This window comes from Vibrio sp. R10-SG3-ISO10 (genome assembly GCF_059834185.1).
In genome coordinates this window covers 115,344-173,014 of the sequence record NZ_JCBDHG010000020.1, presented here as the reverse complement: position 1 = coordinate 173,014, position 57,671 = coordinate 115,344, and the positions used below count along the sequence as shown (strand labels likewise).

Sequence of the window (57,671 nt, the reverse complement as noted above, 5' to 3'; positions counted from 1 at the left end):
AGTAACCACGCCAAAAATAAAATAAAGACTATAACGAATAAGAGCGACCCAAAGGTGGTCGCCCAATCTAACTGACTACCTGGCGCAGTCGAGGTAGCCATTGCAGAAGGAGAAAGCAGTAGAAACGAGTAAAGTAAGCACTCGTTAACCTTTAAAGACATACTTATCCTTACACTATCGAAGTTTCTTAATACGCTCAGTTTGACTAATAACGTCTGTAAGACGGATACCAAACTTATCGTTAACAACAACCACTTCTCCGTGAGCAATCAAGGTACCGTTAACTAATACATCCAGTGACTCACCCGCTAAACGCTCTAATTCAACAACAGAGCCTTGGTTTAGCTGCAGCAAGTTACGGATACTGATCTGCGAACGGCCAACTTCCATCGAGATAGTGACCGGAATGTCTAAGATAGTATCTAGCTTACGGCGCTCATCTTCTGAGATTGGTGACGAAGTATCTTGTAGTTCGTCGAGCTGAGCGTTCATTACCTCATCGACGTCTACCTCAGGTGCATCTGGATCTTCTCCTAATGCCGCCGCCCATTCGTCCGCCAGTTTTTGGTCGTCACTCGGTTCCATATTTGTTACCTATTCACTCTCTTAATCTTCGATTTCGCCTTCGTCTTCTTCTAATTCAGAAATGACGTCTTTACCTAAGAAGGCGATATCCGTTTTAACCACATCTGGTCGTTTAATTTCTTCTGAAACTTGAATGGCTAGCTTGTCACCGGAGCGCCCCATCTTGACACGATAGGTTGGTAACTCTTCGACAAACATCACCGCATGCTCAGGCATATCAACTGGGATGATATCTCCAGGTTGAAGCTCCATAAGGTCTCGTAGCGAGATGTCTTGTTCTAGCAAGTCTACGCGGAAGTTAACCGGAACATCCATAATCTCTTCGCGCAGAGCTGTGCTCCAACGAACATCAGTTTCCATCTTGTCTGATTGAACACCCGCATCTAACAGTTCGCGAATCGGTTCAACCATGGAATACGGCATCACCACGTGGAAGTCACCGCCTCCGCCATCCACTTCAATATGGAAGGAGCTCACGACAATCACTTCCGTCGGGCTGACGATGTTCGCCATGCTCGGGTTCACTTCAGAATCAAGATACTCAAACTCAACCCCCATTACTGGCGACCAAGCTTCTTTATAGTCTTCGAAGACAATTTTCAGTAGCAATTGAACAATTCGACGCTCGGTTGGCGTAAATTCACGACCTTCGATACGAGCATGGAAACGACCATCGCCACCAAAAAAGTTCTCTACTAAGATAAACACCAAACGTGCTTCCATGGTGATCAGCGCAGTACCCTTAAGCGGCCTGAAGCGAACCATGTTCAAACTAGTCGGTACATACAACGTATTTTGGTATTCACCAAACTTCATCATCTGTACGCCATTAATAGAGACTTCAGCCGTTTTTCGTAGCATGTTGAACAAGCTGATTCGCATATGGCGGGCGAAACGTTCATTGATCAACTCTAGCGTTGGCATTCGACCACGAACAATGCGGTCTTGTGATGAGAAGTCGAAGTCTACCGCACTGGCATCCGAGGCAACTTCTTCCTCTTCGGCCTCATCAACGTCATCTACACCGTGTAAGAGAGCATCAATCTCATCTTGGCTTAATAGATCAGTCACTCGTCACCTATTGCATTACAAAGTCAGTAAACAGCACACGTTCAATCACAGGCTGCCCTACTGCTCTATTCAAACTGGCTTTAATGTCATCAGTCGCTTTATCGCGTAGTTCAACTCGACCATTCACCGTACGTAACTGGTCTACAGTGGCAGAAGCAAACGTACTTAATAGCGAACTTTCAATCAGTGGAGAATGGTAACGGGCAAGGTTCTCGTTCTCACTACCACGCACCATGAGCTGAACTTTAATCTGAACTAGGCGATCTTTCTTATCACCCGTAACATTAAACAGAAATGGTTGAGGAATATTGACGTAAGCCACTGGGTCTGTTGGCGCAGCAATTTCTTGTTGCATTGCTTCTTGTCCCTCTGTTGGCTCATCTGAGCCCATTAAGAAGAAAGCAGCTCCGCCACCACCTGCAAGCAAAACGACTACTGCAATAATGATGATAAGTAGTTTACTTTTTCCTTTGGGTGCTTCCGTTTCGAGTTCTTCGTCTGCCATAACTTAACGTTCTCTATTCTTTTGTTTTTAACAGTTTAAGCGTAATAACTAATTCCATCACGCTTTGCTGCGACATTCAAATCAAGATTGATGTCTGGTTCAAGGTTTTCTTCTCCTGAGAAGCCCTGATTGCTGTTACCTTGACCATTATTTCCTTGTCCATTGTCGGCGTAGCGTCTTTGCTGCTGACCGGACGCTTGTTGCTGAACAGAACTGTCTCCTAATTGTACACCCTGTTGAGCAAGCATTTCGCGTAATCTCGGCATTGATTGTTCAATCACATCGCGGGCTTGTTGGTTGGCAACCGTAAAGTGCACCGTCGCTGCATCACCATTCATATGCATACGTATCTGCATTCGACCAAGCTCTGGTGGGTCGAGACGAATATCGATGTTTTTCAGGTTCTTCGACATCATCATCTGCACGCGCTCAGCAACTTGCTCTCCAGCAAGCTCTCGATTTAATTGCAATGGCGCTTGAGCGGCTTGTTCAGCTCTAACCTGACCTAAAGCCCCCGGGCCTTGCTGGCCTGAAGCCTGCGACAATTGCTGAGCGAAACCTGTATTGGATTCAGCGCCTTGCTGGGCCCCATCTTTGTTGGCCGCCATTTGCCCAAGCGTACCCGCCGCTTTTGCCCCCATAACCGCTTTAAGCATGGCTTGGTCTTGAACCATAGCTGCATTTGGTGACGCTGCCATTTGCTGTATTTGAGCCGCGGCTAAGTCAGTCGGCATGGTTGGGACAACAGTTTGCTGCTGCGCAGAATGTGCAAGCTGTGCTTGAGATTGCTGGTTAACAATGGCTTGATGTACCGACTGAGCGACTGGCGCTTGCTGAGCCTTAGGCATAGCGTCCGTTTTAATGGCGACGTCTTCTTTCGCTTGGCCTTCTGCCGAAGCAGCCCAAGGGATAGCGCCAGCGGCTACTGCCGCGGCTGCGATACTAGGATCAATGTCTTTTTCAGTTTTATTATCGCCTGCCGCTGCTAATGATTGCACTCCGCTCGGAGCCTGCACCGCGACAGTGCTGGCGGCATCAGGCGCTTTTTCGGCACTAGACGCTGCAGCTACCGCTGCTCCCCCCAATACCGTAGCTCCTGCGGCCAAGGCGGCCCCTTCAACAACAGCTGAGTCCGAAGCTTCTGATTGTTCTAAATCGGAATTCGCCTGCACTTTTGTTTCACTACTCGCAACATGCTCAGCGTGTAAGTGTTCACTATCAACTTGAGGTTTAATTGGTTGGTCTGCAGCTTTAACAACGTCATCTTGATTAAGTACCGTTGCCCCTGTCACCGAAGTCGGTACCTTTTCGCTTGGCTGTTGTTGATCTAACTTACCGTTTTTCTGCTCTGAAGGTTGTTGGACAAAGCGCTCTGCAGACGCTGGAACCTCAACCTCTTCACCATCGGCAGATTTTACGACAACGGTCTCATGCTGCTGCGACGTCATCGCTTGCTTGGTTTCAGGGTCAGTATTCTCTGCCTTTGGACTTAAGTTAGTCGACTGAACTTGATCATCATCGACATTATTGCTCACCGCTTTAGCAGCGCTCAGTGCCGCCGCCTCTTCATTGCCTTGCGCAGCTTTGTCGGTAACAACCTGCTGAGTAGAATCATCTTGTGGCAACGGTTTGCCGTCTTTTGGTTGAAGCGCCTTATTTGAGTGATCAAGTCTCTGCAAGACTTCATCATTGTCTGAAACGATTTTTTCCGCGGATTGGGAACTGGCTTGAGCGACTTCCTTATCGGAAACTACTGACTTTGCAGTCTCGCTGACCTCACCTTCAGCCGAAGACTTCTCTGACTTGATAGACGGGCTCTCTTCTGAATCCAAAAGCTCATCAGCACTTTGGCTCTCGGTTGCTGCGACCTTGACACTTTTAACTTCAGCATCACTCTCTACGCTCGCCTCTTCACCTTCTGCGCTGGTTGTCGCTTGGCTCTTGTCAACTTTGCCCTCTGACTCACCTTCACCCTTAATAAGTGCAGCAAGTTTGGAGAAAAAACCACCTGACTCTGAAGATTCAGAGGTCGCGTCACCACCTTCTGTTGTGGCGTTAGTCACTTTAGGACTTTCAGATACCGACGATAGATTGATATTCATACCAGGTTCACTCTTAATTGCTCAGCGCCAGTCAGACTCTAGGCGGCAAGGTGCCAATAGGATTGCGTTAATTTCTAGATATACTGCAAGAAGCACGCCATTTAAAGCAGCACATTGACGTTCAGCTAAGCTTATGAGGTTAATTCAAACTTCTGCGGGAAAACTGAAGGGTCGCAAATTCATCCATCTGTTTTTGTTCTCGAATGTTTTGCTGACGTTCTTTTTCCGCCTGTTTCTTCTCTATCATCCATTCGTAGGAGCGTCTTTGTTTACGACTCTCCAACCAGTTCTGCTCACACCCTTCTACTTGGCCTTTAAAGTGCGATTCTGCTTGCTTCTGCTTAGCCAAAGTTTCATCGAGCGTGGTTAAGAAGCGATTAAGGTGGGAATATTGACTGGCTGTGAGACCTTGTTGACCACGATCAACGAGTTGCTGGCAATAATCAAGACGGTATTTTTCGATTTGTTCAAGCTGCTGATAATACCCTTCTAGCTCAGAACGAGCTTGTCCTAGCGCCAAAACCGCTTGGTTTTCTCGCTCTTTTGCCTGTTCTAAAAGAAATTCTAGTGCGTTATCCATCGCTTATTACTCGCCTTGTAACAGCCCGCGAAGCATGTTGAGACACATGTCGTATGGCACCGTCTCTTTCATCGTCTGCTGCAAATATCCGTCCAACTTAGGTTTAAGCGTAAACGCTCCGTCTATTGCAGGGTCTGTCCCTGGCTTATAAGCTCCAATTGAAACAAGATCTTGATTCTTACGGCACACAGACAGAACCTGACGTACTGCTTTCGACATCAACACATGCTCCTCAGAAGTGATCTGAGGCATAACACGACTGACTGATTTCTCTACATCAATCGCTGGATAATGTCCGGCATCCGCCATTTCACGAGACAGTACTACGTGACCATCAAGAATAGCACGTGACGCATCAGCAATTGGGTCCTGTAAGTCATCACCTTCAGTAAGAACAGTAAAAAACGCAGTGATAGAGCCTTGTTCAGGACTACCATTACCCGCTCGTTCAACCAAAGCAGGTAACTTAGCAAACACTGAAGGCGGATAACCTTTGGTTGCTGGAGGCTCACCGACAGAAAGTGCTATTTCACGCTGAGCTTGGGCAAAGCGGGTCAAAGAATCCATCAAGAGTAGGACATCGAGTCCTTGATCACGGAAATACTCAGCGATGGTTAACGCGGTCTGACACCCTTTTAATCGCATCAGTGGTGAAGAGTCGGCAGGCGCGGCGACCACGACAGAACGCTGACGGCCATCAACACCCAAAATTTCTTCAATAAACTCTTTAACCTCACGGCCACGTTCGCCAATCAAGCCGACAACAACAACTTGCGCAGTTGTACCTCGGGTCATCATACCCAAGGTGACCGATTTACCAACACCAGAGCCGGCAAATAGGCCAATACGTTGGCCTTTGCCTACGGTCAACAGACCATTGATGGCTTTAATGCCGACATCAAGTGGTTCAGAGATAGGTTTACGGGCAAGAGGGTTAATTGGGTCTGCATTAAAGGAAGCGCGTTTTTCGGTATAGATCGGGCCAAGACCATCAAGTGGGTTGCCCACACCATCAATAACTCGCCCAAGTAATTCCATACCCACAGGTAAGCCAGACTCACTGGTTAAAGGCGTGACTTTCGCACCAGGTAGAACACCTGTGATTTGTTCACTAGGCATTAGGTATAAGCTTTCACCGGAAAAGCCGACGACTTCCGCTTCCATCTCACCATGCATGGTTTCAACTCTACATAAACTGCCGATTGGCGCTCGACATCCTGTTGCTTCGAGAGTTAACCCGACAACGCGGACTAATTTACCCGCAGCGACAGGTCGGCATGTGAGCCCTTGAGTTTTGTATTGTGAAAGGCGATCGGCGAGAGCTAGCACTACTCACCACCCTGGTGGCGATTCACTCCACAAAAGCTTTGAATAACGCTACGGATACGATCTTCCATACGGTAGTTGACACTCGACTCCCCAGCTTCAATCTGAACATCACCACGATTTAGCGCTGGCTCAGCCATCAGTGTCCAATTGCGGAATTCAAGTTCTTCAGCTCCGTATGAAGAGCGAATAATTTCAACATCATCAGGATGAAGTTTCAGAGTGATCGCGTGCCCCGAGATCGGAAGCGACTCTACCGATTGCTTAATGGTATCTAAGATAACTTGAGGGTTGGTTTGTACCTCAACATGAACGACTTCCCTGACTAAAGTCAGTACCATGTCGACGAGTTGTTTCTCGACTTGAGCATTCATTAACTCAAGTGGTTGAGCAAATTGGTTAGCCAGATTCACAAACGTCTGAACCTGCTGCTGAATAAACTCTTGTCCAGCAGCAACACCTTCGATCTTACCGGCTTCTAGGCCCTCTTGATGGCCCTCTTGAGTTCCTTGCTCTTTGCCTTTTTCGTACCCTTGCTTGAAGCCAGCCTCTTGCCCCTGATGAAGCCCTTCCTGATAAGCCTGCTGTTTAATCAGCTCAATTTCTTCTTCAGTGAGCTCTTTCGGCGCTTCTTCCGCTACAGGTTCAGCGATAGGCATCCAGCTCGGATCGTAATTCATCGCCGTTTCTTTGGCCTGCTTATGAGTTTGCGAGGTGTAATCAGGCATACCCCATCGCTCTGGTTTTTCTACCAGCTCATCGTTATCCAGACGTAAAAAACCGCGTTTCCTTTCCAAAGACATAGATACCTTGTTCAGTTAAATTATAGGAACTCGTCCGCACCGCCACCCAGCATGATCTCGCCAGAGTCAGCCATGCGTCGTGCAATTGCCAATACTTCTTTCTGCGCTGCTTCCACATCAGATACCTTGATTGGTGGCATTGCCTCAAGGTCATCGCGCATCATCTCAGCGGCACGTTTAGACATATTCTTGAAGATCTTCTCGCGTAGAGGCTCATCGGCACCTTTAAGTGCTCGCTGTAGCGCATCTTGCGGAACATCACGCAGCAATTTCTGGATGCCTTGGTCGTCCACTTCGATAAGGTTCTCGAATACAAACATAAGATCTTGAATCTGTGTTGCCATGTCTTCGTCTTGATCGCGAATTTGCTCCATCAAGATACCTTCGACATTGTTGTCCATGTAGTTCATGATCTCTGCCGCAGCCTTCAGGCCGCCAATTTTGGCTGCTTGAGCACCTGCTTGACCTGCGAACTGTTTCTCCATGATTTCGTTCAGTTCAGCCAGTGCCGAAGGCTGAACTTCTTCTAGGTTGGCAATACGCATCATTAGATCTAAGCGGTCCCGCTCAGCGAACTGGTTAAGGATCTCAGCTGACTGATCAGGCTCTAAGTATGAGAGTACAATGGTTTGAATCTGCGGGTGTTCGTTGATGATGATGCTCGCTACCTGACGAGGGTCCATCCATTTCAGCGAATCGAGACCTTTCGAACCTGTACCCAATAAGATTTGGTCAACGAGGTTGTTGGCTTTGTCTTCACCCAGTGCGGCGACTAGCGCATTGCGCATAAAGTCTTCGCTGCCCATACCAATGTTGGTGTATTTCTGAATATCTTCTAAAAAGGCACGGTGAACAGCACCGACCTTTTCTTGGCTTAAGTCCGCAGCGCGCGCCATCGCGCTACCTACTCGTTGAACTTGTTTCGGTTCTAAATGGCGAATAATACCCGCAGCGTCTTCCTCATTAAGACTGAGTAAAAGAATCGCCGCGCGCTCTTCGCCCGGGATGGTTGATATATCCACGGTGTTTTCTACTACCTCACCGCCCTCTTCCTGTGGAACTATTTCGTTAGGCATCCTGCATCCAATTCTTCACTACTTGTGCTGCCAGCTCAGGTTCATTAGCAACCAGTGCACGCACTGCTTTCAGCACATCTTCATCTTTGTGTAGGTTAGGCAAGTCAATACTTGAGCCAAACTCAAACAACTCGCCACCGTCTAGGTCTCCACCAATTAGGCTAGTTTCACCATCAGCACCAATTGGTAGTCCATCTGGTCCGTAAAGTTGATCTTCATCTTCATCCGACGCAGGGTTGAGGAGTTTTTTCAATGCTGGGCGGACAAGTACCAAGACCACAACAATGATGACCAATGCACTTGCGAACCAACGAATCCAGTCATTGAAGTTAGGGTGTTCCCAAATAGGCACGTCCGCCAAGACTTCAACTTCAGGCTCTGCAAACTGCATACTCAGTACATTAAGTAAGTCACCACGTGCTTCACTAAACCCTACGGTACCAATCAATAGCTGCTTAATAGAGTTTAGTTCAGCGTCAGAAATTGGTTGATAACTGGTCTCTCCGGTATCCGGATTAACAACCGCACGATTCTTCACAGCTACCGCGACAGTTTGACGATTCACCACTCCTGTTTGACGACGTTCGTGGCTGATCGTGGTATCAAGTTCAAAGTTACGCGTCGCCTCTTTATGTACGGAGCCTTGACCTAAGGTCGTGCCATCTTTCATCTGCGCCACATCTTGTGGAATAGATGCATCTGCAGGAGGCTGGTTGCTTAGTGCACCAGGTACACCTGCAACGACGTTACCGTTGTTGTAATCCTCTAGCGTGTATTCGCTTCGTGTTGAAGGTGTATTAGGGTCAAAACGCTTACTGGTTTGTTCAACCGCGCTAAAGTCGAGTTCAATATCCACTTGAGCGGTATAGTTACCAAAACCTAAGATTGGAATGAGCACTGAGTCAATTTTTTCACGCAGCGCTTGTTCTTGCTTACGCTCTAATTCATGCTCTTTGCGACGCGCTGCTGATGCTGGGTCTTGGGAACCTGAGCTAAGCAAGCGACCATGCTGATCAGTGACGGTAATGCGGTTAGGTTTCATTCCTGGTACCGCACTAGCCACCATATCAACGACTGAATCCACTTCTTCTTGTTTGAGGTTAGCGCCCATATTGAGCGTTAGAAATACTGATGCGGATGCTTCTTGGTTATGGCGAACGAATACACTCTGTTTTGGCAACGCAAGCAGGACACGCGCTTTGCGAACTTGCTTCATCTCTTCTATCGCTTTAGACAGTTGACGTTCACGACTTAGCTTGAGACGTTCTTGTTCTAGACGCTGAGATACACCAAAGCCCATATCTTGCAGAAGAATTTCATCGCCGGCTTGTTTCTCTTGATTAAGACCAGCACGAACCATATCAAGCTTAAGCGAATTGAAATTACTTGCAGGAACCAAAATGGTATTGCCTTCAAGTTTGTAATCGAGCTTTTGTTGATCGAGATAATCTAAGACAGGAATCAATTCTTCTGTTTCATAGATGCCCAAAGGACGCATCTCTGGTTCTCTAACCCAGAAGAACAGCATAACAATCAGAGCAACACAGATAGATATAGAAAGAACCAGTACTACCTGACGAAGTAAATCGAGATCACCTACCGCCATATCAAACTTGGAGCTGGATTTTTCGTCCAAATCAGGGTTTTGAACTTGCGTATCAAGATCCGACGTAGCCACCATTGCGCTTTCGCCAGCACCTTCAGTCACGGTTAGATCGGTTGATGAATTTTGCTCTGACACAGACTTTACCTAACTTTAAACTGGCATATTCATCAATTCTTTGTACGACTCAACAAGCTTGTTTCGTACTTGAATTGTGGCTTCGAAAGCAACGCTAGATTTGTTTCTAGCAATCATTACGTCAGAGAGTGAAACATCAGCATCACCACGATCAAATCGCATTTGAAGGTCGCTAGACGTCTTTGAGAGGCTATTAACGTTGTTGATAGCATTATTGAGCAGTTGACCAAAATCCGCACCTACTGTTTGTCCAGTAGCCGCAGGTTTGGTGCCACTAGCCTCAAACATCATCGCTTGCATTTCGCTTTGAAAACCGTCAACTCTCATCAAAACCTCAGTAGTCAACTCTTTGACTTAAATTAGTGCTTGTGTACTGACGCTGCAATCATCGTGCCACGTCAGTACTAGAAGAAAAATAACACCTTAGTTTGGTATTTCAATCCCGGCATCACGCATTTTTGCTAATTTGTAACGCAGAGTACGTGGGCTAATCCCCAGCTTCTCCGCCATTTCTTTACGTCGGCCATTACACTCTTCCAAGGTATCCAGAATAATGGCGTATTCTTGATCGCGCAGTTCGCCACCCAACCCGCTGCCAGACGTCAGGTTGCTACTTTGCTCAGCAACTGGCTTAACGTTAGGAACAATGCAATCACCGGTTTCTACCGCGACTTGTAAACTAGATGCATCTTGCCAATCAAGTCCTTCAAGTAGAATGTGCTCTGAGTCAATCTGACCACTTTCACTTAAGATTAACGCTCTCTGTACCACGTTATCCAACTCACGTACGTTACCCGGCCATGTGTAAGAAAGGAGCTTGTTGATGGCATTCGCCGTTATGCTAGGGACTGGCATTCCCAACTTCTGGCAGTGACGCTCCACAAGGTGTTTGGCTAGCGGTTCAATGTCACCGACGCGCTCGCAAAGTGCAGGCCAAGCAATTGGGAAAACATTTAAGCGGTAGTACAAGTCTTCACGGAAATTGCCTTCTTGAACATATAACTTTAAGTCGCGGTTACTGGTCGCAAGAACACGAACATCAAGCTTGATGCTCTTTCGGCTCCCTAATCGTTCGACTTCACGCTCTTGCAGAACACGCAAAAGCTTAGCTTGCAGGCTCAGATCCATTTCGCTGATTTCATCCAGTAGGATGGTTCCGCCTTGCGCCTGTTCAAACTTACCCGGACACGCTTGAACCGCACCGGTAAACGCTCCTTTTTCATAGCCGAACAGTGTCGCTTCTAGCATGTTGTCAGGTATCGCCGCACAGTTAATCGCAACAAATGGACCATCTTTCCGATTCGAAGCGTTGTGAATGTAGCGTGACATGACTTCTTTACCAGATCCGCTTGGACCTAATACCATTACGCTGGCATCCGTTTTCGCAACTTTGTCGGCAAGCGCTAACAATTTAATGCTTTTTTCGTCAGCGACAACGGCGTCACCATTATCATCAGATTTAACTGGCGCGTAACGACTAACCATATTTAGCAGAACTTCTGGTGCAAAAGGCTTCGCCATATAGTCAATGGCGCCATCTTTCATCGCGGAAACTGCATCTTCAATGTTGGCATAAGCCGTCATTAGAAGTACCGGCAGATTTGGCCAGTGCTGTTTGATGTTTCTAAGCAACGCCAAGCCGCCCATACCAGCCATTTGCACGTCTGACACAACAATATCTACGCTGTTTGTCTTAAGCTTCACTAAGGCGTCTTCCGCGCTGTCCGCCTCAAGCCATTCATAACCAGCCAGAGCCAAAGTGTCGACTAAGGCTTCGCGTAGACCTTCATCATCTTCTACGATCAGTACTTTGCTTTGAGCCATTATTCTTCTCCAGTCATAGCTTGTTGATCAGGGTGAGGGTGACGTTCAAGCGGAATACACACGGTAAAGCATGCGCCGTCACCTTGCTCTGAAATGAGTTCCAACCTTCCATTGTGAGCACGACACACCATCTGCACTACCGCAAGACCGAGTCCAGTCCCTTGCGAGCGAGTGGTGAAGAAAGGTTCCATAATTTTGTTTTGCAGTTCGGCGGGAACGCCAGGACCGCTATCTTGTACGGAGATTTTTAATTCGCCGTTAACAGGTCTAAAAAACACGTCTACTTGGGATTGCTTACCTGCAATTTGAATCGCATTCATTACCAAATTACTTAACGCCGACGCAATAGCATTTGCATTGCCAAGCAACTGGGTTTGTTCTTGCTCAACTTCCAAACAGTAATCGATCTGATTGTTTTTCAGAGCGGTTTCAACCATAGGAGAAAACTCTGCTACCAAATCTGCCACGGTGAACGGCTTAACAACCTTATTGTCACCACCTTTAGCAAACAACAACATGTCATTGACCTGCTTTTCAAGGTCGTGGAGGCGATCCATCAGCTTGGTTTGAAACCTGTCTTTTGTCGCGGGTGGTAAATTGGGTGCGCCTAAGTTTGAGGCATATAACATTGCGCTTGAAAGTGGTGTTCGAACTTGGTGCGCCAGTGAAGCCACCATGCGACCAAGAGAAGAGAGACGTTGCAAATCACTAATTCGCGATTGTAAGAGACGTGTCTCAGTCAAATCGGTAATCAGAATCAACTGTCCAGTCTTTGAGGCTGAAATAGCTAAACGAACTTTACGACCATTGCGAAGCGAAATCTCGTGGCCATCGTCCTCCCTTGGTGCGAAAGCTTGCTGAATAACCTCAAACCACTTTTCACCTACTAAGGGGACTTCCAATAAGCGCAAAGCTTCTGGATTAGCTTCCTGCACGACACCTTGAGTATCTAGCAATATAACACCAGCAGGCATGACATCGAGTACCTGCTGATAGCGTTCTACTTGTTGCTCTAGTGTGCCTAGTGGCATCGGATTATCGACCGACGGGGTTAACTGCATGACGTATTTCTGCCTTAAAAACTACAATAGCCTGACATGCAAAAGACACGCCAAGCTATTTGTTTTATATTTCAATCACTTAACCTAAGGTCAGTAAATTGACAGTCAGATTTTACGTCAAACTAGCGCTGTAAATTGTACTTACGCATCTTCTCAACCAAAGTCGTTCGGCGCATACCCAGCATGTCTGCCGCTCTTGCGACAATACCACCTTGCGCCTCTAAAGCTTGGTTAATCATGTTGACCTCAAGATCCGCCAGCATCTCTTTAAGATTGACACCTTCAGGTGGAAGACTTTGCGGAGCATTTTCATGCTCTTGGAAAATATCATTAGACTCTAAGCTGAAATCTTCAGAGAAGATATCTTGCAGCGCATCGCGTTCTTGCTCTTCGACAGATTCAAGGTTGTTGTACTCTGGCTGGAACTCCGGAATATCACTATAGCGATACTTGGTCGGTAGATGATTCACATCAACCAAGCTGTTTGGATACAGGATGATCATTCGCTCTACAAGGTTAGCAAGCTCACGAACGTTACCAGGCCATTCATGCTCCATCAATGAGTTGATTGAACGCGGCGTAAAGCAGATAGGCTGAGCACCTTCTGATTCCATACGAGTCATTAATTCCTGAAGCAACAAAGGTATATCATCTTTGCGATCGCGCAGTGCAGGCATCTCGATTGGGAACACATTGAGACGATAATAGAGATCTTCGCGGAAAGACTCTTCATCAATCATTGTTTCCAGGTTGCGGTGCGTTGCTGCAATAACACGAACATTGACTCGGATAGTGGTATTGCCACCGACACGCTCAAAACAACGCTCTTGAAGCACTCGAAGCAATTTAACCTGCATAGGCATTGGCATATCGCCAATTTCATCTAGAAACAGCGTACCACCTTCAGCAAGTTCAAAGCGGCCTTTACGTGACGTAATCGCTCCTGTAAACGCCCCTTTCTCATGACCAAACAACTCACTTTCAAGGAGGTCAGGAGGGATCGCCCCGCAATTAATTGGCACAAATGGACCATTGCGACGAGCTGAATGATAGTGAATGTTGCGAGCGACGACTTCTTTACCTGTGCCAGACTCCCCCAAAATCAACACATTTGCTTCTGTTCCAGAAACCTGCTCAATAAGATGGCGGACTTCTTTAATGCCGTGGCTTTGGCCAACAAGGCTACGGAACAAAGTGTTTTTACGAGAAGAGGAAAGAACATTTACACCTTTACGGCCTAAAAAGTCTTTACAGTGGCGCAGCGCTTCACTTAATTGCGGATAATTTAATGGATACTCCAGCTCACCAACATAGTTTGTTAGCTCTTCAACTGGATAAGAATGCTTTCCGGCAATAAGTAAAGGAATATGATTAGCCTGGGATAATTTATCGCTCAGCTTGGAAGGTAATTTATTATTATTTAGAGAACCAAGAATACAACCGGCCCACACTCGAGACCAATCTAGGTCATCAAGCTGATCAGAAGTGATCGCCTCACACTGTTCTCCAACAAATTCTAAAATATTACTGAGATTGACTCGTGCTTGCGCATCATCTTCAATCACAAGTAGTTTTGCTAAACCTTGCATAGGTGAGAATGTTTGCCTTTATTTTGAAACGTTGTGGCTGGGTTAAAAATCTAAACGTCACTTGTAACTATAGTTCAGAAACCGTGTTAGACAATTTAGAAATTTCAGCAACAAAAAAAAGCCACTAGGCTAGTTAGTGGCTTCTATTCTATTTGATAAAAAAAATAAGGCAACCAAGCAATTACTTGATGTGATGTTAGCCCAAAAGCTCAATAAGCATAATATTTCAATGCATACTTATTTATGTCTGAAATTTCCTAAAAACTTAGTTCAGTTTATAAACCAACATCTGATGCTGTTAGATTGTGATATTCAGTCGGGATCTGATCCCACGCAGACTTAATTTCACGGATAATCTCAATCACATCATCAATGGGTTGTGGATTATTCTGATGATTAGCTTCTGTAATCTGAGTAATCATAAATTCGTACAACTGATCTAGGTTTTGAGCGATGTCGCCACCGTCATCCATAGACAGGCAGCTACGCAAGCTGATTATGATATCTAGAGCCTTACCCAAACGCTCGCCCTTGGCAGGAATGTTTCCCGCCTGCATTGCCGCCTTACCTTGAATCAAACGTTCAATAGCGCCAGCCATCAGCATTTGAACAATTTTATGCGGGGAGGCCGCACTGAGCTGGCTATCAACCGATACCTTCTTGTAAGCCTGTAGTGAACCACGCATAACAACCCTCTTTCTTCTATAAAAACTTTTGATACTGCTGAACTGAACGTTTGCCATGACGAAACTTTTGCAACGCCTGTCCGAGTTCAGAAGTTTTCTTTTGCATTAATTCTACAACAGTTTGGGTTCTTTTGACCGCATCATGCCACTGCTGTAGTTGTGCAAGTTCTGGATGTGTTTCTATTACATCTAACAAACTTTGCAATAACTGTTCCCTTATATCGACCAGCTGAACAATTTCTTCAGCATTTATTTCCTCCGATGCAAGGGTTTCAGAAATTTTTTGATCTAATTCACATAAATCAGCTAGTTGGCCGAGAAATTGACTATCCAAGCGCATTCATCATACCTGCTAACTGAGAGTGCATTTTACTTGTCGCATCTTGCATTGCCGTAAATTTGGCGTGTGTACGTTTCTCTAGATTATCCATACGGCGATCCAATGCCGCTTGATCATCCTGTAAGCGATAAGTCCGCTCAGTCATGCTTTTTTCTCGATTGCGTATCGAGCCCGTTACACCAGTCAAACCTTGAATTGCGTCTTCCACTTTTTTAGCAAAACCTTGGTTCCCGCCAAAAAAGTCCTCAAGCTTGTTGAAGTTATTGTTCAACTGGCGATCAAGCATGTCATAGTTGATCTCTAATGTGCCTTGACGGGTAGTGGTAATACCAAACTCCGTCAATGTTTTTAGATCCTCTGGCGCAGGCTCTACCCGAGAAGAAAATACCGACTTAAGACGAGAATCCGCACTTCGAACAATACTATCACCGGCCAGTGGGCCTGCGGCACCAGTTCTTGGGTCTACACCACCAAGCTCCTGAGAAGTTTGATAGAACTGGTTGTAAGCTGCGACAAACTGCTCAATGTCGTTACGCACACCTTGACGGTCATACTCAATATCAATCTCTGAAGCGGGCTTACCTACTGGTGTACGCCCTTTTAGAGTTAAGTCAACGCCGTCAATGGCATCTTCAATAATATTGTTATTACTTGAAAGCTGAGCAACACCATCGAGTAAAACTTTAGCATCTTGCGCTGACTGTACTTCTGTCATCCCTCGGTAAGTATCAAATGATTGCTGCGCCGCTGCTAAATCAGCTTGAGCTTGGTCGATGCGCTCAAGGTACTCACGTTCTTCTTTTGGAAGCTTAGCCCGCTCCATCTCTTTGGCTTGTTCAGGTGTCAGCTCTCCTGCCGCCACGCGTTGAGCAAGCAGCGCTTTTTCATCCGCGACTTTCTGCTCAATTCGCGCTTGTTCTGCGTCCAGCTTAGCTTGCGCTTCTTTTGGCGTAACATAAGAATCCGTTAAAGTTCCAGAAGCACTGTTAGACCAACCTGGCACATCTGGCGCTTTTTCACGCGCTTTATCATCGAGCTGAGGCTCAGGTTCCCAGTAAGAACTGAGCAAGGTCCCCGACGCCGTTTCTGTCCATCCGGGAATGCGCTCTTCGGGTTTGATGTACTTGTTTGCTTCTATCCCCGCCTGTGCAGCAGCGGCAGTTGCACTTTTTGACAACTCATTGTCAGCCGTTGCGTCTTTCGCAGCGTTAGGATCAGCTTGAATTGCCGCTTGCTTTGAAGTCGCCGCGATCTCATCATCGACAGCTTTTGCCGCATCGATGTTATTTTGAGCAATTTTATCGGCAATTTTTTGCTCCTCTGGAGTCAAAGGGGCAAGCAAATCTTGAGCGGCAGCACGAGCGCGTTCTAGATCTTTAACTCGTTGCTCAAGCGTTTTGTATTCAAGAAGTTTAAGCGGGTCGCCAGCTTTCGCTTCAGCGCGCATTGAAATGTCATTATCTTGCCCAGAAACGTTGGATGCGACGATAAGACGAGGGCCTTGTGTGTCATTAATGACCGCAGCACGAACCCCTGGATTAGATTTACTTCCGTTAATACCGCGTACGATATCAACTAATTTTGAGTTTTCTTGCACATCAATCGAGAACTTTTTGTCCCCCATTGAAATCTGCAGCTTACCCGGGCCAAATTTTGCGTCCTCCGGCAATACATCTGACGCAATTTTGTGGCTTTGGGCAAGCTGCAACACATCGATAGCATATCGACCAGCGATAGCTTCAGTGGTTGCTGTCGCGGATACTACAGCTTCATCCGTTGATTCGACTGTTCTTGCGGCGAAAGCTTTCTCCTGACGAAAGCTCGCCATCAAGTTTTTCATCGTATCCAGCGACTCTCTGAGTCGACCATAGGCACTGATACTAGAATCAATTTGGGTCCGCTCATTGTCGATTCGTTGCTGCTTAGGTACGCGCTCCGAATCTACAATTTTGCTGACCATGGAATTGATATCCATGCCAGAATTCATGCCTATAGGGCCAAAACTCATTTACTCACCTCAAGTACGATTACACCGTCTGGTTCACAATCCCCGATGAATATCGGGCGGTTTGCTCCCTTAGGCGACGTAAGATAACTAGCATTTCCTCATCGGGTATCTGACGAATAATATCACCAGTATCCGCTTCATATATCGTTACAACATCTCGACCAGATTCTTCGTCTACACGAAATGATAAGCCTTTATTGATCGACGAGATGAAATCATTCATCTGTTGAACAATCCTTTCACGCTCTGCCCTATTTAGCTTTTCACGCTCTTTCGAGGCTTCTATCGCTTTTTCAACAGACTGAGTCGCTTTTTCGCTCATCTCCCTAGTAGAGACCTGTTCCTTTTCAGAGGAAACTTGCTGTACATCGTGTTTTGAAGCAAGTTTAGTGCCACTATCTGAGCCATAAGGCTGGATGTTCGATGTGTAGGATGGTATTTCCATAACGATCTCCCTTCCACCTTAGCAGGTTACAACATTCTGTTGCACCAATAAGCTCCTATCGAACCTATCGATTAACCTAATAAGCTAAGAGCTGCCGACGGAGACTGCTTGGCTTGCGCTAGAACAGATGTACTTGCTTGCTGAAGAATCTGCGACTTAGTCATTTGCGTAGTTTCTTTCGCATAGTCAGTATCAACGATCCGGCTTCTAGACGCATTAACATTCTCGTTAATGTTATCTAGGTTACTGATAGCATGGCCAAAACGGTTTTGGAAAGCACCCAGTTCAGCACGCTGACTGTCTACCGTTTTCAATGCGCCGTCAATAACAGATACCGCTAGCTGAGAACCGGCAACTGTTGAAACATCGACGTCGGCGACAGTACGATCTTGTCCTGCACCAAAGCCTATTTCACCACCAAGTCCTCCACCAATCGTGACATCTGTTGCGACTTTATTGGAAGCTGCGAAAAGTTGAAGCTTACCTTCCTCACCCACTGAAGCCTTCACATCTTCACTTTGACCATTAATATACGTTGCAAGCTGCTCGATATCGTCGCCAGCTTTTGCATTTATGGTGAGTGTTTTTGCCTCTCCATGTACATCAGTATAGTCTAGTGTGAGGTCAGTTGTACCTGCGGAAACAGTCCAATCTGACGCTTTTCCTGCTTGGGCAATATACGCTTTACCACCCATTCCTACAGTATCAGAACGCATGCTACCCATAGAAAGCTGAACAGCCTCCCCTGAGCTCGCTCCAATTTGGAATGACTGAGTACCGAACGTGCCGTTAAGCAATTTGTTACCACCAAATGAAGTGGTTTCTGCAATACGGTTAAGCTCGTCATTCAGTGCGGTAACTTCTTCTTGAATCGCAATACGTTCCGAACGTGAGTTCGAGCCGTTAGAGGATTGCAATGATAGATCGCGCATACGCTGCAAGATGTTGGTGGTTTCGTTCATCGCACCTTCAGCGGTTTGAGCAATCGAAATACCATCATTCGCATTTTTTACAGCCATGTCTAAGCCACGGCTTTGCGCATTCAAGCGGTTTGAGATTTGAAGGCCAGCAGCATCATCACGGGCACTGTTGATTTTGTAACCCGAAGATAGACGCTCCATCGATTTCTGCATACCATCAGTCGCACCATTAAGGTAGCGCTGAGCAGTCATCGCAGACACGTTCGTGTTTACGTTAATTGCCATATTTGATCTCCTTAGGCATTAGGGCGATGTGTATCAGCGTCTCTCACCTCGCTTCAACACATCTCATTTCTCTCAATCCTTTAACGGCGAGCTAAAAAATACCTTTAGAAAAAAATTAGCGAACTTTTTTAGTTTTTTCCGTATTCCGTAAGAATTGCTTTAGAGATCAAAAAGTTAACATAAACAAAAAAATCCAGCCGGAGCTGGATTTTTGTGATTAAGATTGGGTTTATCCCAGTAGGCTCAATGCTGAGTTTGGCGCTTGCTTCGCTTGAGCAAGTACTGAACTAGATGCTTGAGAAAGAATTTGCGACTTAGTTAGTGCTGTCGTTTCTTTCGCAAAGTCAGTGTCTTTGATTCGGCTGTTAGATGCATTCACATTTTCGTTAATGTTATCTAAGTTGCTGATAGCATGTGAGAAGCGGTTTTGGAAAGCACCTAGCTCTGCACGGTGGCTATCAACATATTTCAGTGCCGCGTCAACGATAGCGACAGATTCTTGTGCGCCACCCACACTCGTTACGTCAATCGTATCAACCGTTACCGCTGTGCCAGCACCCATGCTCAACTCGCCAGCTAGACCACCACCAAACGATACTGCACCTTGAACTTTATCTGTTCCAGCGAACACTTGTAGACGACCTTCTTCGTCAACAGAAGCTGTCACTTGGTCAGTTTGACCGTTGATGTAAGTTGCAAGCTCCTCAATATCATCGCCTTCTTTGGCATTGATGTTGATTGTTTGCGGCTGCCCCGCGTTATCAGTAAGAGTGATCGTTAGGTCGTTAGCACCTGCTTGAACAGTCCAATCTTTATCTTTAGAGTTTGCAGCTTGGTAAGCAGTACCACCCATACCAACGTTGTCAGAACGCATATCGTTCAGAGTTAGCATTACTGCTTCACCGTTGTCCGCACCAATTTGGAATGATTTTGTCGCGTAAGTTCCGTTTAGTAGCTTGTTACCACCAAACGAAGTCGTTTCCGCAATACGGTTTAGTTCATCGTTTAACGCTGTTACTTCTTCTTGAATCGCAACACGCTCAGATTTAGAGTTTGAGCCGTTTGCAGACTGTAGCGATAGGTCACGCATACGCTGTAGAATGTTAGTGGTTTCGTTCATCGCACCTTCAGCAGTTTGCGCGATAGAGATACCATCGTTCGCGTTACGTACAGCAACATCAAGACCACGGCTTTGTACGTTTAAGCGGTTCGAGATTTGAAGACCCGCTGCGTCGTCTTTTGCACTGTTGATCTTAAAACCAGATGACAAACGCTCCATTGAAGTTTGTTGAGCATTAGTCGCGCTATTTAGGTAACGCTGAGCTGTCATTGCTGATACGTTAGTGTTTACATTTACTGCCATGGTGATTTCTCCATTTGATTTTCCGATGTAACCGGTTTCCGACGTCTCGGAAAACCAAAGTCGTTTTCTCTTAAAGTTACTTTTATTAACGGCGTGAATCAGAAAACCTTGAGTATTTTTTTGAGTTTTTTTTGAAAAAAGTTCATTTCGAAGGGAAAACGTGACTAATAGGAAAAAACTGCCAATAAAGTTATTTTTTCGCTAAAGCTTTAGAATCGACTGTCGATAACATTCTCTTTTTTGAGAATCATCCCAACAAAGTTAAAGCAAGATTAGGCTGTTGCTTTGCCTGCGCCAAAATAGAGGTGCTCACTTGCTGCAAGATCTGCTGTTTAACCATCTGTGTGGTTTCTTTGGCATAGTCAGTATCTTTAATACGACTGTTCGATGCCGACAAATTCTCATTAACATTAGAAAGATTATTAATCGCATGATTAAAACGATTCTGCATCGCACCTAACTCGGCCCTATGGCTATCGACATACTTCAGTGCCGTATCAATGATAGAAACCGCTCTTTGAGCACCACCGACCTGAGAAATATCTATATTATCAACCGCTTCATAGCCACTGAGGTTCATATTAAGTTGATTTGCTAAACCGCCAGAAAATGAAATCGTTCCTGAGGTTTTATCACCAGCCATAAAGATTTGTAACTGGCCGTCTTCATTAACAGAGGCTGATACTTCATCTGTTTGACCATTGATATAGGTCGCAAGCTCTTCAATATCATCACCAGCTTTCGCTTCGATATTGATCGTTTCTTGCTGACCTAGAGCATTGGTGTATTGCATCACTAACTGATTGTTACCCTGCGCAACTTGCCAATTACTGTCAGCTTGACCAGCTGCAATATAGCTAAAACCACCCATGTCTAAACTGTCGGAGCGCATGTTTTTTAGCGAAACTTGCACCGCTTCACCAGAGCTTGCACCAATCTGAAAAGAAGAAGAGGCAAACGAACCATTGAGCAATTTTCGACCACCAAAAGAGGTGGTTTCAGCAATTCTATTCAATTCATCGTTTAAAGCCGCCATTTCCTCTTGTAATGCAACTCGTTCCGCATGACTGTTTGAACCATTGGCAGATTGAAGCGAAAGATCTCGCATCCGTTGCAGTAAGTTGGTGGTTTCATTCATCGCCCCTTCTGCCGTCTGCATAATGGAGATGCCGTCATTGGCATTGCGCATAGCGACATCTAAACCACGCATCTGGGATTCAAGGCGATTGGAAATCTGCAGCCCGGCAGCATCATCTTTGGTGCTGTTAATACGATACCCTGAAGAGAGTCTCTCCAGCGATTGATTCAGCATATCTGTCGCATTGGTCAAGTGACGCTGCGCAGTCATGGCTGATACATTGGTATTAACAGTAATGGTCATAAAGTGCTGTAATCCTTCTTCGGGTTACTCACTTTATCGGCAAAAACAGAGTTTCTTTAACGAAAAAATGCAAAAAACCGAACTCTAAGGTTCGGTGTTAAATCTTTGAAGTATCGATAGTTGTATCGTTTTACTTAAGCGTTAAGCCCGCTAGCATTTCACTAGAAGGAGCAAAGAAATAGGCGCCTGTGACTGCCTTAGTAAAACGAAGCAGTTGGTCTGTCTTACCATCCGTCACGCCATACATGCTTTCGAGCATCGCTTTAAAGTTATGAAGAGTATTACAGTAAGCAATGAACAACAGGCCATGTTCACCAGAGACGCTACCATAAGGCAAGCTATGGCGTACAATTTTTAAGCCTTTGCCCTCTTCCTTAATATCAACGCGTCCAACGTGCGACGCTGCGGGTACGTCATCAAGTTCAATCGAATCGGGCTTGGTACGGCCAATCACTTTTTCTTGCGCCGAAACATTCAAGCGGTTCCAAGAAGGTAAGTTGTGGATGAAACGTTGCACCATCACATAACTGCCACCAACAAAATCACCTTGTGGAATGATAGCCACTTCTTCACGTTGAGCGTCTTTCGGGTTTTCTGTCCCATCGACAAAATCCGTCATATCACGAGAATCTAAATAGCGGTAGCCGTATGTTTCATCAATGACGGCTACATCTTCAGACACTTGCGCAAAGAATTTACGCAATAGGTAAAAATGCAGGTCATGACGGTTCGAGTGGCAGTGAATCAACACATCAACATCAGAACTAGGTGCAACGACATCGCCTTCACCGAGTTGTGGGAAGTCGATAAGCTCCGCTGGCACAGCCATATCAAGCTTGCTCCAAAATGCCTTAGTAAACGCAATAGACAGCGTTAGCTCGGCACCAGGTTGCTGCGTATTGAGTTCTTCAACTAACGTCGGTAGAGCCTGAAGTTGCTCCAACACTTTAGTTTCGTTTTGATTGACCTTAAGCAAGGTGTATTGCGCGAAAGGACCTGCTTCAGGAAGAATTGCACTTTGAGGGTATGACATTTTTAATTCCTCACTCGATTTTTTTGCTCAGTGTATTTCGTTATTAATTTTATATATTGATAGTGATCATCGCTTAGTGCGATCACTGTGTCGGAACTTTCTTAAAGCTATCTCTGACACTACGACTCTTAGCGAAGTAAATAATCAACCATAATAGCAACAACATCACAGCGCCATTTGTCCAGCTAAATGCACCATGGACTAGATAGACATGATACAGAGTTTGAGATAGCTGAGCGGCTGCGGTCACAAGTGTAATCCCTCTACCGTAAGCCACAATGTGATTTATCCATGCTCGCTCTGGGCTGCGCAGACTCACCATCCACATTAGTAGAATACTCGGAATTCCCATCGCTAGCCCGAGATAAAGCATATTATGGTCTGGGTAAACTATCGCAAGAATTTTACTGCCACTCTCGCGACTGGCACCGGCGACCACAAATACGACCCAAGCTTTGGCTAAGAACAACCACCCTAGCCAAACCAGTTTCGGTGCTCTTAAAAAACCATGTTTATCATATTGTTCTAACGCGTAACGCACTGCTATGTCACTGCTTGAATTCAATTAGACTCCACTCTATACCAATTGGCATATTTTGCTATCAGATATTGCATATTAGAGTGATAGATAATAGCGAATAGCCACGGCGAGGTTATTGCTGATGCTTGGTTCGGACTCGTTTTAGGGAAACGATAAAAAACAGTAGCAGAAGGAAAGCAGGCGCTAACCAAAGTAGAGCATTGCTAGCGCTAAAGGCTGGCTTATAGAGAACAAATTCACCATATCTAGCTGTCATAAAATCAATCACTTGCTTTTCGCTTTGGCCTTGATTGATTTTACTAAACACAATCAAGCGTAAGTCTTTCGCAATCGGCGAGTTGGACTCGACTAAATTTTGATTCTGACACTGTGGGCAACGTAATGATTTTGCTAGTTCAATGGCAACCTTTTGTTTATGTGGCGAATCAAATTGGAATAGCTCGACTTGAACGTTTTGCTCTGTCGTAGCCGCTGCAAAGATATCTTGATTTGCACTCGCAAGACTTAGTGGCGCTACTATCGAAAGCAATAACAACAGGTATTGCACAGAAGCCAACCTTAAGCTCATGAGTTCGCCCCACCAGCAAAGAAATCAGCAAAGTGCTTGTCCCATACTTTTTGATTCAGTACGCCGAGATGTTTATAAACAATCGCCCCATTTTGATCGACGAGATAAGTTTCTGGCGTTCCTACCACTCCGAGATCAAGAGAGAGAATACCTTTGGGATCGAACATGACTTCACTATAGGGATTACCAAGCTGGCCAAGATAGTTCACCGCACCTGAACGTTGATCACGGTAATTTAATCCAATGATAGGAATGCCGAGTTTCGCAAGCTGATTAAGGTAAGCATGTTCTTTACGACATACGCCACACCATGATGCCCAGACATTCACTAGCTGATATTCATGGCGGAATAGCTGCGTGCTTTGCGCTTGTTCCTGCTTCAAAAGCAGCGCTATTGATTGTGTTGGAAACTGCCTAACCACGGGCTGGGAGGCTGGACCAAACTGCTGGGTGTTAAGCCCTGCGACAAGAAAGCCAATAAAGCCCAATAAAACCACGCTAAAGAGGGTAATTTTATGCTTGCTTGATAAAGCCATGAGCCACTTCCTTTCGTCGACGAGAGAGAAAAGGTAACACAGCACCGAGCATAGCGACTAGCGCCCCGCCCCAAATCCAACTGATATACGCCTTATATTGGATCTTGACCGCATAAGAATCAGCATCAACTTTACTACCTAGCGTGACATAGTAGTCACCATGCCAAAATGGCCGGATTGCAGGTTCACTCATATTCATCACTCGAACGGGATAATGACGACGCTCTGGTATCAGGGTAAAGCTTCGCTGTTCGGAGGAGAACTTCAATTCCGCCTGTTCAGCGCTATAGTTAGGGCCAATAACCCAATGAGTATCAAGGTACTCGACTTGCCACTCACCAAATTCCAAAGTGCTACCTGCAGCCATTTTATGGTTCACTTCGAAAGAATGCTCTGCATTCATCACTGCGCCAATACTGCTCATCGCCAGACCAATGTGAGCAAGCACCATAAAGGTCAGCTTTTGCTGCTTCGCTACCAATAGTAGATGACTGATTACCACCCAGGCCCCTAGCCCCCAAACCACAGAGACAGCTAGCGAGAACCACATATCTTGCAACCAATACATCACCATGCCGACGAGCATGGAGGTGATAAATAACAAGACGATCTGCTGTTTGGAATAGTGACTGCCTTTATGCCACTTAAGTAATGGAACCAACCCCATACCAATGAGAGCAAGCAGAACTAAAGGTAAGAACAAGGTATTAAAATAAGGAGCGCCAACCGATACCGAGCCTAACCCTACAAGTTCATACACCATAGGATAGAAAGTCCCGAGAAAAACAGTAAACGCTGCCACCGCTAGCATGCCGACCGAAGCGATGGCAAGATAGCTGCGCCCAAAGAGCGATTGAACATGTTTGCTCTTGATCGCCTCGCCTCGCTCAAACAGCAAGGCAAATGAGGCAATCAAGGTCACGGCAAGAATGGCAAGCAGGGCAATTCCTTTGCCAGGATCAACGGCAAAAGCGTGAACGGATGTCAGTACGCCAGAGCGCACTATAAAGGTTCCTAGGATACTCAGGCTAAAGGTAACCAACGCCAGCACCAGAGCGGTTTTTCGCTGCTGCTGATAGCGACTAGCCGCAAGTAAAGCGTGCAGTAATGCGGTCCCAGTTAACCACGGCAGAAGTGACGCATTTTCAACAGGATCCCAGAACCACCAGCCTCCCCAGCCTAGTTCATTATAGGCCCACCATGAACCCACCAAAATGCCCAGCGTCAAAAATGCCCACGCAGATATTGCCCAAGGTGCCGCGAGCTTTACCCAGTCATCAACGAACGTTTCTTGCATCAGCGCAGCGAGTGCAAATGCCAACACGGTAGAAAAACCGATATACCCCAAATAGAGCAGCGGTGGGTGGAAGATCAATCCGATATCTTGCAGCATTGGATTGAGATCTCGACCTTGCTCTAACCAAACTTCAGCATAAGAGAATGGATTGGAAGTGATTAGGGTGAACCAGGCAAACGCAGCGATAAACAACTGCATTACCCACAGCACGTCATCGAGGTATTTTTTAGAAGTCTGTTGGATAAAAGAGATACATGCCGACCAGATGGCTAAGGTGAAAACCCAAAATAGCATCGACCCTTCGTGACCTCCCCACACCGCGGCAATTTTGAAGAAATCAGGTAACGCTGTGTTCGAGTGGGAGGCGATATAGTGAAACTGGAACTGATCAGTAACAAATAGGTAGCCAAGAAGGACAAGGCTCAACGACGCCACAACGCCATTAAGCCTTGCTAACAATGATAAAGAGAGAGCGGCATTTCGCTGTTGCCATTTATTCCATGCATAAGCAGCCGAGATAAGCGAACTTGAAACGGCGACCCAGACTAATGCAAAGTGTCCTAGCTCTCCGACCATACTTACACTACCGTCATCTGGCCTGCGTAGAGGATAAAGGTCCGTAGCATAAGCACACCGACTAGGCTGAGTGTGGTCACCATGAAGATATACCCACCATTATGGCGTGTATCTTTTGGCGCAACCGCATTGAGCGTCAATGGTAAAAGCATGCCGATTAACACCACCCCAAACCAGAACCAGTTCGACCAAAAACCGCCACCGATCGCGTTCCAAGCAGCGACTTCATTCTGACCACCACTAAAAATAAGCCCGGTGAAGAAGGTGACTAGCACAAATAGTTCAAACAACACGACAGGTCGCTCGAAACTATGCACCCAAGAAACACTTGGACTTGTCGCTGACTCTTTGAACACTAAAATGCCAAACATCAAACAAGCAGCCGCTCCAGATGAAAGGCTGGAGAACAAGAACAAAATCGGCAACACTGGATTGTTCAGCATTGGGTATGTTTTCAATGCTGAAAGTAGGAAGCCAGTATAAGCAGCAAGAACAACCGCAAGGAAACCTAAAAACAGTTCAATAGCATTGTTGTATTTACCTGATTTAATCAAGAATCCATCGACAAAATCGAGCAACTTACTAGGCAGTTTACCTTCAGCGAAACCGATGATTTGATGACGGAACAGAATACCAATCCAGATAAACAAGACGATCATGTAGACCTGGAATAGGATAACCCCCATCGACATCACGGAGTTCATATTGAAGTAGATCATGATCTTCCAAAACTCCAAAGGTTTGGTCAGGTGGAAAATCAAGATCGTTAGACCCGAGATGATGCCAAATGGCGCTAGCCATGCCATTGCCTTCAAGATACCGTTATTGGCCGGATCCCCTTCAATCACTTTGCGCCTTAGATAAAGCGCAATCATTACCGCCCCTGCAGACATACCCGCTAAGAACAGGTAAACCGCAATAATCCAATCCCACACCAGAGAGTCAAAGTGGAATGCACTTTCGAAACCAGTCATGATTAAACCTCCCCTTTCTGATGAGGCACTTTGTACAATTTAGGCTTAGTGCCTAAGTGTGCCTTGTCTCGATAAACGACTTCGCTGTTTAACACTTGGTTAATTTCGCTATTTGGATCGTTGAGGTCTCCAAATATCAGTGCCTTAGTTGGGCAAGACTCAACACAAGCAGGTAATTTGCCCTGGGCAAGGTTGGTATCGCGGCAGAAGTTACATTTATCAGCCGAGTGATCTTCAGGGTTAAAGAAACGCACTTGATACGGACAAGCGGCTAAACAGTAACCACAACCGACACATTTCTCTTTATGGACATCAACAATACCTGTTTTCTCATCTTTGTACGCCGCACCTGTTGGGCACACATAAACACAAGGAGGGTTTTCACAATGTTGGCAAGATTTGCGAGTAAAACGGTAATCAACATTCGGGAATTCGCCTTGTGGTTCACTGCGTATAATTTCGAGACGCGATACGCCTTCAGGAACCTTGTTCACATCACGACAAGCATCAGTACAAGCGGTACAACCGATACAGGCGGTTTCATCATGAACCATCCCGTAAAGTTTGTTACCATCTTGTTCAACGTTAGCGAGTGTTTTTCGACTACTGATAACAGCGGTTCCCGCCACACCCGTAGTGAAGATAACCGCGCCTGCGCCAGTTAAGAAGTTTCGTCTTGAGCAACTCATACTACTTCTCCTCTTCTTTTAGCTGGGTGATATCCGAGTGACAGTCCACGCACATCTTGATTTTGTCCTTACGTTCTAGACTAAGAATTTTTGATTTCTTCTCAGCGTGAACATTGTGGCAATTTGAACAGGTAAGATTTTTGGCATGCACGTCATGCGTCCAGCTCGCTTTATGTAATCGCTCTGAAGTATGACAGTTGGTACACTGGCTATTCGCATCAAGTATTCCCTGATGCGGCATTTGCACCTTATCACTTCCCATCTGCGATTGAGCTGGCGCGTACTTAGTCACGACTGGCGCCCCTTCACGATGATCAGGCCCGATGTTTCCGTGACAGGTGGTACAGTTCAGCGTTTTGCCGATCTGCTCAAATTTCTCAGTGGTGTGCGTTTGATGGATGGTCTGCTGCGAATCCTTATGACATTGGATACACTTATAATCCTTGTCACGGATAAGCGTGACTTCATGACGTGCGGATTTGTCTTCAGACTGCACAGTTGAAGTGTCGGCTACGGCATGAAGAGAATAACCATAGAGGCAAAATGCTAGAAGAGACTTAAGCATTATGACTATGGCCAACTTTATATTGCCCATATTATCCTTTCCTTATTCCGTACTAATTCGTAAAACAATCAACAAATTAAAAATACGGTTAAAAATTAAAATCCTTCAATGCGCACAAAGCACATCAAATGAGATCAATTCTTATTTTGGAAAAGCCACAACGCTAATAAATTATATATTACAACGCCTACACTAAAGGGGTAGGCAAAACTGTTCAAAATTCGATCTTTATCACCATATACCTTTCATGGTTAATGCGCTAAGTCATTGATGATAATAAGTTTCATTTTACTCTTCTCAACACACCCAGTACCCCTTTAGGGTTATATAAGAGTGAGTTTGAGCTGGATCACTAACTAAAATTGATCTTGAACAATTAAGTACTATTACTAAGTTATTTATTTTATTTCTATTTATTACAATATATTTCAGTTCTCCAATTCTTAGTTTGGAATATAGCCAGTTCACAACGCTGCTAATAAAAAACAGAATACGGAGATAGCACTGTGAATAAATTGCATTGGATACCAAAATCCGCTGCAGCATTAGCAATTGTGGCCACTTCACTGATGAGTGTCACAAGCTTTGCTGCATCCGAAGAAAAAGGCTTAATTGATCCTCGCAACGATGCGTATGAGCAACAACACCCTGATCAATACCACTCTTGGAAAGCCACCTCAGAAAGCGAACATATCGAAGACGCACTTGCAGAAGATCCAAATATGGTGATTTTGTGGGCAGGGTATGGCTTTGCTAAAGATTACAACAAGGCTCGTGGCCACTTTTACGCGGTGGATGACGTACGCCAAACATTGCGTACAGGTGCGCCGCAAGATGAAACTTCCGGCCCAATGCCAATGGCATGTTGGAGCTGTAAAAGCCCTGACGTTGGTCGCGTGATCGATGAACGTGGTGAAGACGGCTACTTTAAAGGCAAATGGGCTCGTTTAGGTGACCAAATTAACAACCCTATTGGTTGTGCAGACTGTCACGATACACGTAGTGAAGCCTTCAAGAATGGTGAGCCAGCACTTGCGTTGGCAAAACCTTATGTTGAACGCGCATTTCAGGCGATAGACAAACCTTTTGAACAACAATCTCGCCTTGACCAACAAGCCTCTGTCTGTGGTCAGTGCCACGTAGAGTACTACTTCACAGGTCCAAACAAGTCGGTCAAATTCCCATGGGATATGGGCACCACCGTCGATGATATGGAAGAGTACTACGATGCACTTGGCTTTAAAGATTGGACTCACAAAGTTTCTAAAGCGCCGATGTTAAAAGCGCAACACCCAGGTTACGAAACATGGCGTGATGGTATTCATGGCAAAAACAAAGTGGCGTGTGTTGATTGTCATATGCCGAAAGTGACCAAAGAAGATGGCACTGTCTATACCGATCATAAAGTTGGTAACCCATTTGATCGCTTCGAAGACACTTGTGCAAATTGTCATACGCAATCAAAAGATCAGCTACGTGACATTGTTTCTACTCGCAAAGCTCAAGTGCTCAACATGAAGCTGACAGCTGAGAAGCAAATTGTTGCCGCTCACTTCGAAGCAGGCGCAGCTTGGAAAGCAGGAGCCACGGAAGAAGAAATGAAAGATATTCTTCAAGATATCCGCCACGCTCAATGGCGTTGGGACTACGCCATCGCTTCACACGGCGTACATATGCACGCTCCAGAAGTTGCGCTTGAAGTATTAGGTACTGCGGTTGACCGCGCTGCAGATGCTCGTACTAAGATTGTTCGCCTACTCGCGAAGAAAGGCATTACAGAGCCAGTAGAACTGCCAGATATTTCAACTAAAGCCGCTGCGCAACAAGCATTGGGTATGGATATGGACAAGATGAACTCGGATAAAGAGAACTTCTTAAAAACTGTGGTTCCAGAGTGGAAGAAAGCCGCTGAAAAACGCGAAGCCAGTTACGAACAGTAAGTAAGGCACGCTCTCATAGACAAAGCCAGCATTTGCTGGCTTTGTTATTTAGTGGAGAAACGAATTTTAGGTTGATAGAAATCAGCTACACACGATTAAGCGTAATGTCCGACACGTAACCATTCCCAAGTTCAGAAAGCGCACTGTATATCATCGAGGCAGCATCCTCTGCAGACATGAAGCTATCAGTAATCAGCTCTTTGCCGCTTGTTGTCCAAAACTCCGTTGCCATCCCTCCGGGATATACGGCAACAATTTTCATTGGCTGACCTTTTAATTCGATGCGGACTGATTCGATAAGCCCTTTAACGGCCCACTTCACTGCGCAATACGTTGACTCTTGAGCTTTAGGTTGTTGCGCCGCAGTAGACATAATCATAACTAGCGTAACGGGTTGCGCTTTGTAGCGTTTTACTGACTCACGCACAACATTGATGGCTGAGCTGAGATTATTCTTAATTAGCGCATCTATCTGTTCAGGATTCTGCTCTTCTAACAGCCCAAAGTAGCCACTTCCGGCGCAATGAATGATCTTAGTTGGCACTTCATCCAATTGCTCAAACAAAGACTCGACATCATCGTGGTTGGCGAGATCGCAAGCTTGATATCTCGCTCGTTCAGACAATCGACGTTGTACATCTAACAGCTTACTCTCGCTTCGACCCGTCAAATGCACGCGATGATTCTGAGCATCGTAAAGCTCAGCCAGTGCCGCGCCAAGGCCACTACTCGCACCAGTGATTAGTACCATTATTTATCCTTCTAAATTGTCTCAGTCGAAGCTTAGCCCTTATTCAAAGCTTTGGCTTGGTTTAAAGATCGGATCACGCTTTCACGATCCAATTCAGGCTGATTAGAGTCCAGCATACGCGTCCAAGTATCAATCGCTTCTTGGTAGCGGAAACTAATAAAATGATCACTCGCGATCAAGGTTAAGGCGGTGAGGTTATTGGGTTCTATGCGCAATGCCTGTTCAAGTAGAGAAGAGACTTCTGGTGTCATTCTCTGCTTATGCACATAGTAAAGAGCTGTGGCTTTCGCAGATAATTGATTAGCGGACGGCGGTTGGCTTAAACGTACTGCATAGTCAAAACAAGTCAAAGCAGAGGAAAAATCTTGATTGTTGAGATAGCCATGTCCGAGTTGAAACCAAAGCTCAGCTTGATTTGGATCTTGTTTGAGCTGATCTTGCAAAGACAACATCCACTCTTGATGAGTTTGCTGCGGCTCAAGCTCGGCAATGGGTGCAGGTGGTTCACCTTGAAGCCAAATATATACAGGTACAGTAATTACCAAGCTGGCGAGTAAAACTCGTTTCATCAGCACTCCAAAGCTTTTGTTCATCACTGACAAAGTATATCCTGTTAGGATAAATACATCTTTGATCTAGCAAGACCTATCAATATGAAAAACAAAGTGGTTCCTTCTCAAGAAACGCAACAAGAAGCGATGAAGATAGCTAAAGCAACTCAAAAGCCTGGTCAAACAAAAGAACAAACTAAGCTGATTGCTCAAGGTATCGAGAAAGGTATCGCCCAATACAAAAAACAGCAGAAAGAACGCTCACGACAAGCGGATAAAGCGAAGAAAAAGGCGCAAAAAGCTAAGAAAGCCGACGTAGAGGTGAGCACAAACCAAACACAAGTAGACATTGAAAACCAAGTCGACAAAACTAAACCTTCAATTCTGCCTTGGGCATTACTCGTCATCAGTTGGGTAGGGTTTATCGCCTATGTTAGCCAAAACTAAATACATTGTATTCGCAGCCACTCTTGCTTTGCTTGCTGGATGCTCAACACCAATCGCCAAATTGGATCCCGATGCCAGTGAGGTACATCTACGCCTAGATGCTCAATTTAATGCCGACGATTGTCAGTGGCTAGGGGAAGTAACGGGAAGCGAAGGTCACTGGTACAGTTATATCTTCTTCCCTAATGATGTGATGGTACGTGGTGCACTGAATGAAATTAAAAATCAAGCTAATGAACTTGGAGCAAACACAGTTTATTTAGTGCAACCGCAAGACTTTGTGACTTCATTTACGGTGTTAGGCAATGCTTACCGCTGCCCTCGCAAAAAATAACAACCTATAAAAACAAACCTAGCGTTTTCACGTTAGGTTTGTTCATTAAATTCTAATTTCAAAAGCCAAGGCTTGCAGCGATGTCAGTCTCCCTGTCGAGTACCCACTGGCTATCGAAAGGTCCCCAGTCAGACAGCTGATAATAACCATCATTATGACGTCGTCCATCTTGGACAAACATCAATTCAATGCCAATCCCCGGTAAAGCTTTAATCACGTCTTGGATAGTGCGACGTGGCCAACCTGTTTGCTCAATTAATTTGGGCACATTTGGGCGCTCTAGATTTTCAACAAGCAGTGCAAGATACAAGCGCCTTGCAAAAACAGGACTCAATTCCATTGATACCTCCTTAAAATTTCTAGAGTCATTATTTCTGTTTTGCTCGTAAGTGTGTTGAGTTTGATCAAAAACTCGACGATCGCCTTTGCTTGAAACACATTTTTTTTGCTCAATAAAATATATCTATCACACTTTTGTCTCACTCCTCACTTCCTGCTAGGATGCAAAAACAAACTAAAAAACAACAAGGGCAGATTGCCCAAAGTCACTTTCAAAGGTTCCACTATGACAATCACCATGTATGGCATTCCTAACTGCGACACGATCAAAAAAGCCAAAAAGTGGCTCGAAGCAGAGGGAGTGGAGTACAACTTTCACGATTACCGTAAGCAAGGTATCGATAAAGCTTTAGTAGAAACTTTCTGCCAACAACTTGGCTGGGAAAACGTCCTCAACAAGCGCGGCACAACCTACCGCCAGTTGACTCAAGAGCAAAAAGAGTCGCTAAACGAAGCAAATGCAATTGCGCTTTTGGTTGAGCAGCCAGCGATGATCAAACGCCCAATTCTGGTTTCGGGTTCTGAATACCACCTAGGCTTCAAAGCTGATCAATACGCTTCTATTTTTTCATAATTTCTCGTAAGGATTTCAAGGATGACAGATAGCCCAACTCTGGCTCTCGCAAAAGATTTAATTAGTCGCCAATCGGTAACACCTGAAGATGCAGGTTGCCAAGAGGTAATGATTGAGCGACTCAAAGCACTAGGCTTTGAAATTGAAGTCATGGTATTTGAAGATACCACCAACTTCTGGGCTCGCCGTGGCACACAAGCTCCCCTATTCGCTTTTGCTGGCCACACTGATGTCGTGCCAGCGGGCAAGATTGAACTATGGGACACCCCTCCTTTTGAGCCAACCATCAAGGATGGTTTCTTACACGGTCGCGGTGCAGCCGATATGAAAGGTTCTTTGGCAAGTATGATTGTCGCGGTTGAACAGTTCATTGCTGATAACCCAGATCACAAAGGCTCAATTGGTTTCTTAATCACATCAGATGAAGAAGGCCCATTTATTAACGGAACAGTCCGTGTGGTAGAAGCACTGATGGAACGCGGAGAAAACATCGACATGTGTATTGTCGGTGAGCCTTCAAGTACAGAGGTGGTGGGTGATGTCGTGAAGAATGGTCGCCGTGGGTCTATTACTGGCGATCTAACAGTCAAAGGAATTCAAGGTCATGTCGCCTACCCCCATCTGGCGAAAAACCCGGTTCACCAATCTCTGATGGCTATCCATGAATTGGCAACCACTGAGTGGGACAAAGGCAATGCTTACTTCCCGCCAACCAGTTTCCAGATCCCTAATGTCCACGCAGGGACAGGCGCATCAAATGTCATTCCTGGTGAGTTTAACGTTCAGTTCAACTTGCGATTCAGTACCGAGCTCAACAACGATGCCATTGTTTCTCGTGTAACTGAAACATTAAACAAGCATGACTTAGACTATGACCTTAAATGGACGTTCAATGGCGACCCATTCCTAACCGATACCGGTGCACTACTTGATGCAGTGGTTGATGCGGTTGATGCGGTTAACCAAACTAAACCTGCGCTGCTGACGACAGGTGGTACTTCTGACGGTCGATTTATTGCCCGCATGGGTGGTCAAGTAGTTGAGCTAGGCCCAGTAAACGCCACCATTCATAAAGTTAACGAGTGCGTTAAGGTTTCAGATTTAGAGAAGCTGACACAAATGTACCAGAAGACATTAGAAAACCTACTCGCTTAATGATGACGCCAGAGCAACTGACAGGGCGAGTGACTAGCCACCTTGTAGAGACAATAGTCGGACAAAAAGCATTCTTGGTTCACACTGCTGTGAGCCAAGATTTATTGGCACTCAAACAGTCAGCAACGTTGGCTGGATTCAATCTCAATATTGCCAGTGGCTTTCGCGATTTTGATCGTCAAGCGACGATCTGGAATAACAAGATGTCAGGTAAAACGGACATCTTGGATAGCGAGAGCCAAGTCATCTCGGCGGATTCTCTATCTGAACTCGATAAGGTGATAGCGATTCTCCGCTGGTCTGCCTTACCGGGCGGCAGTCGCCACCACTGGGGAACAGATTTTGATGTGTTTGATCGAGATAGCTTACCTCAGGGGGAAACTCTCAAGCTCGAGCCATGGGAATACCTCACTGGGCATCAGAAAACCTTTTATGATTGGTTGAGCCACAATCTCCATGATTACGGGTTCTTTTTCCCTTATGCCCAAGATCTTGGTGGTGTCGCACCTGAACCATGGCACATCAGCCACCAAGCCATATCAGAGCAATGCTTAAAACAATTGGATGCGTCGACACTCAAACAACAGCTTGCCTCGACGTCGATTTTGGGTAAGAAGACGGTGTTAGAACAGCTCGAAACGATCTACAATCAGTTTGTTAGCAATATTTCAAAATAGGTGCGGTGATGGATTTACTGACTAACCCATGGGTTATCATTGTTATTGTGTTGAGCGTCGTAATAGGTAACATTGCTGCCCTTAAATACACAGCCAATATGAAGTTTGGTCAGTCTGAAAAGAAACCACACACCGACGGCGAAGAGACGACACCAGAGTCGCAAGATTCAAAAAAAGACGCTTAAATTAGCGTCTTTTTTATTTTCAGGTATTACTTGAGGTGATCCCAAGAAATATTGGAGACAATTCGGCAATCATCGCACTTAAAGTAGAAGATATCGTGTAGTGGCTCATCTAATAACCATTCACCACCGCACTTAGGACATTTCCGTGCTTTTTCGTCTGCGAGACTTTGTCCACCGACTCGATACTGATAGTAGTATGTCGGTATCTTAGTGATGTATTCGATGCGACCGCGTAAATCCCAACCACGTTTGAACAACACGCTGTCAGTATCGCAAATCTCATGCAGCGCAGCATGCTCGGCTCGGCAACCACCAGCCATCTGTATTTCGTCACACGCTTGCCACTCGGTTTGCCATTTTACCACAGCTTTATGATCGCCATTCAATGTCGCTCCATTACGATAGAGCGGGATCGGTAACAGTGTTTCACCACTTCTGAGTGGAGAGCAGGTATGAACATACGTGGTATATAGAACCTGCCAACTTGGTTGCTCCTCTTCCGCAGCCTCTTCAGAATTAAGGTCACGGCCAAGAAGACGCATTTTAGGCGCTAGTAGACTTGCCTCAGACAGGCGGTTTAAACAGACCTTTACAAAGTCTGAATGGTAACTCGGATGTAGACTATCTTGTTCAGGGCAAACCACGCGGACAAAGAACTCCCCATCCCCCATCACAATTGGAAACTCACGCCCCAACACTTGGCCGTTATAGCGCAGAGCATCCATCAAACCATTGATCGCTTTGTCTACCGCACTAACCGTGGTGTTATCAAAACACTCAAACTGAAGTTCTACAACGTACATGATTACACCACAGGTTCTAGGTTGGCCAAAAACTCGGCGATGTCTTGTGCTAAGACATCGCGCTTATCTGTGCCTAGTCGCTCTAAAATCACGTTCCCTGTTAAGTTACAGATTGAGACGACATCCAATTCCGCATCCGTAGCGCCGATAAACACAGTTGGCTTTAACTTCAAACGGCGCTGAGTCACGAGGTGGCCTAGAATGTTCTCTTGTAAACGAACAAAGTCATCATCGCTCCATACTTGCAGCAGCGTTAGCTCGTTCCCCTGCCAAGTCGCATCCATATCTGCACTGTATTGAGAGCCATAAAAGGTTTTGATGTCTTCATGAAGTGTTAGCTCAATACCATTTTCTACATTGGTAAAATCTGCAGCTTGTTCTCTTGTAAAAGCCTGCCACTCAACTGCATCATCCATTTTGCGCTCGACACATGGTGATACAAGATCGACCAACTCTTCGCTTTGTGGCAGGTGGCCATGTGCATCAAGATGGGCCTGACGGTATTTTTCACTGAATGAGAGTAACGCTTGCAAGGCATGATCAGCCATTAGATTCTCCAACATGAATATTCGCTTTTAGGTGCGGGATTGCGTAAAATTCTCGACATTCTAATAGAAAACGAACAAAAGTATGAGCAAATATTCTGATGCGAAAGAGCTTGCTGGCCTAACGCTTGGTCAAAAGACCGAATATTCAAACCAATATGACGCCAGCCTGTTGCAACCTGTACCTCGTAGCCTCAATCGTGATGACCTTAACTTAGGTGACTCACTGCCTTTTCAAGGCTGCGATATCTGGACACTTTACGAACTCTCTTGGCTCAATGAGAAAGGCTTACCACAAGTGGCGATTGGTGAAGTTTCAATTCCTGCGACTAGCGCCAACCTGATTGAATCTAAGTCATTCAAGTTATATCTAAACAGCTTCAACCAAACTCGTTTTTCTTCTTGGGATCAAGTAGAACAAACACTGGTTAAAGACCTTTCAACCTGCGCGGGTGAAATAGTCTCTGTAACGGTTCGTTCTGTCGTGGATTACACGGACTCCGTTGTGGTCACAATGGATGGCGACTGCATTGACGAGCAAGATATTGAGATCACTAGCTACGACTTTGACCGCACGCTTATTCAAGGAGCTGCAATCGGTGACGTTGTCGAAGAGAGCCTGCACAGCCACTTATTGAAATCAAACTGTCTAATCACAAACCAACCGGATTGGGGCAGTGTCGAAATTCAATACAAGGGTAAACAAATCGATCGTGAAGCCCTACTTCGCTACCTTGTCTCATTCCGCGAGCACAATGAGTTTCATGAACAATGTGTTGAGCGTATTTTTACTGACATTATGGAATTCTGTCAGCCTGAATCGTTGACGGTTTACGCACGTTATACAAGGCGTGGTGGTTTGGATATCAACCCTTACCGCTCCAACGTAAACAACCAACCTAGTCATAATCAACGCATGGCTCGTCAATAGGAAGTCGACTCTAATGGTAAATGTACGCTGGAAGCGCTTGCTTGGCGCGTTATTGGTTCTGTTCTCTGCGCCACTTTGGGCAAACACTCTGTACTCATCAGCCGTCCTGAGTGAGGCAAACAGTTTGGTCAACATTGTTCCGAAACAGGCCAAGCAACTTGCCACAGATTATCTAACCCAGCGTACTTTGACCGACAAAACTGAAAAAAGCCCTTCTGCCATCTCTCGCGATGAAGCAGACAGCCGCACTCGAACCCCGGGCGGCACAATTGACGCGTTGCGCATTCTCGCCAGAGCGGAGTTTAACTTAGGCAATCAGCTTGAAGCATTGAGTTTTCTGAAAGAAGCAAAATCTTTAGCAATAACTTACAAGCTGCCTTATTTACTGCTGGATCTAAAGTTAGTTGAGATCAGACTAACTTGGCTTATCAATGGTGACGCTGAAGCTGCCAGAGATAAAATGGCGCAGATAGAAGAAGAGTTCAGTCACATTGATAATCCACAGCAGTTAGCTCGCGGTCTAAAGTACCGTATGACAATGCTGAAAGCAGAGATTGCCTCTTCTGAAGGTAACCTAAAGCTCGCTGACCAACTCTATGCAGAAGTAAAGCCGTATGTAGACAGCTCAAAGTCGATTCACACCGTAATTGAATACCACACCACAGTGGGTAAACAACTCCTTGCCAACAAGAAGTACAACCGTGCCTTGTCAGAGTTACTGATCAGTTACTGGACGGCTATAGAAACCGACTCTGCGCGTCAACTTGCTGAAGTTAACCGTATTCTGGGGCAGCTATTTTATGATCGCCGCGTGTTAGATAAAGCCAATGACCACTTTTCGCAAGCGGCTGATTTTTATGATAACTATGAGAACTCGCCTGCATTAGCGCCACTGCTTAAGCGCATGGGCGATATTTACTATTACCAAGGTAAATACAATCTCGCACTGGTTCACTACTTCAACGCAATGGATCATGAACGGCTGCAAAACAACATTGAAAGCGTGATCGATATTCGCATCTCGCTTGCGACAACCTACTTACACTTAGTCAATTATACTTTGGCTGAACAATATCTTGAACGCGCGCAAGAGCTACTCCAATACGCAGATATTCCAAGGTTAAAGGCCTACGCTTTACTACTAGAAGCCGGATTAGCTCGCCATAAACAAGAGCCTAAAAAGGTACTGGAAAGCGCGAATCAAGCGCTTGAGATAGCACAGCAATTGCAAGATATCAGCATGCAGAAGTCTTCTTATCAGATGCTCTATTTAGGCTACGAACTCAATGGCCAGTATCAAAAGGCTTTAGAGTACCTTAAGCACTACAACTCTCTAGCAACCATTGAACAGCAAGAGTTAGATCTGATCAGTGAAGATGCTTTCCGACAACAGAAAGAGTTTGTAGAACAAACTCTACATTTAAGCGGCCAGCAACAAGAGTTAGAAGAAACCCATAACGAATATCGAAAATTCCAGAAGATAACCTTCACCTTGTTTGTCTTATCCGCGTTGCTGTTTATCTTCATTTTACGTCGTGGTCACGTGATCAATGTGCAAAAAGAAGAGCTCGATGTTCTTAACGAAGATCTTTATACCCATTCTCGCTCTGGGTTAAAAAACTTACGTATGCTTAATGCTAAACTTCCTGCCTCTTTAGAGGAGAGCAGTCATAAGTTTGAGAAGTGGCATGTTGGTGAGTTGATCCATGAACCACTCAACGACCGTCTGCGCTTTGTAATGATTGACGTGCCATTTTTACGCAACATGTATTTGCAACATGGTTACCAAGAAGGCTTAAAGCTAGAACGTGCTTTTGGTGATTATTTAAAACAGCGCGTAGAACATCCAGCAAGAATTTATCATTTTTCTGATGCCAACCTGCTGTATATTGAACCAAACAGCGAACGTAATACCGACCCTGAACAGTTGTTTGAAAAGATCCAACAATGGATCCTTGAGTTCGAACCCGATCGTTTACTCAACCGCATCATTCGTATTGGTATGGCGGACTACCCTTTCCTACCAAGGGCGTATACTGCGGTTAATGATAAGGAACTAGTTGATGTGCTACTAATGTCAACCAGTACGGCAAGAACGCTGAGCATGAAAGAGCACTCTAGTCAGTGGGTCTACTTGAAAGCGATTGAGAACGCGCCTGCTGCAAGTTTAGCCACCGGTAATATCCGTAAGGCGTGCAAGCACTCCATCAATCAGGGGTTAATAAAAGTTCACTCTTCTTTCAAGAATGAGGACGGTATCAAAAAACTGCTAAAAGATGAATAAAAGCGCATCAATCAAACGTTGTAAGTCGTGACGCCCGTGATTTATTTGATATTATCGACAGATCACTAGATATAAGTAGATTCTATTTTTAAGTTTATTCATGGGCGTAATCGAACAAGATCTTCAGTCACAGCTGCACAACCTGAAATCTCAATTGGAACAAGTTCGATTGACACAAAGGGATACCTCGTTCAAATTTAATAGAGAACAAAAGGTACTTCAGCGTGTCATCTCGTCGTTAAGTAGTGCTTATAAATGTGAAAACCCGCGACTACAAGCGGGACTCATGGAACTGAAACAAGCTATCGAGCAGCAGCAAGACGTCAGCTCACTAATACCAAAACTGGCGGTATTGGAGCGTTTGCTAAAACAACAAGGCTTGGCTATGGAACAACAAACTGAACATTTGGATTCCCAAATTAAGCATAGTGGTGAAACGCTACTGCGCTTGACTGGGCTGCCTCCGAAGATCAAACGCGACCTACGCGATTTACTCAGTTACTCCGATGGCCTTAAGCATCCAAGAGCAGAACAAGCCCTAAGACTGCTTAACCTTTATGAGCGCTCCGTAAAAATCATCACAACCAACCCTGACTACAGCGTTAACCAAATCGCGGCTAGTTCCGATCGTGAGCTGTTGCTTCGCCTTTCCGAAGAATTGCAGCATTTGATTACTGAACTTGATTTTGAAGGCGAGTCTGGGGAGCTGCTAACAGACATTCGCGCTAAGTTACTGATTGGGGTAAACAGCCACGTTTTGTTAGAGTTAACGCTACAAACGCTTAAGTTGGTGATTGATGGCACCCATTATGAGCGTAAAACTTCAGAACAGTTTCTCGAACAAATCAACTCTTCGCTTTCGTCGTCACTGAAAAGCTCACAGCAAAACTCACAGCAATCCCAAAGCTATTTTGCTCATCGCCAGGAGATGAACACTGAGTTGTCTGAACTCGTCACCGATACGCAGTCCAAAGTGTCCAATGCAGAAAGTTTAGATTCGCTGAAAGAACAGGTGAACCCTTTACTGGCTCAACTGAACTCATTGACTGAGCGCTTGAAACACGCCGAACAACGTGAACAAGCCTTGATTGAGCGCATGGATTACGGCAAAAACCAACTAGAAGCACTGTATGAAGTGACTCAGGACTATCGCCGCCGCTTAGAAGATCAAGCACAACGTATGCTGCTTGACCCACTGACCAAGGTATATAACCGAGCCGCATTTGGCGATCGCCTTGAGTTAGAGTACCGCCGCTGGATACGCGCACAACATACTCTTCGTGTCGTTATACTCGATGTCGATGGCTTTAAAGCGATCAACGACAGTTTTGGTTATGCCGCAGGTGACAAGGCACTGAAAATTATTGCTCGCACAATTAAGAAAGAGATCCGCGATACAGATACCGTGGCGCGCTTCTCTGGTGAAGAATTCGTGTTGTTGCTCCCAGAGCTCTCTGACAGCAACGCTTTCAATATGATTCAAGCGATTCAGGGTCAGGTATCTAAGCTGCCATTTAAGTTCCGTGATCGAAACTTAACCATCACCCTTTCCGCCGCAAGTACTGCATTCAAAGATTCGGATACACCCGAAGAGATCTTAGAGCGACTCAACTTGTGCCTTAATGAAGCAAAAACGCTCGGTAAGAACCAACTCGTTTGGCGCTAGACGGCACTTCACAAACCCACCATGATGTTTCATTAGTGTGATTGATCTATAGATATCAATTAGTTAGGTTTATTATCTGTAAAAAGCTGCTAAGCTTATTAGACGTTTGCTTAATTTGTTCGCGGATTGGCAACGTATATGGACAATAACAATAATGATATCTCACTCTCTATGAGTGCTGTTTCGTCAAGGAGGTCACTATGATCACACACATTAGTCCAGCAGGTAGTATGGATCTACTTTCTCAACTTGAAGTTGAGCGCCTTAAGAAAACCGCTGCAAGTGATCTTTACCAACTTTACCGCAACTGTACCCTTGCGGTTCTTAACTCCGGCAGCCACACCGATAACTCTAAAGAACTACTCGACAAATACAAATCTTTTGATGTCAACGTCGTGCGTCGTGAGCGTGGCATTAAGCTCGAACTCACCAATGCGCCAGAGCACGCCTTTGTCGATGGTGAGATCATCAAAGGGATTCAAGAACACCTATTCTCAGTTTTGCGTGACATCGTGTACGTCAATATGCACCTTGCTGATAATCAGCGTCTTAACCTGACTAACGCTAGTCATATCACTAACCTTGTTTTCGGCATCTTACGCAATGCTGGCACCCTGACGCCGGGTATCGAACCGAACCTAGTGGTATGTTGGGGTGGGCACTCAATCAATCCCACCGAATATCAATACACTCGAGAGGTCGGTAACGAACTTGGTCTGCGCGAGTTAAACATTTGTACCGGCTGTGGACCGGGCGCGATGGAAGGCCCGATGAAAGGCGCAGCGATTGGTCACGCGAAGCAGCGTTACTATGAACAGCGTTATTTGGGCCTAACGGAACCTTCAATCATTGCCGCAGAGCCACCAAACCCTATCGTCAATGAACTGGTCATCATGCCAGACATCGAAAAGCGTTTAGAAGCCTTTGTACGTATGGCCCACGGGATTGTGATTTTTCCGGGGGGCGCAGGGACAGCAGAAGAGCTTCTCTATATTCTTGGTATTATGATGCACCCTGACAATACCGACCAGCCACTACCTATCGTACTGACAGGCCCGAAAGAGAGCGAAGAGTACTTCCGCTCTATAGACCGCTTTATTGGTGATACGCTTGGCGTAGAGGCGCAGAAACACTACCAAATCGTTGTTGACGACCCAGCCAAAGTCGCTCAGATCATGAAGCAGAGCATGTCGGATGTTCGTCAGTACCGTAAAGATACCGGTGATGCCTACAGCTTCAACTGGTCATTAAAAATTGAGCCAGAGTTCCAGCTACCGTTCGACCCAACTCACGACAATATGGCGAGTTTGGACTTGCATCTTAATCAGCGTCCAGAGAACCTTGCAGCAGCACTGCGTCAGGCGTTCTCAGGTATCGTTGCAGGTAATGTCAAAGCAGAAGGGATTCGTGAAATCGAGCGTCACGGCCCATTTATCTTAGATGGTGATGCAAGCTTGATGAAGAAGATGGATAAACTGCTAAAAGACTTCGTTGAACAAGACCGCATGAAGTTGCCAGGTGGTACTGCTTACGAGCCTTGCTACCAAATTAAGACATCAGGTTAGCGACTGTTTACCGCACTGACTGGTAATCTCAACCTCAATCTATACAATAAGGGCTTCAAGCCCTTATTTTTTTGATTTGTATGTCTATTCATCTTGTTATCATCGATGCTCTTAACCTGATCCGACGCGTTCACTCCGCGCAACCCGATCCTACCGATATAGCAAGAACCATTAATACGACCACACGAACCTTGAATCGTATTTTATCTGAGTCACAGCCCACTCATATCATTGCCGTGTTCGATCATCATCTTCAAGAACGAGGATGGCGAGCGGAGATCTTGCCAGAGTACAAACAAAACAGAAAACCTATGCCAGAGCCTTTGTTACAAGGCTTAGAGTCAATTCAAGATGCATGGTGGAAACTGGGAATAGACTCGCTACTTTCAGATGGTGACGAAGCTGATGACTTGGTCGCCACATTGGCAACTAAGGTGGCGAATCATGGTGAAAAAGTGACGATAGTGTCGACGGATAAAGGCTACTGTCAGCTCCTTTCTCCAACTCTGCAAATCCGAGATTATTTTCAGCACCGCTGGTTAGACGAACCATTTATCGAAGCAGAATTTGGCGTTAAGCCGAGTCAGCTTGCCGATTATTGGGGGCTAACAGGCATAAGCTCTAGTCAGGTTCCCGGTGTGCCAGGGGTAGGACCAAAAGCTGCCAAAGAAATTCTCACCCAGTTTAGCGATATTGAACAAGCATTCGCCAGTGAAGAGCTCCCTACTAAGTATCGTAAGAAACTAGATGAGCATATTGAATCAGCGCGAAAATGTAAGACGATTGCAGCACTCAAAACCGATATGGAACTCGGTTTTAACCTGCAAGATATTCGTTTTAATGGTGAGAATGAAGCTACTCAATAATGCATAGAACATATTAACTAGCTGATTAGAAAAGCAATGTTAATCGAATCTGTTGTGAAATCGGTTACTTTCACAAGCTTAATATTTACCTGCTCAATACCGGACCAAGTATTGATTAACATTTAACCACTATCACAGTAACGCAAAGCCAATCGACTATTTTTCATAGCTCCAATAACAAGGAGCATAATAATGAAAAATACTGTTTTACTAACACTTGCTGTTGTCTTTTCCCTACCAACTTTCGCGCAAACCTGTGGAAAGCACTTAGACGTAGGCTTGCCTTCAGAGCAACCTGATCAATTACTTTGCCGGGATGGGTATGCCGTTGGCTACAACTATCAAACCAAAAATGCCGACTGGGTGGCTTACCACATTACCGCAGAAAGCGTTAACGCCAGCTTTAAACGTAGTAATAGCTTCAAAGAAGACAGTGAGCTCCCCGACTATGCTCGCTCCACGCTCGCCGATTACAGCGGCTCTGGCTATGACCGAGGACACCTAGCACCATCTGCCACAATGGATTTTAGCCAAGACTCTATGAAGCAGAGCTTTTTGATGAGCAATATGTCTCCTCAGCTTCCGGGTTTTAACCGCGTAGGTTGGCGCATTTTGGAAGAGCACGTACGTGATCTTGCGAATGAGTACAATGAGCTCTACGTGGTCACTGGACCTATCTATCAAGGAAACGAAAACTCGATAGGCAACAATGTCATCATACCGAGCGCTTTTTACAAAGTAATCTTAGATCCTGCTTTCAATGAAGCCATAGCCTTCATTGTTCCACATAGAGATGTCTTTAGCAGTGAGCTTGCAAGCTTCGTCACTACAATCGATGCGGTTGAGCAGCAAACTGGATTGGACTTCTTTTCTCTTATAGCTAACAGCACTGAAGAGAGCATGGAAGCGCAACTGTGGGAAATGTGGCCAACGTCCAACTAAAAAACGCTCCCTATCTAGGGAGCGTTTTTAATTTAGCGCGGTGAGATATTCGATAAACACTGAACATGTACCGTGATTTCTTCTCTATCATGGTACAGATGCTTAGCTTGAAGCTTAAACTTCACACCATTTTCAATCAGGAAGAGTTTTAAGTTCTCGATATCTTCTAACACTTCGTCGTAACGGCCTTTCATCGGCAGCTTAAGGTTAAAGATCGCTTCTTTAGCCCAGCCGCTAATAATCCACTCGCCCATCAGCTGAGCAACGCGTGATGGCTTTTCGATCATGTCACACACTAGCCATGTTACGTTTTTACGCGCAGGTTCAAACTTAAAGCCATCTTCTTGGTGGTGTTTAACCTGCCCGGTTTCCATTAGGCTATCAGCCATCATGCCGTTATCGACAGAGTGGACAAACATCGAACGCTTCACTAGTTGGTACGTCCAACCGCCAGGACACGCCCCTAAGTCAACGCCCCACATACCTGCGGCTAAGCGTTCATCCCACTCTTCACGAGGAATAAACACGTGAAACGCTTCTTCTAACTTCAGAGTTGAACGACTCGGTGCGTCCGCTGGGAACTTAAGGCGAGGGATACCCATGAAGAACTGCGAGTTATTGCTAGGTAAAGAATAACCGATGAAGCAATGCGTCGGAGCGACAAAGCAAATATGTAACACAGGCTTTTTAGGGCTGTCTTTCGGGAACAGAATCTCTTTGCCACGTAAAGCTTGGCGCATTGGCACAGTGAACTTACGACAAAACTTAAGTAGCTCTTTCGCTTCGTTGGTATCTGGCGTTTCAACGCGAATATCACCACAACGAGGCATGGTCTCTACGAAGCTTAAATCATGCAAAATCGGCGAGATACGATCTTCACGTGGCAGTTCTTGAATTTCAGCTGCGACAGCAAAGATCTGGCGAGCAAAGATCAACGATTTAAAATCGAGCTCTTTGACAAGCTTTTCTGCATCACCATCTTGGTAACACTCAAACAGCACATAACCAGTGTTTTTTTTAAGACGTGGGAAACCAAACACTTCTAACTGAGTAGCACGATCTTGAATTTCTCCGGCACACTCTTTTTCAAAGCCGCTGCGGCAGTAGAGCATTAATTGTTTCACTGGTTCACCTCTTTAACCTGTAGTGCTGCGTATACGAACAAACCCCAACCAAGCATAAACGTTAAACCACCTAATGGCGTGATAGGACCAAACCATTTAATGCCTGTTAATGCCAACGCGTAGAGGCTGCCGCTAAAACAAAGGATGCCGATGATAAAGCAAACCGCGGCAAGGGAGAAATATTTTTGTGACTTAAGCGGCAATTTTAACCCAAGTAACACGCCACAAAGCAAAATAGCAATGCCATGAATGAATTGGTACTGCACGCCCGTAGAGAAAACCTCAATCAGATAAGGTGAGAGCATTTTCTTCAAACCATGAGCAGCAAACGCCCCCAAAGCAACACCAAGGCCGCACAATACACCACCCAACGCTAACCAGAACCTACTTCGCATCAGACACCTCTAGGATAAACTTGGCTAAGTGATCGATCGCCAGCTCGATGTTACCGACTTCGGTATACCCTGAACTCTTACGAGGTTTGAAGCTATGGTCGCCATCGGGAATAAATTCCACCTTGATTGCACTAGAGAGATCAAACTTTTCAAATTCTTCTTTCTTACCAAAGGTATCGCGCTCACCTTGAAGGATGAGACAAGGCTTTTCTAGCTCTGCTAAGTGACCACCTTTGTAGTTCTCAGGTTTACCGGGCGGATGGAACGGAAAGCCTAAACAAGCAACTCCCGCAACCTTGTCCTCACTAGAGAGAAGGCTTGCCATACGCCCTCCCATTGATTTGCCACCAATGATAACCGCCCCTGTTGGACAGTACTGGTCAACAACGGCTTGGTAGGCTTCCAGTAATTTAGGTGCTCTATCTGGCGGACGTTTCTTACCATCCTCAGCTCGCTTAACCATATAAGGAAAATTAAAGCGCACCACCTGAATACCTTTTTGAGCAAGGCCCTTTGCCACTGCTTCCATAAAGGTGTGGTCCATTCCAGCACCAGCTCCGTGAGCAAAAATAAACAACGGATTGCCTTTGTCACCGTCAATGAGGTAATCAGTCATCTAAAAGCTCCTCTTGCTCGCTTTGCGCTTTGGCTAACATCCAATCACGAAAAGTAGCAATACGCCCCATATCGGCCTGTTTGTCATGACAAACAACATAGAAAGCATTTTTAGACACCAAGACCTCATCAAACGGTGCGATCAGACGGCCTGCTTCAAGCTCGGGTTGAGCTAAAACATTGTTACCAAGTGCAACCCCCTGACCGTGAGCAGCGGCTTGAAGTACCATAGTTGAGTGGCTAAAAATAGGCCCGTGATTAACGTTAACTCCTTCAATGCCATTTTGCTTAGCAAACTGTTTCCAATCTTTGCGAGAGGTGTCATGAAGTAAGGTATGTTGCTTCAAGTCACTTAGAGTTTCTAATGGTTTGTTACCTAAAAGTAATGAAGGTGAACAGAGTGGGATCAAAAATTCTTGATACAGTTTGTCCGCTCGCAAACCTGGCCAATTACCGCGACCATAATAAATCGCCACGTCGACGTCATCGGTCAACGAGCCTTCGTCCATATCGACCGCTTTAATTCGAACATCAATATCAGGCTCTTGTTGATTAAAATCCGCTAATCTAGGGACTAACCATTGAATCGCAAAGCTTGGCGGTAAACTGATGGTTAATGCCCCTTTCTCACTGCGCTCGAGTACTTTATCAGTAGCTTCTGCTAACGATGTGAAAATATCTTTTATATCAAGAAAGTAACTTTGACCTTCTTCTGTAAGCAGTAACGAGCGGTTTCTGCGTCTGAATAACTTTAAGCCAAGGAATTCTTCTAGCGCCTTAATCTGATGACTGACGGCAGCTTGAGTCACAAACAACTCTTCGGCTGCGCGAGTAAAACTCAGATGTCGAGCCGCGGCTTCGAACACTTTTAATGAGTTCAAAGGAGGCAATCTTCTGGACATAGTGACCTTCTATAAATTGGATTAGTTTTTTTTATCTGAAACATTATAAAATGTCCGTTGCCTGACGACCAGAGAAATTCTATATTTCACCCCGCAGCAAGAAGTCAGAACGGCTTGATTTATGCTTTAAATCAATTGACCTTTTGTTGCGATGTTGTGTTTGCAAACTCGTATTTCGAGTTCGGTAGGTTTCTACCAGTTTTGTTTCCATAGGAAACGAAACATATACTTCCTGTATTTATTTTGACCTGTCTGTCAAATATTTAGCACCGCCTCGATGGCGGTGTTTTTTTATGCGCCAAATTCCACTCGCTACAAACTAAAAAGCGCAAACCGAATCAACGATTTGCGCTTTTAGTACTATATGGAGTGCTCGCTACGGGCGGTAAACCTTAACGTTGTTAAAGCCTTGCTCTTGAAGATAAAGAGCTTGTAGACGACTCATCACGCCACGGTCACAGTAAAGCAGGTAAGATTTAGATTGGTCTAAATCACCGAACTGAGTGCCTAGCTTGAAGAATGGGATGTGTTTCACTTCAACGCCATCAATCTCAAGTGGATTGTCGTCTTCTTCTTCGGGGCTACGGATATCGAGTACGATCGCGTGCTCTTCCACTGCTTGAACTTGCTCAACTTCTGGTGCAGCTTGTTCGGTTTCTTTGGCAATATCACGAATATCCATGACACGCGCGTCACGAACAACCTGCTCTAGAATATCAAAGTCGAACTTCTCTTCTTCAGTGTCCAGTTTCGCTTTAACCGCTTTAACCGTTGGCTTCTTAGAAATTACGCCACAATATTCCGGCATGGTCTTAGCGAAATCTTCAGTACCGATGTCACGAGCTAGATTGATGATGTCTTCTTTATCCCAGTTGATAAGCGGACGAAGAATCAAAGTATCTGTCACATTGTCGATATGACGCAGGTTCGTTAGGGTTTGGCTTGATACCTGACCTAATGCTTCACCAGTCACTAGCGCTTCAATCTTGAACTTCTCAGCCACCATACCCGCAGCGCGCATAAACATACGCTTAAGGATAACGCCCATTTGACCATCATCGACTTTCTCTAGAATTTCAGCCACTACTGGCTCAAAATCGACCGAGATGAAGCGTACTTTTGCTGATGAACCGTACTTGTTCCACAGATAGTGAGAAACCTGTTTGACACCAATTTCGTGCGCAGGGCCGCCGAGGTTAAAGAAGCAGTAATGGACTTTTGAACCACGTTTGATGTGCAGATAGCTTGATACGCCAGAGTCAAAACCGCCAGAGATCAGGCTCAAAACATCTTCTTGTGTACCAAGAGGGAAACCACCTAGACCTTTGTAACGTTTGATAACTTGGTTAAGCTTCTCGTTAACTACTTCCACTTTAACCGTCACATCTGGGTTACGCAGTTTTACGCTCGCGCTTTCGATCGCTTGGTTAAGACCACCACCTACGTAACGCTCTAGTTCAATAGAAGTGAAATCATGCTTACCACGACGCTTGGCACGAACAACAAACGTTTTGCCTTCAAGGTTAGGACGGTTAAGTTCCAGTACTTGCTCGAAGATATCGTGTAAGTCTTTAAATTCTGACTGTTGTACTTCAAGTACGTGGTGGATGCCCGGCGTATGAGTCAATACTTCGATTGTCTCTTTGTGGAATTCATCCGTTTCCGCCGTTACTTCAATGTGGTCACGACGGTTGAAAACAGCAACAGACTCTGTACGACTCTTGATTACGTTACGAATGTTGCATTCAAGAATCTTTGTGAAGCGCTTACGCACAGACTCACTTTTTACAAAAATTTCTGGATGGGGCTTTACGATAAATTTCATAATTCACTTCACAAGTTAACTGTTTCGCTATTTTCACGCTCTATTGAGCCTAGCAGCGATGTGCTGCCTCTAAGGGCGCAAGATTATACATGAAGCAAAGACCATAAAAAAGACGAGCGTTTGTGCTCGTCTTTTTATCTTTTATTGAATGACTGGGACTTCGTCGCTTAACAGCGCTTCCCCTTGCATAATACTGATCTCAACCCGGCGGTTACGAGAACGCTGCGCTTCAGTATCGTTGGGGCCAAGTGGCTCAGTATCTGCCATACCTCTGACGCGAAGACGCTGATGGTCAAAGCCGCGGACCTTCTCCATCTCCTGAGCGACAGAAACCGCTCGCTGTGCCGATAAATCCCAATTGGAGCGGTAAAGTTCAGAGTCAATGCGTTGATTGTCAGTATGCCCTGATACTCGAATGATTCCCGGTATATCCTTCACTAGATCGGCAATCTGTCGAACCAGTGGACGGAATTTAGGTTGCAAGAATGCCGACCCTTCAGGAAACGCGCCTTTCTCACGAATACGGATATCAATCTGCTGACCGAGGTTTTCTACTTCAATCGCACCTTGTTCTATCTCTCGTTCCAGGGCCTTCTTGATACTCTCCATTAAGGTTTCAAGCTCTTGTGACATCTCAGCCGATTGCTGCTGTTCATTGTCTGACTCAGAGTTTTGATTGTTTTGCGTCGAGGTATCCGGCGATTGCCCGCCCGTCAATTTGCCCTCATCACGCTGCGTACCACCGGCTCTGTCTGACTCTCCTTCATGGAATTCTAGAGTCTGCTGAGTAATATCTATGGTTTGCTGCATGATAACGTCGATAGGCGTCGGCTCAGGTCGACCCGGCCTAAATTCTTGAGCAATAATGCTGGTTCCTTTTGGAATGTCTTTCACTTCCAATCGGTTTTGCACACCAAAAGCGAACTTCATTGAACCCGCGATCTGTTTAAACTTCAGTACATCCATTTCAGAGAACGAGAGCAGTAGTACGAAGAAACACATCAAGAGCGACATTAAGTCAGCAAAAGTCCCCATCCACAGCGGGAGGCCGGGTGGCGGACATTTTGGTTCTTCTTCTTCCATATCAGCGACCTTACTCGTTATCTACATCAAGGGCACGCTTACCTTCATTGAGGTAATTCTTCAGATAGCTGTCGATAACGCGTGGGTTTTGACCATCTTGAATCGCAAGCACACCATCCATAATAAGGCGACGATTGAGTTTTTCTTGCTCACGACGAAGGGAAAGCTTATCGGCGATCGGGAAGAACACCATGTTGGAAAGAATTGCGCCATAGAGTGTGGTAAGAAGTGCAACAGCCATTGCAGGGCCGATTGCTTTCGGGTCATCCATGTTTGATAGCATGGCAACCAGACCGACGAGAGTACCGATCATGCCCATTGCAGGTGCAACATCACCGAAGGCTCTAAACACGCTAGAACCAAAATCATGTCGCTCATCAGTTAAGGCAATATCTTTTTGCAGTGCTGCGCGAACTACGTCGGCATCGTGACCATCCACCAGCAAGTCGATACCCTTTTGCATGAAGCTATTGGTAATTTCCATCTCTTCGAGAGCAAGAAAACCACCTTTACGTGCCGCATCCGCCATTTCAACAACTTTAGCAATCAAGTCTTCTGGCTCGTCAGCTTTAAACATAAACGCTTTACCAGCGATTTTGGCTGCGCCAAAGAACTGCCCCATAGTGAATTTCATCAACACTACGAAGGTAGAACCACCCACCACGATAAGAATCGACGTTACGTCGACGAACATCATGATGCTTCCGCCCAGTATCATTGCCATGATGACGAAAGCAAAACCGCCAATCAGTCCTACCAGCGTTGCTAAATCCACAGAGCACTCCTCATGCTATCTTTAAGCTTCTAACAAATTATATCGGCAACATCTTAAGATCTTTAGTATTTTATTGGTACTGTACTCACATAAATATAGATGCTGAGTGCCAGGTGCCTAGGGTCTGTTGACCTTTTGAGCTGATTTTTGCAGCAGTTTGTGGGTTCTTTATGCAAGGCAGAGGCTTTGAATTGTAGTTGCCCTACCCGATAAAGCCGATAACGCAGCAGAAAGGAGCCACAAACGCTGCCCGAAGGGTTCGGCTAAAAGCGTTTTACTCTTTGTTGAGAGGTGTTTTGCTTAGAATGCTAGGCGACAAACCTCTCGCCGCGATTAAAACGCTTTTATCTCGAACAAAATTTAACCGCAAAAGGTCAACAGACCCTAATAGACTTTAGCCCTATATTGAGTACCTTCGCAGAATATGACCGTACAAGCTCGATTTTTCTGACAAATTTACTCGGTTAAATTTGACCATCATTATCGGCTAAGGTAACTTTCGTGCATCTTTATCTCGGTAGAATAGTTATGGCGAGCAAGAAACCAGAAAACATGACCTTTGAGGCGACCATTGAAGAGCTTGATGTGATCGTTGAAAACCTCGAAAATGGTGATTTAGCACTAGAAGATGCGTTGAAAAAATTCGAGCGCGGCATTGCCCTTGCTCGTTCAGGACAATCAAAACTGAGCGATGCAGAACAGCGCGTTAGCATCTTGTTGCAAAATGATGATGAATCTCCACTATCTGATTTTAACGCTCAGCCTGAACAATAATTTATAGAAGATGTCTGCCATGCATGAGGCATTAACCTCACTTCAACAGCGAAACAATACTCAGCTCGAAAACTGGCTGCAAGCACTGCCACACCAAAATCTACCTCTTATTGAAGCAATGCGTTATGGCTTATTGCTTGGGGGCAAACGTGCGCGTCCGTTTCTTGTCTACATCACAGGACAAATGTTAGGTTGCAAGCTTGACGACCTAGACACTCCAGCGTCTGCCGTCGAGTGCATCCATGCGTACTCACTTATCCACGATGATCTTCCCGCTATGGATGATGATGAACTGCGCCGTGGCAAAGCAACCTGCCATGTTAAGTTCGACGAAGCAACGGCAATTCTCACTGGCGACGCGCTGCAAACCTTAGCGTTTACAATTCTTGCGGAGGGCTCACTGAACCCAAACGCTGAAAGCAACCGTATAAAGATGGTAAAAGTTCTTGCCGATGCTTCAGGTGCCAATGGCATGTGTATGGGACAGGCTCTTGACCTAGCGGCAGAGAACAAACAAGTTTCATTGCAAGAATTGGAAGCAATTCACCGCAACAAGACAGGCGCCTTAATGAAATCTGCTATTCGTCTTGGCGCGCTTGCCGCTGGAGAAAGAGGGTTAGAGGTAATGCCTCAACTTGATACATTCGCCGATGCAATTGGCCTCGCGTTTCAAGTTCAAGACGATATTTTGGATATCATCAGCGATACAGAAACTTTAGGCAAACCGCAAGGTTCTGACCAAGAATTAAACAAAAGCACCTATCCAGCACTGCTTGGATTGGAAGGAGCTATTAACAAAGCTCACACTCTGTTAAATGAAGCTCTTCAAGCTTTGGAAGCAATCCCATACAATACAGAGTTACTTGAAGAGTTCGCCCGATACGTCGTCGAGCGCAAGAACTAACACTATAAGCGCGCATTTTTATATGACTCTTGATATTTCGAAATATCCAACACTGGCTTTAGCAGATACACCTGAAGAGCTACGCAGTCTTCCAAAGGAAGTGCTACCTAAACTGTGTGATGAACTACGCACCTACTTATTGAATTCAGTAAGTCAGTCGAGCGGTCACCTCGCCTCTGGTTTAGGAACAGTAGAGCTTACCGTTGCTCTACATTACGTCTACAACACTCCGTTTGACCAACTTGTTTGGGATGTCGGCCACCAAGCTTACCCACACAAAATTCTTACGGGTCGCCGTGACCAGATGTCTACTATCCGTCAAAAGGATGGACTGCACCCTTTCCCGTGGCGCGAAGAAAGTGAATATGACACCTTATCGGTAGGTCATTCATCGACTTCAATCAGTGCTGCACTCGGTATGGCAATCAGTGCGGGTAAAGAAGAGCAAAACCGTAAAGTGGTTAGCGTAATCGGTGATGGCGCAATTACAGCCGGTATGGCATTTGAAGCAATGAACCATGCTGGTGATGTACATCCGGATATGCTGGTAATTCTCAACGACAACGAAATGTCGATTTCAGAGAACGTTGGTGCACTTAACAACCATCTCGCTCAAGTGCTCTCTGGCAGCTTATACACCTCTATTCGTGAAGGTGGTAAAAAAGTACTGTCGGGTGTTCCGCCGATTAAAGAGTTGGTTCGCCGTACTGAAGAACACCTTAAGGGCATGGTAGTCCCAGGAACTCTGTTTGAAGAACTTGGTTTTAACTACATTGGCCCAGTCGACGGCCACGATGTCAACGAGCTAGTTAAAACGCTAAAGAATATGCGTGAACTTAAAGGGCCACAGTTCTTACACATCATGACTAAAAAGGGCAAAGGCTACGAGCCAGCTGAAAAAGATCCGATCGGCTATCACGGCGTACCTAAGTTTGACCCTAGCCATAGTTCACTGCCTAAGAGCAGCGGTGGAAAGCCGAGTTACTCGAAGATTTTTGGTGACTTCCTATGTGATATGGCCGCACAAGATCCTAAGCTAATGGCTATCACTCCGGCGATGCGCGAAGGCTCTGGCATGGTTCGATTCTCTAAAGAATACCCAAACCAGTATTTTGACGTCGCAATCGCCGAACAACACGCTGTGACTTTAGCAACAGGTATGGCGATCGCAGGCGACCATCCTATTGTGGCTATCTACTCTACCTTCTTACAGCGTGGATATGATCAACTCATTCATGATGTTGCAATCATGGACTTACCGGTCATGTTCGCTATTGACCGCGCAGGCCTTGTTGGAGCAGATGGTCAGACGCACCAAGGGGCATTCGATCTTAGCTTTATGCGCTGTATCCCGAACATGGTCATCATGGCGCCGAGTGATGAAAATGAGTGTCGTCAGATGCTGTATACCGGACATAAGCATACTGGTCCATCTGCGGTTCGTTATCCACGTGGTACTGGAACAGGCGCAGAGATCAAACAGGATTTCACCGCGCTAGAAATAGGGAAAGGCCGCCTTGTTCGCCAAGGTGAAAAAGTGGCTATTCTGAACTTTGGCACCTTCTTAAACAGTGCTCATCAAGCAGCAGAAGCGCTCAATGCAACCGTCGCAGATATGCGTTTTGTCAAACCTCTTGATGAGGCACTTATTAAGCAACTCGCAGACGAACACGACGTGCTAGTTACGCTAGAAGAGAATGCTATTGCTGGCGGCGCAGGCGCGGGCGTGATCGAGTTTATGATGCAGGAAAAAATCATCAAACCAGTGCTAAACCTTGGCTTGCCTGATAAATTTATCGCCCAAGGTACGCAAGAAGAACTCCATCACGAATTAGGGCTTGATGCTTTAGGCATCGAACAGTCGATTCGTGATTATCTCGCCAAATAGATTGGAACTTGAACTGCTATTGATAAAACCCTCTTCGGAGGGTTTTTTTATTATCTGGTTCAATCAGTTATCAGTATCACAAAAATCAATCACATGACAAATAAATACAAACTCAAGACATACACCTTGATAAGAAACTTGTTACACTGCATTCGGCAGGCTAATTGGAACGCTTGCCTATTTGAGTCCAATTCTAATAGTTAAGGAAAGAGTTATGAAAAAGCTTGTCATCGCAGCGGCAATCAGTCTTTTGGCTTCTGGCTGTGCACAACAAACATTTGTTGTATCACCAGCACAAGAAACAAATGAAGCGACAGAACTAAAAACTCATCACTTCTTTGTCAGCGGTATCGGTCAAAGCAAGCAAATCGACGCAGCACAGGTATGTGGTTCAGTAGATAAAGTGGCGAAAGTAGAAACGCAGCAAACTTTCAAAGATATCGTATTCAGCACAATCACATTCGGTATCTACACTCCTCGTGAAGCGCGTGTTTACTGTAAGTAATCTCAGCTTTTCAACCGTCACTTTAGCTCAAAGTGACGGTTTGTTTTCTCTATGACTTCGGAATATCCCAGCCAAACTCTGCGCAGAGTCTCTGCCAAGTTTCATCAACACCCGCTTCAATCAACAAATCTTGCCCAGTAAACGGATGAACAAACTTCAAGCTCGAGGCATGAAGTAACAATCGGTGCGAGTCATATATCTCGCGAAACAGCTTATTATGCTTACCATCGCCATGAGTGGTATCTCCCACTATCGGATGCCTTAAGTGCGCCATATGACGTCGTAGCTGATGTTTCCGCCCCGTTAATGGTTTCATCTCCATCAGACAGTAACGTGTCGTCGGAAACTTACCAGTAGAATGAGGAATTTCGACTTTCGCAACGGGTTGGTAATCGGTTATCGCCTCCTGCGCTTCTTTCTCTTGGCTAGCATGCTTATCAGCAATTTTATCTAACTCTACTTTAAGCGGATAATCTAAACGTGCCGCTTCTTCAATCCAGCCACGGACAATAGCGTGATACGTTTTTTCCATTTCATGATTGGCAAACATCGGCATCACCTGAGAAGCGACCTCGCTCGACAAAGCAAAAATCAGTACACCGGATGTAGGACGATCGAGTCGATGCAGTGGGAAAACATGCTGCCCGATCTGATCACGTAAGGTCTGCATGACGAATTGAGTTTCGTGTTTATCCAACCAGCTACGGTGAACCAACATACCGGCAGGTTTGTTTACGGCAACAAAATATTCATCTTGAAACACTATCTCTAGCATCATCGGCACTCCTCATCGAGCTGACGTAAGATCGCAATAATAGGGTGCAAGCTAGATTGCTCTTTCCAACACTCTTCAAAATAAGGGGACAACGAAAAGCCACTTGGTAATGGTTGCTTTTGCTCTAGCATCACTCGCATTCTGCGAATAAAGACCCATTGCAACCACGCTTGTGGCTCTAAGGTATCGAGCGCGAATGGCTGCTGGCTCGCCAAAGCTTGTTCACTGGGTTGCTCTGAGCTCCATAGTTCAAGTTGCTTCATGGAAAGCTCCAAACGGTCTATCAGTGCGGCTAATTGTTTCTCTTTTGTCATTTATCTTTATTACTGACCTTGAAAATTGCCCTAAGAGTACCATTTATAGAGGAAAGAAAGTTAGGACAATTCTCCAATGGAAACCATTCATACCCTTACCCAATTGTTGACCAACAGTGACTGTCAGTATCAAGTGTTTGATCTTGGTCGCCGAATCAAGAAGATTGAAAATAAAGTCTTTGCCGATGTTGAAAAAGGCCAGCAACCTTACCCTTACCCAATGCAGCGTAAGGCCCACTTGGCGATTGCTTATTGGAACCAAGAGCAACAGCCGTGGATATGGTTTCTAAAGTTTGAATTGGACGAGCGAGGCTTACTCAAGCAAGCTGATGTAGGTAACTTCATCAAGTATGTGATTGAAGCAATGGGAACACGCTTAAATCAAGAAATGAGCGAAGAGCAGCAGCAAAAGCTATCTAATAACCCGTACACCTTCAAACCCAGTGAAGATAAGATGGCCGTTTTCCATAGCCAAATTCGTGCTGAACTGGACCTGCCATGCAGCCAGTATTACGAGCATGCCCAGCACTACTTCTCTGGCGGTTTAGAGTGGGATAAGTGGCATACTGTTGGCTTACAGGGAGTCACAGATATCTGTGCACGCTTAGGGCAGGAACAAAATGGTGTTAAAGTTAGAAAAGCGTTGCAGCACCTGCCTAACGAACCTCTCTATGCCCTGCTCGGCGCCCTAGAACATACCGATTTACCGCAAAAATTAGCGCAGCGCCTAGCTGAGATAGCTCAACAACAAGTTGATAGCAACGAAC

At 45.5% G+C, this 57,671-nt stretch carries 61 protein-coding genes (2 of these 61 cut by a window edge); 18 read left to right on the top strand and 43 right to left on the bottom strand.

Going from position 1 to position 57,671, the window contains the following annotated elements:
* From fliO to nrfB, 29 genes are all read right to left on the bottom strand, one after another.
* A protein-coding gene (fliO, locus tag AC6R16_RS10825) for a flagellar biosynthetic protein FliO (protein ID WP_500674365.1) crosses the window boundary here: on the bottom strand, window positions 1-161 show its 5' end (the start). Its footprint begins 241 nt before the window's first position; 161 of the gene's 402 nt are visible here — the first part of the coding sequence; it begins with the start codon at window positions 159-161; the stop codon falls past the left edge of the window.
* 13 nt (window positions 162-174) lie between these two features.
* Complete coding sequence (gene fliN, locus AC6R16_RS10820) at window positions 175-585, bottom strand: flagellar motor switch protein FliN (RefSeq protein ID WP_049846666.1); 411 nt, start codon at window positions 583-585, stop codon at window positions 175-177.
* Between the two features lie 21 nt (window positions 586-606).
* Window positions 607-1,656, bottom strand: coding sequence for a flagellar motor switch protein FliM (fliM, locus tag AC6R16_RS10815; protein WP_500639558.1), 1,050 nt, complete (start codon window positions 1,654-1,656; stop codon window positions 607-609).
* 7 nt (window positions 1,657-1,663) lie between these two features.
* A complete protein-coding gene (fliL, locus tag AC6R16_RS10810) occupies window positions 1,664-2,161 on the bottom strand; it encodes a flagellar basal body-associated protein FliL (RefSeq protein ID WP_500639557.1) in 498 nt (165 codons plus the stop codon).
* A 35-nt stretch (window positions 2,162-2,196) separates the two neighbouring features.
* Window positions 2,197-4,263, bottom strand: coding sequence for a flagellar hook-length control protein FliK (locus AC6R16_RS10805; RefSeq protein WP_500674364.1), 2,067 nt, complete (start codon window positions 4,261-4,263; stop codon window positions 2,197-2,199).
* A gap of 139 nt (window positions 4,264-4,402) precedes the next feature.
* Window positions 4,403-4,843 carry a flagellar export protein FliJ gene (gene fliJ / locus AC6R16_RS10800; RefSeq protein ID WP_500639555.1) on the bottom strand — a complete coding sequence of 147 codons (441 nt, stop codon included), beginning with the start codon at window positions 4,841-4,843 and terminating at the stop codon, window positions 4,403-4,405.
* 6 nt (window positions 4,844-4,849) lie between these two features.
* A complete protein-coding gene (gene fliI, locus AC6R16_RS10795; protein WP_500639554.1) occupies window positions 4,850-6,172 on the bottom strand; it encodes a flagellar protein export ATPase FliI in 1,323 nt (440 codons plus the stop codon).
* Window positions 6,172-6,972: a flagellar assembly protein FliH gene (gene fliH, locus AC6R16_RS10790; protein WP_500674363.1), complete on the bottom strand. Its 801-nt coding sequence runs from the start codon at window positions 6,970-6,972 to the stop codon at window positions 6,172-6,174. The genes fliI and fliH overlap by 1 nt, the downstream gene beginning before the upstream one ends.
* A 20-nt stretch (window positions 6,973-6,992) precedes the next feature.
* Window positions 6,993-8,048, bottom strand: a complete 1,056-nt coding sequence (gene fliG / locus AC6R16_RS10785; RefSeq protein WP_500639552.1) for a flagellar motor switch protein FliG — start codon at window positions 8,046-8,048, stop codon at window positions 6,993-6,995.
* Window positions 8,041-9,789 (bottom strand): flagellar basal-body MS-ring/collar protein FliF, encoded by a 1,749-nt coding sequence (gene fliF / locus AC6R16_RS10780; RefSeq protein ID WP_500639551.1) that lies wholly within the window; start codon window positions 9,787-9,789, stop codon window positions 8,041-8,043. Before fliF ends, fliG begins: the two co-directional genes overlap by 8 nt.
* 15 nt (window positions 9,790-9,804) lie before the next feature.
* On the bottom strand, window positions 9,805-10,116 hold the full coding sequence (gene fliE / locus AC6R16_RS10775) for a flagellar hook-basal body complex protein FliE (protein WP_500639550.1): 312 nt from the start codon (window positions 10,114-10,116) through the stop codon (window positions 9,805-9,807).
* Window positions 10,117-10,212: 96 nt separating this feature from the next.
* Entirely contained in the window at window positions 10,213-11,613 is a 1,401-nt protein-coding gene (locus AC6R16_RS10770; RefSeq protein WP_500674362.1) for a sigma-54-dependent transcriptional regulator, read from the bottom strand.
* Entirely contained in the window at window positions 11,613-12,674 is a 1,062-nt protein-coding gene (locus tag AC6R16_RS10765) for a sensor histidine kinase (protein ID WP_500674361.1), read from the bottom strand. Before AC6R16_RS10765 ends, AC6R16_RS10770 begins: the two co-directional genes overlap by 1 nt.
* A 122-nt stretch (window positions 12,675-12,796) precedes the next feature.
* Window positions 12,797-14,263, bottom strand: coding sequence for a sigma-54 dependent transcriptional regulator (locus tag AC6R16_RS10760; RefSeq protein ID WP_500639547.1), 1,467 nt, complete (start codon window positions 14,261-14,263; stop codon window positions 12,797-12,799).
* Window positions 14,264-14,538: 275 nt separating this feature from the next.
* Complete coding sequence (gene fliS, locus AC6R16_RS10755) at window positions 14,539-14,949, bottom strand: flagellar export chaperone FliS (protein ID WP_500639546.1); 411 nt, start codon at window positions 14,947-14,949, stop codon at window positions 14,539-14,541.
* A gap of 16 nt (window positions 14,950-14,965) precedes the next feature.
* Window positions 14,966-15,289, bottom strand: coding sequence for a flagellar protein FliT (fliT, locus tag AC6R16_RS10750; RefSeq protein WP_500639545.1), 324 nt, complete (start codon window positions 15,287-15,289; stop codon window positions 14,966-14,968).
* Complete coding sequence (gene fliD / locus AC6R16_RS10745) at window positions 15,276-17,297, bottom strand: flagellar filament capping protein FliD (protein ID WP_500674360.1); 2,022 nt, start codon at window positions 17,295-17,297, stop codon at window positions 15,276-15,278. Before fliD ends, fliT begins: the two co-directional genes overlap by 14 nt.
* A 19-nt stretch (window positions 17,298-17,316) precedes the next feature.
* A complete protein-coding gene (gene flaG, locus AC6R16_RS10740; protein ID WP_500639543.1) occupies window positions 17,317-17,742 on the bottom strand; it encodes a flagellar protein FlaG in 426 nt (141 codons plus the stop codon).
* Window positions 17,743-17,813: 71 nt separating this feature from the next.
* Window positions 17,814-18,947: a flagellin gene (locus AC6R16_RS10735; RefSeq protein WP_004744450.1), complete on the bottom strand. Its 1,134-nt coding sequence runs from the start codon at window positions 18,945-18,947 to the stop codon at window positions 17,814-17,816.
* A gap of 229 nt (window positions 18,948-19,176) precedes the next feature.
* Window positions 19,177-20,310: a flagellin gene (locus tag AC6R16_RS10730; RefSeq protein WP_500639541.1), complete on the bottom strand. Its 1,134-nt coding sequence runs from the start codon at window positions 20,308-20,310 to the stop codon at window positions 19,177-19,179.
* Window positions 20,311-20,557: 247 nt separating this feature from the next.
* Entirely contained in the window at window positions 20,558-21,691 is a 1,134-nt protein-coding gene (locus AC6R16_RS10725) for a flagellin (protein ID WP_500674359.1), read from the bottom strand.
* A gap of 130 nt (window positions 21,692-21,821) precedes the next feature.
* Window positions 21,822-22,724 (bottom strand): Dyp-type peroxidase, encoded by a 903-nt coding sequence (locus tag AC6R16_RS10720; RefSeq protein ID WP_500674358.1) that lies wholly within the window; start codon window positions 22,722-22,724, stop codon window positions 21,822-21,824.
* Window positions 22,725-22,806: 82 nt separating this feature from the next.
* Window positions 22,807-23,265 (bottom strand): DUF2919 domain-containing protein, encoded by a 459-nt coding sequence (locus AC6R16_RS10715; RefSeq protein ID WP_486795673.1) that lies wholly within the window; start codon window positions 23,263-23,265, stop codon window positions 22,807-22,809.
* A 112-nt stretch (window positions 23,266-23,377) separates the two neighbouring features.
* Window positions 23,378-23,833, bottom strand: coding sequence for a heme lyase NrfEFG subunit NrfF (gene nrfF / locus AC6R16_RS10710; RefSeq protein WP_500674357.1), 456 nt, complete (start codon window positions 23,831-23,833; stop codon window positions 23,378-23,380).
* Complete coding sequence (locus AC6R16_RS10705; protein ID WP_500674356.1) at window positions 23,830-24,369, bottom strand: DsbE family thiol:disulfide interchange protein; 540 nt, start codon at window positions 24,367-24,369, stop codon at window positions 23,830-23,832. Before AC6R16_RS10705 ends, nrfF begins: the two co-directional genes overlap by 4 nt.
* A complete protein-coding gene (locus tag AC6R16_RS10700; RefSeq protein ID WP_500674355.1) occupies window positions 24,347-26,242 on the bottom strand; it encodes a heme lyase CcmF/NrfE family subunit in 1,896 nt (631 codons plus the stop codon). The genes AC6R16_RS10705 and AC6R16_RS10700 overlap by 23 nt, the downstream gene beginning before the upstream one ends.
* 2 nt (window positions 26,243-26,244) lie before the next feature.
* Window positions 26,245-27,216, bottom strand: a complete 972-nt coding sequence (nrfD, locus tag AC6R16_RS10695) for a cytochrome c nitrite reductase subunit NrfD (RefSeq protein WP_500674354.1) — start codon at window positions 27,214-27,216, stop codon at window positions 26,245-26,247.
* Window positions 27,217-27,218: 2 nt separating this feature from the next.
* Window positions 27,219-27,905 carry a cytochrome c nitrite reductase Fe-S protein gene (gene nrfC / locus AC6R16_RS10690; protein WP_069665771.1) on the bottom strand — a complete coding sequence of 229 codons (687 nt, stop codon included), beginning with the start codon at window positions 27,903-27,905 and terminating at the stop codon, window positions 27,219-27,221.
* Between the two features lies 1 nt (window position 27,906).
* On the bottom strand, window positions 27,907-28,500 hold the full coding sequence (nrfB, locus tag AC6R16_RS10685) for a cytochrome c nitrite reductase pentaheme subunit (protein WP_054961293.1): 594 nt from the start codon (window positions 28,498-28,500) through the stop codon (window positions 27,907-27,909).
* Window positions 28,501-28,976: 476 nt separating this feature from the next.
* Here nrfB and nrfA point away from each other — a divergent pair, with 476 nt between their 5' ends.
* Window positions 28,977-30,410, top strand: coding sequence for an ammonia-forming nitrite reductase cytochrome c552 subunit (gene nrfA, locus AC6R16_RS10680; RefSeq protein WP_500674353.1), 1,434 nt, complete (start codon window positions 28,977-28,979; stop codon window positions 30,408-30,410).
* 85 nt (window positions 30,411-30,495) lie between these two features.
* Here nrfA and AC6R16_RS10675 read toward each other — a convergent pair whose 3' ends face one another.
* Both AC6R16_RS10675 and AC6R16_RS10670 read right to left on the bottom strand, forming a co-directional pair.
* Window positions 30,496-31,161: an SDR family NAD(P)-dependent oxidoreductase gene (locus AC6R16_RS10675; protein ID WP_500674352.1), complete on the bottom strand. Its 666-nt coding sequence runs from the start codon at window positions 31,159-31,161 to the stop codon at window positions 30,496-30,498.
* A gap of 32 nt (window positions 31,162-31,193) precedes the next feature.
* Window positions 31,194-31,730, bottom strand: a complete 537-nt coding sequence (locus AC6R16_RS10670) for a TPR domain-containing protein (RefSeq protein ID WP_500674351.1) — start codon at window positions 31,728-31,730, stop codon at window positions 31,194-31,196.
* Window positions 31,731-31,814: 84 nt separating this feature from the next.
* On the opposite strand from AC6R16_RS10670, the gene AC6R16_RS10665 reads away from it, so the two are divergent.
* Window positions 31,815-32,159 (top strand): DUF2956 domain-containing protein, encoded by a 345-nt coding sequence (locus AC6R16_RS10665; RefSeq protein ID WP_500639532.1) that lies wholly within the window; start codon window positions 31,815-31,817, stop codon window positions 32,157-32,159.
* Complete coding sequence (locus tag AC6R16_RS10660; protein WP_500674350.1) at window positions 32,143-32,493, top strand: DUF4156 domain-containing protein; 351 nt, start codon at window positions 32,143-32,145, stop codon at window positions 32,491-32,493. Before AC6R16_RS10665 ends, AC6R16_RS10660 begins: the two co-directional genes overlap by 17 nt.
* Window positions 32,494-32,551: 58 nt before the next feature.
* On the opposite strand, the gene AC6R16_RS10655 is transcribed toward AC6R16_RS10660, so the two are convergent.
* The gene (locus AC6R16_RS10655) at window positions 32,552-32,833 is read right to left on the bottom strand and encodes a winged helix-turn-helix domain-containing protein (protein WP_004744549.1); all 282 of its coding nucleotides are present in this window, start codon (window positions 32,831-32,833) and stop codon (window positions 32,552-32,554) included.
* 225 nt (window positions 32,834-33,058) lie between these two features.
* Between AC6R16_RS10655 and AC6R16_RS10650 the strand changes: the two genes are divergently transcribed.
* From AC6R16_RS10650 to AC6R16_RS10635, 4 genes are read left to right on the top strand one after another with little or no spacing between them, the layout of a single operon-like run.
* Window positions 33,059-33,406, top strand: coding sequence for an ArsC family reductase (locus tag AC6R16_RS10650; RefSeq protein WP_500639530.1), 348 nt, complete (start codon window positions 33,059-33,061; stop codon window positions 33,404-33,406).
* Window positions 33,407-33,427: 21 nt separating this feature from the next.
* Window positions 33,428-34,561 (top strand): succinyl-diaminopimelate desuccinylase, encoded by a 1,134-nt coding sequence (gene dapE, locus AC6R16_RS10645; RefSeq protein ID WP_500674349.1) that lies wholly within the window; start codon window positions 33,428-33,430, stop codon window positions 34,559-34,561.
* Entirely contained in the window at window positions 34,561-35,238 is a 678-nt protein-coding gene (locus AC6R16_RS10640; protein WP_500674348.1) for a M15 family metallopeptidase, read from the top strand. The genes dapE and AC6R16_RS10640 overlap by 1 nt, the downstream gene beginning before the upstream one ends.
* A gap of 8 nt (window positions 35,239-35,246) precedes the next feature.
* The gene (locus tag AC6R16_RS10635) at window positions 35,247-35,423 is read left to right on the top strand and encodes a DUF2897 family protein (protein WP_171322404.1); all 177 of its coding nucleotides are present in this window, start codon (window positions 35,247-35,249) and stop codon (window positions 35,421-35,423) included.
* 26 nt (window positions 35,424-35,449) lie between these two features.
* On the opposite strand, the gene AC6R16_RS10630 is transcribed toward AC6R16_RS10635, so the two are convergent.
* Window positions 35,450-36,226 carry a Zn-ribbon-containing protein gene (locus tag AC6R16_RS10630; RefSeq protein ID WP_004744544.1) on the bottom strand — a complete coding sequence of 259 codons (777 nt, stop codon included), beginning with the start codon at window positions 36,224-36,226 and terminating at the stop codon, window positions 35,450-35,452.
* A 2-nt stretch (window positions 36,227-36,228) separates the two neighbouring features.
* Window positions 36,229-36,774, bottom strand: a complete 546-nt coding sequence (syd, locus tag AC6R16_RS10625; protein ID WP_500674347.1) for a SecY-interacting protein — start codon at window positions 36,772-36,774, stop codon at window positions 36,229-36,231.
* A gap of 82 nt (window positions 36,775-36,856) precedes the next feature.
* Between syd and queF the strand changes: the two genes are divergently transcribed.
* The 6 genes from queF to AC6R16_RS10595 all read left to right on the top strand — a co-directional run bounded on the left by queF (window position 36,857) and on the right by AC6R16_RS10595 (window position 45,025).
* Window positions 36,857-37,702 (top strand): NADPH-dependent 7-cyano-7-deazaguanine reductase QueF, encoded by an 846-nt coding sequence (gene queF / locus AC6R16_RS10620; RefSeq protein ID WP_500674346.1) that lies wholly within the window; start codon window positions 36,857-36,859, stop codon window positions 37,700-37,702.
* 13 nt (window positions 37,703-37,715) lie between these two features.
* On the top strand, window positions 37,716-39,986 hold the full coding sequence (locus tag AC6R16_RS10615) for a tetratricopeptide repeat protein (protein WP_500674345.1): 2,271 nt from the start codon (window positions 37,716-37,718) through the stop codon (window positions 39,984-39,986).
* A gap of 100 nt (window positions 39,987-40,086) precedes the next feature.
* Window positions 40,087-41,652 carry a diguanylate cyclase domain-containing protein gene (locus tag AC6R16_RS10610; protein ID WP_494505845.1) on the top strand — a complete coding sequence of 522 codons (1,566 nt, stop codon included), beginning with the start codon at window positions 40,087-40,089 and terminating at the stop codon, window positions 41,650-41,652.
* A gap of 200 nt (window positions 41,653-41,852) precedes the next feature.
* Complete coding sequence (ppnN, locus tag AC6R16_RS10605; protein WP_500674344.1) at window positions 41,853-43,217, top strand: nucleotide 5'-monophosphate nucleosidase PpnN; 1,365 nt, start codon at window positions 41,853-41,855, stop codon at window positions 43,215-43,217.
* Between the two features lie 80 nt (window positions 43,218-43,297).
* Window positions 43,298-44,083: a flap endonuclease Xni gene (gene xni / locus AC6R16_RS10600; protein WP_494505847.1), complete on the top strand. Its 786-nt coding sequence runs from the start codon at window positions 43,298-43,300 to the stop codon at window positions 44,081-44,083.
* Window positions 44,084-44,275: 192 nt separating this feature from the next.
* Window positions 44,276-45,025: a DNA/RNA non-specific endonuclease gene (locus AC6R16_RS10595; RefSeq protein WP_500674343.1), complete on the top strand. Its 750-nt coding sequence runs from the start codon at window positions 44,276-44,278 to the stop codon at window positions 45,023-45,025.
* Window positions 45,026-45,057: 32 nt separating this feature from the next.
* On the opposite strand, the gene rlmM is transcribed toward AC6R16_RS10595, so the two are convergent.
* From rlmM to pomA, 7 genes are all read right to left on the bottom strand, one after another.
* A complete protein-coding gene (gene rlmM / locus AC6R16_RS10590) occupies window positions 45,058-46,149 on the bottom strand; it encodes a 23S rRNA (cytidine(2498)-2'-O)-methyltransferase RlmM (RefSeq protein ID WP_494505849.1) in 1,092 nt (363 codons plus the stop codon).
* Window positions 46,146-46,544 carry a DUF423 domain-containing protein gene (locus tag AC6R16_RS10585; protein WP_494505850.1) on the bottom strand — a complete coding sequence of 133 codons (399 nt, stop codon included), beginning with the start codon at window positions 46,542-46,544 and terminating at the stop codon, window positions 46,146-46,148. The genes rlmM and AC6R16_RS10585 overlap by 4 nt, the downstream gene beginning before the upstream one ends.
* On the bottom strand, window positions 46,534-47,160 hold the full coding sequence (locus tag AC6R16_RS10580) for an alpha/beta family hydrolase (RefSeq protein ID WP_500674342.1): 627 nt from the start codon (window positions 47,158-47,160) through the stop codon (window positions 46,534-46,536). The genes AC6R16_RS10585 and AC6R16_RS10580 overlap by 11 nt, the downstream gene beginning before the upstream one ends.
* Window positions 47,153-48,061 carry a transcriptional regulator GcvA gene (locus AC6R16_RS10575; protein WP_494505852.1) on the bottom strand — a complete coding sequence of 303 codons (909 nt, stop codon included), beginning with the start codon at window positions 48,059-48,061 and terminating at the stop codon, window positions 47,153-47,155. Before AC6R16_RS10575 ends, AC6R16_RS10580 begins: the two co-directional genes overlap by 8 nt.
* A gap of 376 nt (window positions 48,062-48,437) precedes the next feature.
* A complete protein-coding gene (gene thiI, locus AC6R16_RS10570) occupies window positions 48,438-49,886 on the bottom strand; it encodes a tRNA uracil 4-sulfurtransferase ThiI (RefSeq protein ID WP_004744532.1) in 1,449 nt (482 codons plus the stop codon).
* Between the two features lie 141 nt (window positions 49,887-50,027).
* Entirely contained in the window at window positions 50,028-50,969 is a 942-nt protein-coding gene (locus AC6R16_RS10565; protein ID WP_494505853.1) for a MotB family protein, read from the bottom strand.
* A 10-nt stretch (window positions 50,970-50,979) separates the two neighbouring features.
* On the bottom strand, window positions 50,980-51,744 hold the full coding sequence (gene pomA, locus AC6R16_RS10560; RefSeq protein ID WP_494505854.1) for a flagellar motor protein PomA: 765 nt from the start codon (window positions 51,742-51,744) through the stop codon (window positions 50,980-50,982).
* Between the two features lie 528 nt (window positions 51,745-52,272).
* Between pomA and xseB the strand changes: the two genes are divergently transcribed.
* The 4 genes from xseB (at window position 52,273) to AC6R16_RS10540 (ending at window position 55,815) form a co-directional block, all read left to right on the top strand.
* On the top strand, window positions 52,273-52,518 hold the full coding sequence (xseB, locus tag AC6R16_RS10555; RefSeq protein ID WP_004744529.1) for an exodeoxyribonuclease VII small subunit: 246 nt from the start codon (window positions 52,273-52,275) through the stop codon (window positions 52,516-52,518).
* Window positions 52,519-52,537: 19 nt separating this feature from the next.
* Window positions 52,538-53,422 (top strand): (2E,6E)-farnesyl diphosphate synthase, encoded by an 885-nt coding sequence (gene ispA / locus AC6R16_RS10550; RefSeq protein WP_500674341.1) that lies wholly within the window; start codon window positions 52,538-52,540, stop codon window positions 53,420-53,422.
* A 22-nt stretch (window positions 53,423-53,444) separates the two neighbouring features.
* Entirely contained in the window at window positions 53,445-55,310 is a 1,866-nt protein-coding gene (dxs, locus tag AC6R16_RS10545) for a 1-deoxy-D-xylulose-5-phosphate synthase (protein WP_500674340.1), read from the top strand.
* A gap of 214 nt (window positions 55,311-55,524) precedes the next feature.
* The gene (locus AC6R16_RS10540; protein ID WP_500639517.1) at window positions 55,525-55,815 is read left to right on the top strand and encodes a Bor family protein; all 291 of its coding nucleotides are present in this window, start codon (window positions 55,525-55,527) and stop codon (window positions 55,813-55,815) included.
* Window positions 55,816-55,864: 49 nt separating this feature from the next.
* Here AC6R16_RS10540 and truC read toward each other — a convergent pair whose 3' ends face one another.
* On the bottom strand, window positions 55,865-56,590 hold the full coding sequence (gene truC / locus AC6R16_RS10535) for a tRNA pseudouridine(65) synthase TruC (protein WP_500639578.1): 726 nt from the start codon (window positions 56,588-56,590) through the stop codon (window positions 55,865-55,867).
* Complete coding sequence (locus AC6R16_RS10530) at window positions 56,590-56,904, bottom strand: YqcC family protein (protein WP_500674339.1); 315 nt, start codon at window positions 56,902-56,904, stop codon at window positions 56,590-56,592. The genes truC and AC6R16_RS10530 overlap by 1 nt, the downstream gene beginning before the upstream one ends.
* A gap of 76 nt (window positions 56,905-56,980) precedes the next feature.
* Between AC6R16_RS10530 and AC6R16_RS10525 the strand changes: the two genes are divergently transcribed.
* Window positions 56,981-57,671, top strand: the 5' portion of a protein-coding gene (locus AC6R16_RS10525) for a DUF3549 family protein (protein WP_500674338.1). 347 nt of this gene lie beyond the right edge of the window; only the first 691 of its 1,038 coding nucleotides appear in the window; the start codon lies at window positions 56,981-56,983; its stop codon lies beyond the right edge, outside the window.

Coding starts and splice junctions, on each gene's coding strand:
- fliN (WP_049846666.1), bottom strand. CDS start 585: ATGGAACCGAGTGACGACCAAAAACTGGCGGACGAATGGGCGGCGGCA.
- fliL (WP_500639557.1), bottom strand. CDS start 2,161: ATGGCAGACGAAGAACTCGAAACGGAAGCACCCAAAGGAAAAAGTAAA.
- AC6R16_RS10805 (WP_500674364.1), bottom strand. CDS start 4,263: ATGAATATCAATCTATCGTCGGTATCTGAAAGTCCTAAAGTGACTAAC.
- fliJ (WP_500639555.1), bottom strand. CDS start 4,843: ATGGATAACGCACTAGAATTTCTTTTAGAACAGGCAAAAGAGCGAGAA.
- fliH (WP_500674363.1), bottom strand. CDS start 6,972: ATGTCTTTGGAAAGGAAACGCGGTTTTTTACGTCTGGATAACGATGAG.
- fliG (WP_500639552.1), bottom strand. CDS start 8,048: ATGCCTAACGAAATAGTTCCACAGGAAGAGGGCGGTGAGGTAGTAGAA.
- fliE (WP_500639550.1), bottom strand. CDS start 10,116: ATGAGAGTTGACGGTTTTCAAAGCGAAATGCAAGCGATGATGTTTGAG.
- AC6R16_RS10770 (WP_500674362.1), bottom strand. CDS start 11,613: ATGGCTCAAAGCAAAGTACTGATCGTAGAAGATGATGAAGGTCTACGC.
- AC6R16_RS10765 (WP_500674361.1), bottom strand. CDS start 12,674: ATGCAGTTAACCCCGTCGGTCGATAATCCGATGCCACTAGGCACACTA.
- AC6R16_RS10760 (WP_500639547.1), bottom strand. CDS start 14,263: ATGCAAGGTTTAGCAAAACTACTTGTGATTGAAGATGATGCGCAAGCA.
- fliS (WP_500639546.1), bottom strand. CDS start 14,949: ATGCGTGGTTCACTACAGGCTTACAAGAAGGTATCGGTTGATAGCCAG.
- fliT (WP_500639545.1), bottom strand. CDS start 15,289: ATGCGCTTGGATAGTCAATTTCTCGGCCAACTAGCTGATTTATGTGAA.
- fliD (WP_500674360.1), bottom strand. CDS start 17,297: ATGAGTTTTGGCCCTATAGGCATGAATTCTGGCATGGATATCAATTCC.
- flaG (WP_500639543.1), bottom strand. CDS start 17,742: ATGGAAATACCATCCTACACATCGAACATCCAGCCTTATGGCTCAGAT.
- AC6R16_RS10735 (WP_004744450.1), bottom strand. CDS start 18,947: ATGGCAATTAACGTAAACACGAACGTGTCTGCGATGACTGCTCAGCGC.
- AC6R16_RS10730 (WP_500639541.1), bottom strand. CDS start 20,310: ATGGCAGTAAATGTAAACACTAACGTATCAGCAATGACAGCTCAGCGT.
- AC6R16_RS10725 (WP_500674359.1), bottom strand. CDS start 21,691: ATGACCATTACTGTTAATACCAATGTATCAGCCATGACTGCGCAGCGT.
- AC6R16_RS10720 (WP_500674358.1), bottom strand. CDS start 22,724: ATGTCATACCCTCAAAGTGCAATTCTTCCTGAAGCAGGTCCTTTCGCG.
- nrfF (WP_500674357.1), bottom strand. CDS start 23,833: ATGAGCTTAAGGTTGGCTTCTGTGCAATACCTGTTGTTATTGCTTTCG.
- AC6R16_RS10705 (WP_500674356.1), bottom strand. CDS start 24,369: ATGGCTTTATCAAGCAAGCATAAAATTACCCTCTTTAGCGTGGTTTTA.
- AC6R16_RS10700 (WP_500674355.1), bottom strand. CDS start 26,242: ATGGTCGGAGAGCTAGGACACTTTGCATTAGTCTGGGTCGCCGTTTCA.
- nrfD (WP_500674354.1), bottom strand. CDS start 27,216: ATGACTGGTTTCGAAAGTGCATTCCACTTTGACTCTCTGGTGTGGGAT.
- nrfC (WP_069665771.1), bottom strand. CDS start 27,905: ATGAGTTGCTCAAGACGAAACTTCTTAACTGGCGCAGGCGCGGTTATC.
- nrfB (WP_054961293.1), bottom strand. CDS start 28,500: ATGGGCAATATAAAGTTGGCCATAGTCATAATGCTTAAGTCTCTTCTA.
- AC6R16_RS10675 (WP_500674352.1), bottom strand. CDS start 31,161: ATGGTACTAATCACTGGTGCGAGTAGTGGCCTTGGCGCGGCACTGGCT.
- AC6R16_RS10670 (WP_500674351.1), bottom strand. CDS start 31,730: ATGAAACGAGTTTTACTCGCCAGCTTGGTAATTACTGTACCTGTATAT.
- AC6R16_RS10665 (WP_500639532.1), top strand. CDS start 31,815: ATGAAAAACAAAGTGGTTCCTTCTCAAGAAACGCAACAAGAAGCGATG.
- AC6R16_RS10660 (WP_500674350.1), top strand. CDS start 32,143: ATGTTAGCCAAAACTAAATACATTGTATTCGCAGCCACTCTTGCTTTG.
- AC6R16_RS10655 (WP_004744549.1), bottom strand. CDS start 32,833: ATGGAATTGAGTCCTGTTTTTGCAAGGCGCTTGTATCTTGCACTGCTT.
- AC6R16_RS10650 (WP_500639530.1), top strand. CDS start 33,059: ATGACAATCACCATGTATGGCATTCCTAACTGCGACACGATCAAAAAA.
- dapE (WP_500674349.1), top strand. CDS start 33,428: ATGACAGATAGCCCAACTCTGGCTCTCGCAAAAGATTTAATTAGTCGC.
- AC6R16_RS10640 (WP_500674348.1), top strand. CDS start 34,561: ATGATGACGCCAGAGCAACTGACAGGGCGAGTGACTAGCCACCTTGTA.
- AC6R16_RS10635 (WP_171322404.1), top strand. CDS start 35,247: ATGGATTTACTGACTAACCCATGGGTTATCATTGTTATTGTGTTGAGC.
- AC6R16_RS10630 (WP_004744544.1), bottom strand. CDS start 36,226: ATGTACGTTGTAGAACTTCAGTTTGAGTGTTTTGATAACACCACGGTT.
- syd (WP_500674347.1), bottom strand. CDS start 36,774: ATGGCTGATCATGCCTTGCAAGCGTTACTCTCATTCAGTGAAAAATAC.
- queF (WP_500674346.1), top strand. CDS start 36,857: ATGAGCAAATATTCTGATGCGAAAGAGCTTGCTGGCCTAACGCTTGGT.
- AC6R16_RS10615 (WP_500674345.1), top strand. CDS start 37,716: ATGGTAAATGTACGCTGGAAGCGCTTGCTTGGCGCGTTATTGGTTCTG.
- AC6R16_RS10610 (WP_494505845.1), top strand. CDS start 40,087: ATGGGCGTAATCGAACAAGATCTTCAGTCACAGCTGCACAACCTGAAA.
- ppnN (WP_500674344.1), top strand. CDS start 41,853: ATGATCACACACATTAGTCCAGCAGGTAGTATGGATCTACTTTCTCAA.
- xni (WP_494505847.1), top strand. CDS start 43,298: ATGTCTATTCATCTTGTTATCATCGATGCTCTTAACCTGATCCGACGC.
- AC6R16_RS10595 (WP_500674343.1), top strand. CDS start 44,276: ATGAAAAATACTGTTTTACTAACACTTGCTGTTGTCTTTTCCCTACCA.
- AC6R16_RS10585 (WP_494505850.1), bottom strand. CDS start 46,544: ATGCGAAGTAGGTTCTGGTTAGCGTTGGGTGGTGTATTGTGCGGCCTT.
- AC6R16_RS10580 (WP_500674342.1), bottom strand. CDS start 47,160: ATGACTGATTACCTCATTGACGGTGACAAAGGCAATCCGTTGTTTATT.
- AC6R16_RS10575 (WP_494505852.1), bottom strand. CDS start 48,061: ATGTCCAGAAGATTGCCTCCTTTGAACTCATTAAAAGTGTTCGAAGCC.
- thiI (WP_004744532.1), bottom strand. CDS start 49,886: ATGAAATTTATCGTAAAGCCCCATCCAGAAATTTTTGTAAAAAGTGAG.
- AC6R16_RS10565 (WP_494505853.1), bottom strand. CDS start 50,969: ATGGAAGAAGAAGAACCAAAATGTCCGCCACCCGGCCTCCCGCTGTGG.
- xseB (WP_004744529.1), top strand. CDS start 52,273: ATGGCGAGCAAGAAACCAGAAAACATGACCTTTGAGGCGACCATTGAA.
- ispA (WP_500674341.1), top strand. CDS start 52,538: ATGCATGAGGCATTAACCTCACTTCAACAGCGAAACAATACTCAGCTC.
- dxs (WP_500674340.1), top strand. CDS start 53,445: ATGACTCTTGATATTTCGAAATATCCAACACTGGCTTTAGCAGATACA.
- AC6R16_RS10540 (WP_500639517.1), top strand. CDS start 55,525: ATGAAAAAGCTTGTCATCGCAGCGGCAATCAGTCTTTTGGCTTCTGGC.
- truC (WP_500639578.1), bottom strand. CDS start 56,590: ATGCTAGAGATAGTGTTTCAAGATGAATATTTTGTTGCCGTAAACAAA.
- AC6R16_RS10530 (WP_500674339.1), bottom strand. CDS start 56,904: ATGACAAAAGAGAAACAATTAGCCGCACTGATAGACCGTTTGGAGCTT.